Annotated in this window: 56 protein-coding genes (2 of these 56 only partly in view); 33 read left to right on the top strand and 23 right to left on the bottom strand. The window is 31.7% G+C overall.

Features of this window, described 5'->3' with window-relative positions; genetic code table 11:
• The 9 genes from ABD766_RS08920 to ABD766_RS08880 form a co-directional block, all read left to right on the top strand.
• Positions 1–72, top strand: partial view of a DUF6175 family protein gene (locus ABD766_RS08920; RefSeq protein ID WP_344816348.1) — the end only. The gene continues 873 nt to the left of window position 1, outside the view; only the last 72 of its 945 coding nucleotides appear in the window; the start codon falls outside the window, past its left edge; it ends in the stop codon at positions 70–72.
• Positions 59–1,087: a hypothetical protein gene (locus tag ABD766_RS08915; protein WP_344816347.1), complete on the top strand. Its 1,029-nt coding sequence runs from the start codon at positions 59–61 to the stop codon at positions 1,085–1,087. The genes ABD766_RS08920 and ABD766_RS08915 overlap by 14 nt, the downstream gene beginning before the upstream one ends.
• Before the next feature lie 44 nt (positions 1,088–1,131).
• Positions 1,132–1,305, top strand: a complete 174-nt coding sequence (locus ABD766_RS08910; protein ID WP_344816346.1) for a hypothetical protein — start codon at positions 1,132–1,134, stop codon at positions 1,303–1,305.
• A gap of 13 nt (positions 1,306–1,318) precedes the next feature.
• The gene (locus tag ABD766_RS08905; protein ID WP_344816345.1) at positions 1,319–2,851 is read left to right on the top strand and encodes a hypothetical protein; all 1,533 of its coding nucleotides are present in this window, start codon (positions 1,319–1,321) and stop codon (positions 2,849–2,851) included.
• Positions 2,852–2,856: 5 nt separating this feature from the next.
• The gene (locus ABD766_RS08900) at positions 2,857–3,231 is read left to right on the top strand and encodes a DUF1573 domain-containing protein (protein ID WP_344816344.1); all 375 of its coding nucleotides are present in this window, start codon (positions 2,857–2,859) and stop codon (positions 3,229–3,231) included.
• An 8-nt stretch (positions 3,232–3,239) separates the two neighbouring features.
• Entirely contained in the window at positions 3,240–3,968 is a 729-nt protein-coding gene (locus tag ABD766_RS08895; RefSeq protein WP_344816343.1) for a hypothetical protein, read from the top strand.
• 7 nt (positions 3,969–3,975) lie between these two features.
• The gene (locus tag ABD766_RS08890) at positions 3,976–4,467 is read left to right on the top strand and encodes a hypothetical protein (RefSeq protein ID WP_344816342.1); all 492 of its coding nucleotides are present in this window, start codon (positions 3,976–3,978) and stop codon (positions 4,465–4,467) included.
• A 696-nt stretch (positions 4,468–5,163) separates the two neighbouring features.
• Positions 5,164–5,610 carry a DUF6934 family protein gene (locus tag ABD766_RS08885; protein WP_344816341.1) on the top strand — a complete coding sequence of 149 codons (447 nt, stop codon included), beginning with the start codon at positions 5,164–5,166 and terminating at the stop codon, positions 5,608–5,610.
• Between the two features lie 4 nt (positions 5,611–5,614).
• On the top strand, positions 5,615–5,773 hold the full coding sequence (locus ABD766_RS08880; RefSeq protein ID WP_344816340.1) for a hypothetical protein: 159 nt from the start codon (positions 5,615–5,617) through the stop codon (positions 5,771–5,773).
• A 442-nt stretch (positions 5,774–6,215) separates the two neighbouring features.
• On the opposite strand, the gene acs is transcribed toward ABD766_RS08880, so the two are convergent.
• From acs to ABD766_RS08830, 10 genes are all read right to left on the bottom strand, one after another.
• Positions 6,216–8,123, bottom strand: coding sequence for an acetate--CoA ligase (acs, locus tag ABD766_RS08875; RefSeq protein ID WP_344816339.1), 1,908 nt, complete (start codon positions 8,121–8,123; stop codon positions 6,216–6,218).
• 159 nt (positions 8,124–8,282) lie between these two features.
• Entirely contained in the window at positions 8,283–10,178 is a 1,896-nt protein-coding gene (locus tag ABD766_RS08870) for an acetate--CoA ligase (RefSeq protein WP_344816338.1), read from the bottom strand.
• A gap of 131 nt (positions 10,179–10,309) precedes the next feature.
• A complete protein-coding gene (locus ABD766_RS08865; protein ID WP_344816337.1) occupies positions 10,310–11,179 on the bottom strand; it encodes a winged helix-turn-helix domain-containing protein in 870 nt (289 codons plus the stop codon).
• A 194-nt stretch (positions 11,180–11,373) separates the two neighbouring features.
• A complete protein-coding gene (locus tag ABD766_RS08860) occupies positions 11,374–11,739 on the bottom strand; it encodes a response regulator transcription factor (protein WP_344816336.1) in 366 nt (121 codons plus the stop codon).
• 100 nt (positions 11,740–11,839) lie between these two features.
• Complete coding sequence (locus tag ABD766_RS08855) at positions 11,840–14,533, bottom strand: ATP-binding protein (protein WP_344816335.1); 2,694 nt, start codon at positions 14,531–14,533, stop codon at positions 11,840–11,842.
• Positions 14,526–14,720, bottom strand: coding sequence for a hypothetical protein (locus tag ABD766_RS08850; protein ID WP_298303928.1), 195 nt, complete (start codon positions 14,718–14,720; stop codon positions 14,526–14,528). Before ABD766_RS08850 ends, ABD766_RS08855 begins: the two co-directional genes overlap by 8 nt.
• A 225-nt stretch (positions 14,721–14,945) precedes the next feature.
• On the bottom strand, positions 14,946–15,161 hold the full coding sequence (locus ABD766_RS08845; RefSeq protein ID WP_298178020.1) for a DUF6814 family protein: 216 nt from the start codon (positions 15,159–15,161) through the stop codon (positions 14,946–14,948).
• A gap of 11 nt (positions 15,162–15,172) precedes the next feature.
• Positions 15,173–16,711 carry an MFS transporter gene (locus tag ABD766_RS08840; RefSeq protein ID WP_298303926.1) on the bottom strand — a complete coding sequence of 513 codons (1,539 nt, stop codon included), beginning with the start codon at positions 16,709–16,711 and terminating at the stop codon, positions 15,173–15,175.
• Positions 16,712–16,741: 30 nt separating this feature from the next.
• Positions 16,742–17,980 carry a DcaP family trimeric outer membrane transporter gene (locus tag ABD766_RS08835; protein WP_344816334.1) on the bottom strand — a complete coding sequence of 413 codons (1,239 nt, stop codon included), beginning with the start codon at positions 17,978–17,980 and terminating at the stop codon, positions 16,742–16,744.
• 99 nt (positions 17,981–18,079) lie between these two features.
• Positions 18,080–18,499 (bottom strand): IS1/IS1595 family N-terminal zinc-binding domain-containing protein, encoded by a 420-nt coding sequence (locus ABD766_RS08830; RefSeq protein ID WP_298303922.1) that lies wholly within the window; start codon positions 18,497–18,499, stop codon positions 18,080–18,082.
• A 257-nt stretch (positions 18,500–18,756) separates the two neighbouring features.
• Here ABD766_RS08830 and ABD766_RS08825 point away from each other — a divergent pair, with 257 nt between their 5' ends.
• The 11 genes from ABD766_RS08825 to ABD766_RS08775 all read left to right on the top strand — a co-directional run bounded on the left by ABD766_RS08825 (position 18,757) and on the right by ABD766_RS08775 (position 30,278).
• Positions 18,757–19,362, top strand: coding sequence for a flavin reductase family protein (locus ABD766_RS08825; protein WP_344816333.1), 606 nt, complete (start codon positions 18,757–18,759; stop codon positions 19,360–19,362).
• 50 nt (positions 19,363–19,412) lie between these two features.
• Positions 19,413–21,734, top strand: coding sequence for an oxidoreductase (locus ABD766_RS08820; RefSeq protein ID WP_344816332.1), 2,322 nt, complete (start codon positions 19,413–19,415; stop codon positions 21,732–21,734).
• Positions 21,735–21,812: 78 nt separating this feature from the next.
• On the top strand, positions 21,813–23,402 hold the full coding sequence (locus ABD766_RS08815) for an AMP-binding protein (protein WP_344816331.1): 1,590 nt from the start codon (positions 21,813–21,815) through the stop codon (positions 23,400–23,402).
• Positions 23,403–23,409: 7 nt separating this feature from the next.
• Positions 23,410–23,925: a hypothetical protein gene (locus ABD766_RS08810; RefSeq protein ID WP_344816330.1), complete on the top strand. Its 516-nt coding sequence runs from the start codon at positions 23,410–23,412 to the stop codon at positions 23,923–23,925.
• 82 nt (positions 23,926–24,007) lie between these two features.
• On the top strand, positions 24,008–25,588 hold the full coding sequence (locus ABD766_RS08805) for an FMN-binding glutamate synthase family protein (protein WP_344816329.1): 1,581 nt from the start codon (positions 24,008–24,010) through the stop codon (positions 25,586–25,588).
• Positions 25,589–25,633: 45 nt separating this feature from the next.
• A complete protein-coding gene (locus ABD766_RS08800; RefSeq protein WP_344816328.1) occupies positions 25,634–26,056 on the top strand; it encodes an acyl-CoA thioesterase in 423 nt (140 codons plus the stop codon).
• Positions 26,057–26,118: 62 nt separating this feature from the next.
• Complete coding sequence (locus ABD766_RS08795; protein ID WP_344816327.1) at positions 26,119–27,099, top strand: carbon-nitrogen hydrolase family protein; 981 nt, start codon at positions 26,119–26,121, stop codon at positions 27,097–27,099.
• 53 nt (positions 27,100–27,152) lie between these two features.
• A complete protein-coding gene (locus ABD766_RS08790) occupies positions 27,153–28,262 on the top strand; it encodes a cupin domain-containing protein (RefSeq protein ID WP_344816326.1) in 1,110 nt (369 codons plus the stop codon).
• Between the two features lie 55 nt (positions 28,263–28,317).
• Positions 28,318–29,226, top strand: a complete 909-nt coding sequence (locus tag ABD766_RS08785) for a fumarylacetoacetate hydrolase family protein (protein ID WP_344816325.1) — start codon at positions 28,318–28,320, stop codon at positions 29,224–29,226.
• Positions 29,227–29,296: 70 nt separating this feature from the next.
• Positions 29,297–30,043: a maleate cis-trans isomerase family protein gene (locus ABD766_RS08780; RefSeq protein WP_344816324.1), complete on the top strand. Its 747-nt coding sequence runs from the start codon at positions 29,297–29,299 to the stop codon at positions 30,041–30,043.
• Positions 30,030–30,278 carry a 4a-hydroxytetrahydrobiopterin dehydratase gene (locus tag ABD766_RS08775; protein WP_344816323.1) on the top strand — a complete coding sequence of 83 codons (249 nt, stop codon included), beginning with the start codon at positions 30,030–30,032 and terminating at the stop codon, positions 30,276–30,278. The genes ABD766_RS08780 and ABD766_RS08775 overlap by 14 nt, the downstream gene beginning before the upstream one ends.
• 179 nt (positions 30,279–30,457) lie before the next feature.
• Here the strand turns inward: ABD766_RS08775 and ABD766_RS08770 are convergent, their stop codons facing one another.
• The gene (locus ABD766_RS08770) at positions 30,458–32,188 is read right to left on the bottom strand and encodes a DUF885 domain-containing protein (RefSeq protein WP_344816322.1); all 1,731 of its coding nucleotides are present in this window, start codon (positions 32,186–32,188) and stop codon (positions 30,458–30,460) included.
• A 129-nt stretch (positions 32,189–32,317) separates the two neighbouring features.
• Positions 32,318–34,351, bottom strand: a complete 2,034-nt coding sequence (locus tag ABD766_RS08765; RefSeq protein ID WP_344816321.1) for a M13 family metallopeptidase — start codon at positions 34,349–34,351, stop codon at positions 32,318–32,320.
• A 233-nt stretch (positions 34,352–34,584) separates the two neighbouring features.
• Here ABD766_RS08765 and porX point away from each other — a divergent pair, with 233 nt between their 5' ends.
• The 4 genes from porX (at position 34,585) to ABD766_RS08745 (ending at position 38,340) form a co-directional block, all read left to right on the top strand.
• On the top strand, positions 34,585–36,138 hold the full coding sequence (gene porX / locus ABD766_RS08760; protein WP_344816320.1) for a T9SS response regulator signal transducer PorX: 1,554 nt from the start codon (positions 34,585–34,587) through the stop codon (positions 36,136–36,138).
• An 88-nt stretch (positions 36,139–36,226) separates the two neighbouring features.
• Positions 36,227–36,634: a tRNA (adenosine(37)-N6)-threonylcarbamoyltransferase complex ATPase subunit type 1 TsaE gene (gene tsaE, locus ABD766_RS08755; RefSeq protein ID WP_344816319.1), complete on the top strand. Its 408-nt coding sequence runs from the start codon at positions 36,227–36,229 to the stop codon at positions 36,632–36,634.
• A 78-nt stretch (positions 36,635–36,712) separates the two neighbouring features.
• Positions 36,713–37,906: an alanine dehydrogenase gene (locus ABD766_RS08750; RefSeq protein WP_344816318.1), complete on the top strand. Its 1,194-nt coding sequence runs from the start codon at positions 36,713–36,715 to the stop codon at positions 37,904–37,906.
• A gap of 56 nt (positions 37,907–37,962) precedes the next feature.
• Positions 37,963–38,340, top strand: coding sequence for a DUF4258 domain-containing protein (locus ABD766_RS08745; RefSeq protein ID WP_298303887.1), 378 nt, complete (start codon positions 37,963–37,965; stop codon positions 38,338–38,340).
• A gap of 50 nt (positions 38,341–38,390) precedes the next feature.
• On the opposite strand, the gene capA is transcribed toward ABD766_RS08745, so the two are convergent.
• Both capA and ABD766_RS08735 read right to left on the bottom strand, forming a co-directional pair.
• On the bottom strand, positions 38,391–39,431 hold the full coding sequence (gene capA, locus ABD766_RS08740; RefSeq protein ID WP_298303885.1) for a cysteate synthase: 1,041 nt from the start codon (positions 39,429–39,431) through the stop codon (positions 38,391–38,393).
• 70 nt (positions 39,432–39,501) lie between these two features.
• Entirely contained in the window at positions 39,502–41,562 is a 2,061-nt protein-coding gene (locus ABD766_RS08735) for a S9 family peptidase (protein WP_344816317.1), read from the bottom strand.
• A 267-nt stretch (positions 41,563–41,829) separates the two neighbouring features.
• Between ABD766_RS08735 and ABD766_RS08730 the strand changes: the two genes are divergently transcribed.
• Positions 41,830–42,153: a YbaB/EbfC family nucleoid-associated protein gene (locus ABD766_RS08730; RefSeq protein ID WP_344816316.1), complete on the top strand. Its 324-nt coding sequence runs from the start codon at positions 41,830–41,832 to the stop codon at positions 42,151–42,153.
• 47 nt (positions 42,154–42,200) lie between these two features.
• Here the strand turns inward: ABD766_RS08730 and ABD766_RS08725 are convergent, their stop codons facing one another.
• The gene (locus ABD766_RS08725; protein WP_344816315.1) at positions 42,201–43,226 is read right to left on the bottom strand and encodes a threonine aldolase family protein; all 1,026 of its coding nucleotides are present in this window, start codon (positions 43,224–43,226) and stop codon (positions 42,201–42,203) included.
• Between the two features lie 47 nt (positions 43,227–43,273).
• Between ABD766_RS08725 and prfB the strand changes: the two genes are divergently transcribed.
• A protein-coding gene (gene prfB, locus ABD766_RS08720; RefSeq protein WP_344816314.1) for a peptide chain release factor 2 occupies positions 43,274–44,369 on the top strand; the annotation gives its coding sequence in 2 pieces (ribosomal slippage) (positions 43,274–43,336 and positions 43,338–44,369; 1,095 coding nt in all).
• A gap of 112 nt (positions 44,370–44,481) precedes the next feature.
• Here prfB and ABD766_RS08715 read toward each other — a convergent pair.
• The 5 genes from ABD766_RS08715 to ABD766_RS08695 all read right to left on the bottom strand — a co-directional run bounded on the left by ABD766_RS08715 (position 44,482) and on the right by ABD766_RS08695 (position 50,462).
• Positions 44,482–47,025: a zinc-dependent metalloprotease gene (locus tag ABD766_RS08715; protein ID WP_344816313.1), complete on the bottom strand. Its 2,544-nt coding sequence runs from the start codon at positions 47,023–47,025 to the stop codon at positions 44,482–44,484.
• 254 nt (positions 47,026–47,279) lie between these two features.
• Complete coding sequence (locus tag ABD766_RS08710; RefSeq protein ID WP_344816312.1) at positions 47,280–47,624, bottom strand: toxin-antitoxin system YwqK family antitoxin; 345 nt, start codon at positions 47,622–47,624, stop codon at positions 47,280–47,282.
• A 161-nt stretch (positions 47,625–47,785) separates the two neighbouring features.
• Entirely contained in the window at positions 47,786–48,283 is a 498-nt protein-coding gene (locus ABD766_RS08705; protein WP_344816311.1) for a hypothetical protein, read from the bottom strand.
• A gap of 179 nt (positions 48,284–48,462) precedes the next feature.
• Positions 48,463–49,791, bottom strand: coding sequence for an inorganic phosphate transporter (locus ABD766_RS08700; protein WP_344816310.1), 1,329 nt, complete (start codon positions 49,789–49,791; stop codon positions 48,463–48,465).
• A gap of 26 nt (positions 49,792–49,817) precedes the next feature.
• Positions 49,818–50,462 (bottom strand): DUF47 domain-containing protein, encoded by a 645-nt coding sequence (locus ABD766_RS08695; RefSeq protein WP_298303871.1) that lies wholly within the window; start codon positions 50,460–50,462, stop codon positions 49,818–49,820.
• Positions 50,463–50,621: 159 nt separating this feature from the next.
• On the opposite strand from ABD766_RS08695, the gene ABD766_RS08690 reads away from it, so the two are divergent.
• The 5 genes from ABD766_RS08690 (at position 50,622) to ABD766_RS08670 (ending at position 54,692) form a co-directional block, all read left to right on the top strand.
• Complete coding sequence (locus ABD766_RS08690) at positions 50,622–52,250, top strand: acyl-CoA carboxylase subunit beta (protein WP_344816309.1); 1,629 nt, start codon at positions 50,622–50,624, stop codon at positions 52,248–52,250.
• A gap of 77 nt (positions 52,251–52,327) precedes the next feature.
• Positions 52,328–52,555, top strand: a complete 228-nt coding sequence (locus ABD766_RS08685; RefSeq protein WP_344816308.1) for an RDD family protein — start codon at positions 52,328–52,330, stop codon at positions 52,553–52,555.
• 4 nt (positions 52,556–52,559) lie between these two features.
• Positions 52,560–52,733, top strand: a complete 174-nt coding sequence (locus ABD766_RS08680) for an RDD family protein (protein ID WP_344816307.1) — start codon at positions 52,560–52,562, stop codon at positions 52,731–52,733.
• Positions 52,734–53,027 (top strand): hypothetical protein, encoded by a 294-nt coding sequence (locus ABD766_RS08675; RefSeq protein ID WP_344816306.1) that lies wholly within the window; start codon positions 52,734–52,736, stop codon positions 53,025–53,027.
• Positions 53,028–53,072: 45 nt separating this feature from the next.
• Positions 53,073–54,692 (top strand): M1 family metallopeptidase, encoded by a 1,620-nt coding sequence (locus tag ABD766_RS08670; protein ID WP_344816305.1) that lies wholly within the window; start codon positions 53,073–53,075, stop codon positions 54,690–54,692.
• A 10-nt stretch (positions 54,693–54,702) separates the two neighbouring features.
• On the opposite strand, the gene ABD766_RS08665 is transcribed toward ABD766_RS08670, so the two are convergent.
• The 3 genes from ABD766_RS08665 to ABD766_RS08655 are packed head-to-tail and all read right to left on the bottom strand — an operon-like array spanning position 54,703 to position 57,086.
• Positions 54,703–55,092 (bottom strand): hypothetical protein, encoded by a 390-nt coding sequence (locus tag ABD766_RS08665; protein ID WP_344816304.1) that lies wholly within the window; start codon positions 55,090–55,092, stop codon positions 54,703–54,705.
• Between the two features lie 4 nt (positions 55,093–55,096).
• A complete protein-coding gene (locus tag ABD766_RS08660) occupies positions 55,097–56,149 on the bottom strand; it encodes an AMP-binding protein (RefSeq protein WP_344816303.1) in 1,053 nt (350 codons plus the stop codon).
• Complete coding sequence (locus ABD766_RS08655; RefSeq protein WP_344816302.1) at positions 56,142–57,086, bottom strand: CPBP family intramembrane glutamic endopeptidase; 945 nt, start codon at positions 57,084–57,086, stop codon at positions 56,142–56,144. Before ABD766_RS08655 ends, ABD766_RS08660 begins: the two co-directional genes overlap by 8 nt.
• Positions 57,087–57,158: 72 nt before the next feature.
• Between ABD766_RS08655 and arsC the strand changes: the two genes are divergently transcribed.
• Both arsC and ABD766_RS08645 read left to right on the top strand, forming a co-directional pair.
• Entirely contained in the window at positions 57,159–57,500 is a 342-nt protein-coding gene (arsC, locus tag ABD766_RS08650) for an arsenate reductase (glutaredoxin) (RefSeq protein WP_344816301.1), read from the top strand.
• 101 nt (positions 57,501–57,601) lie between these two features.
• Positions 57,602–57,671 carry the start of a TonB-dependent receptor gene (locus tag ABD766_RS08645; protein WP_344816300.1) on the top strand. The gene runs 2,372 nt beyond the window's last position, so 70 of the gene's 2,442 nt are visible here — the first part of the coding sequence; the start codon lies at positions 57,602–57,604; its stop codon lies off the right edge, out of view.

The raw sequence follows: 57,671 nt of genomic DNA, 5'->3' as shown, positions 1-57,671 counted from the left end.
CCTTTTAACTATGAAGTAAAACTTATGCAAAGAGGCTTAGGCGAAGCAATTTTAGTTCTTGGAGAAAAATAAAAAAATAACTATGAAGAAAATATATTTAATAATCTGTTTTGGCATTCATTTTATAAACTTGAATGCACAAGAAGTCCTTAAATTGGATGACTTTGGCAAAATAGCACTTAATCCTTATGTGAGTGAACAGGCTAAACTTCCAGCAGAAGCAAAAGCTCAATTAGAAATTAAACTAAAGCAAATTGCAAGTAATTATGGTATGGCTGGCAGTGTTGCTAATCCACGTTTTATCATAACAGCTAATATTTCTATAACAACAAAAGACATTATTCCTGGACCACCACAGCAAATAGCACAAAACATGGACATCACTTTATTTATTGGGGATGCTATTGAAAATAAAATATTTTCCAATATCGTTATTTCATCAAGTGGCGTTGGCACTAATGAGAACAAAGCATTTATTGATGCCATAAAGCAAATTAACACAAAGAACAATAAAATAGAAGCATTTCTACAAGAAGCTAAAAACAAAATAATTGCCTACTATTCCACTCAATGTGATTTTATTAATCAAAAAGCTGTTGCACTAAAACAACAAGAAAAGTATTCTGAGGCAATATACACCCTTGCTCAAATTCCTGAAGTTTGTAAGGAATGCTATTTTAAAGCATTAAACGAAATGGCAGTTGTTTATGATTTAAAAATAAATGTGGACGGTAAAACTCGATTAAGTGAGGCAAATGCAATTTGGTCGGCTAATCCAAATAATGAAGGGGCTCAGCAAGCTATCAACTTAATTATGCAGATAAATCCACAAGCAAAATGTTATTCGGAGGCAACAAGTTTACTAAAAACGATTAATGAAAAAGTTATTGCCGATGAAAAAGAAAGATTGCGTAAACAAGAAGAATACGAAAAGCGTCAACAAAAAATTGATGCTGAAAATTCTAAAGCAGAAGCCGAATTAGAGAAGCAACGAATAAATGCTTATCGTGAAGTTGCTGTTGAATATGCAAAAAATCAACCTCAGGTTGTGTATCGTAATGTGTATCGTAACATTTATTGGTATTAAATAAATCAAACAAGAGAAAAAACAAATCTTAAATAACTCAAAATATGGAAGCTAAATTTAAAGTAAATGATATTGTAAAACACATTGAAACTTCGGAAGTTTACAAAGTAATTGAAGTAAACAAAGGAGAATATCAATTTTTCTACAAATTAGAAACAGACGAAGGAATCAAAATTGAAACACCTTACTCTGAAAATATTCTTGAAATAAGTAACTAATTAACAAATTAAAATGAATAAGAATTTTATAATACTACTACTTGTATTTTGTCAAACATTAGTTTTTGCACAAGATAAAAAAGTAATGAAAATCGCCAAGTATATTGAAAAAGGTAAAGGCACAGAAGCTAAGGAATTATTAGATGAGCTTGATAGTAAGAAAGAATACCAATCTGACATTTACTATTGGTATGTAAGAACTGTTTATTATAGGAACGCTGCACTTGCTAACACAGATTCTCCATCAGAATTGGCAGAAGCTCGCAAGTCATTTGAAAAACTGGTTGAATTTGACAAAACAGACCAATCAAAATCTTTTACTCAGTATATCCCTCAAATAAGGAAGGATTTGTATGAAGGGAAAAATCAAATCAGTAAATCAACTGGAAGTTCAAGTTCAATTAGCCAAGCTAATGATAACGGAAAGACAGTTACATTAACTCAAATTGGACAGGGCAAAACGAAAGATGCTGCAAAGTATAACGCACTTCGCAATGCAATAGAAAAAGCATTTGGTACATTTATTTCTTCAAACACAACTCTTCTAAATGATGAATTAGTGAAGGATGAAATAGTTTCTGTTTCAACAGGCAATATTCAGAACTTTGAAATATTATCAGAAACACAAATGCCTAATGGCAGTTATTCAAGTGTTGTAAAGGCAACCGTTTCTATTGTAAAACTTACCTCATTTTGTGAAAGCAAAGGAATAGTTGTTGAGTTTAAGGGTGGATTGTTTGCTGCAAATATAAAACTTCAAGAACTTAATAAGAAAAATGAAGAGGCTGTGATGGCAAATTTATTTAAAATTTTAGATAAAATTGTAATGAAAGGTTTCGATTTTAAAATTGAGGTAAGTGAACCGAAAAAGGATACCTACAATGATGATAAATGGATAGTTAATTTTTCGGTAACAGCATCAGGAAACAAAAATTTAGAAAATATTAAGGACATAACAATGAATACAATAAAAAATATTTGTCTAAGTCCACAAGAAATAATTGCGTATTCTAATCAAAATTTAAGTAAGTATAGTGTTAAAATTAATGGTCGAGATTATTATTTCAGAAGTTCATTTTCAACAATTTATTTACGAACGATATTTGAAAAGAAAGTTCCATTAGCATCATTAAATTTTTCAACAAGTGATGGTTTAAACAAATATGAATGTATATCATTGATAGAATCTAATTTACAAGAGGGCAGAACTATTCAAAAGAAAAGTGATTGGCCTTGCCTATGCAATAACTGTGAAGATTGTGGATATGAAGGTTCTATTAAGTCAAATTATAAAACTAATATTTATAAATTTCTTGGAGGTATCAATCCATCTAATTTTCAATCGATTAGCGATTCTTATTCTTCTTATGATAGTAGGTTTGAAATTCCAAATATTGATCTTGAGATATTTAATTCAAAAGAGATTGTATTTGCATACGACCGAAATACTTTCCCTATCGAAATTATCTATTACTTTCAAAAGACTTATTCAATGGATCAATTGTCGAAAATAACTGAATATAAAGTTCAACCAATAATTAAATAATTAATATGAATAATCTACTAATACTCATTACGCTTTTTATCAATTTAAACCTGACAGTCATAGACCCATCTGAAGGTTTGTCATTTCAAAGTACAACAATTGACTATGGAAAAATATTAATAAGTTCAGATGGTAAGAGGCAATTCGATTACACCAATACCAATAAAAAATCAGTATTCATTACAAGTTCAAAACCATCATGTGGTTGCGTTGTTATTAAATATAATGAAAATGAAATAAAAAAAGGTGAAAGTGGCGTAATAGAAGTTTATTATGATACTCGAAGATTGGGTAAGTTTACTAAAACTATTACTTTAACAACATCAAATTCAGATAAAGAAATAGTATTGACAATTAAAGGTGAAGTTGTCAACAATTAATTAGCAATATGAACAGTACAGATGTAAAGCATTCAATTATACAAGGGATAAAGGAAATATTTTATTTCAACAACCTAGCCAATATAGACTCATCGTATTTTATCAAGCCTGAATATTTGTTAACTGTTAAAATTGCAGAACAATTAGCATTGAGTAAAAAGGGATACTTAATTAAGTTAGAAGAAGATACTTCCACATTTGCTAAAAGTTGTGTTAAATCGTGGAATAATGGTTTGGTAAACGATGATTCTCACAATAGCGAAAGGAATGGAAAAATAGATATTGCAGTTTATTCGACAAAATCTAATTCTGGTCATTACCCAAACCAACCTTTATTCCCAATTGAGATAAAGAATATTAACCCTTCAAAGTATAGCTTTTTAAAGGACGTGGAAAGGAATATTGAGTTTTTTAATATTTCAGATGTAAATACTGGCGATTCTGTTCTGGAATTATCCTATAATGTAGCAATTGAAGAATTTAAGGACATATTCAAAGAACATGTTCCTGACAAAATTTTATCTGTTAAAGAAAAATATAAAAATTGGATACAAAACAGCAATTTGATAACAAATGATTTATCTTTTGATGTATTTGCTGAATGTGTTGATAGTCCCATTTTTTCAATAAATGACAAGCCAAATCTAGATGAAGGAGATGACCCTTCATTATATTTCAGTAATGAATATACTAGAATTGGTGTCATTGTTGAAATCTATAGAAAACCTAAAGTCTAAAAAAAATATGGAAAATAATATTTTAAAGTTTTGCTCAATTATATTTCTATTTATAGCAATGCCGAAAGCATACACCCAAAGTTATAATGACGAAAAAACAAGCATGGCAAACTACTTAAAAAGAATGTACAACAATACAGCTTTTGAAGGTGTAAAAGTTTTGGAATCTGCTGAAGGCAATTTTTTCATTTCCGTTATTTCTTTAGAAAAAGCAAAATACACCAGCCAAAGCACAATGATGAGAGTTGCACAAGTTAAAGCACAATCTCAAGCCAACACATTTTTTAATGGTTCAACCATTTCATCAGACTTCATTATTAAAACAACAGAAGAAAAACAAAAAGATTCAGCCAACACAAAAACTACATTAGAAACGATAGAAACTATTCGTGAAAACTCAATTGGTTTTGTAAAAGCAATGGAACTTCTTACAAACTTTGACATTGAAGATGGCAAAAGAATGGTCTTCATATATTATAAAGAATTAGAAACAAAATAATTATGCTAAAAGCAGAAAGACTTATTGAACTAGGTTTTGAGAAAAAGGAAATTAGTGGTTCGGTGTAATACGACAAAGAAGATTATATATTAAAATCAGAACTTGGTAAGTGGTTGACCTGTGCTAACCACGAGGGCATTATTATCACTACTCTATTAGTAATTGACACAGAACAAGAACTTGAAAAACACTATTTAGAATCGACTGGAAAGAATCTAAAATAGACGAAGTGCTACTTGCGAAAAGACACGGACAAAATAACACAAGCTGCCAACACGGGTAGCTGTTGCACAACCACCATTTTTTAAAAATAAAATTGTAAATTATAAAAAAAACAACCTCTTTTAAAGCGATTTAATGGAGGTTTGTTTTTTAGCTAAAGTTCAAAATCGTAAATTTTTGATGGCTTAAAATCGGGCTTTTCAGGTCTATAAATGAACTTAAAAACGACACGAAATATCAGTGATTATCTTGTCATCTAAACTACTCATTTGTAGCTGGTGGCAGGAAATTCCTTGGATGTGTTGCATGGTTAAAAACACAAAATAGCTGTTTTTCTTACAAGTTTTTTACTATCTTTGTTTCAAAGATTGTGAAGTTTTTTCACAGTCTGACGTTGGCAGTAATTTAAAAAAACTGCACGAAAGAACATTATCGTAAAAAATTCATTATTTTTGTTTTTGAAATTTATAAGTAATGCAATATCCAAGATACGAATATTCAACTGAAGCTGAATTAAATATTTTTGAATTTGAAAGTATTGGTCCGAAAGGGAAAATAATCAAATTAGTGCAATACACAGAAATGAACATAAAAGGTTATTATAATCTAGCTTTTGGAGATTTAGACGTAAAAACAAGAGAAATAAATGATGGTGTAATAACGAATAATGGAGACGCAATAAAAGTTTTAGCAACTGTTGTTTCTACAGTTTATGCATTTACAGGTAAATATCCAGATGCTTATATTTTTGCAACTGGAAGTAATGATGCAAGAACAAGATTATACAGAATGGGTATTACAAATAATTTAGAAGAGTTGAAAAATGATTTTTATGTATATGGGTTAAGAAATGATGAAACATTTGAACCTTTTATAGTTGGAGAAGATTATTTAGGTTTTTTAATAACAAGAAAAAATTAAAATTATGAAAGTTGAAGATTTAAATAAAGCAAAAATACCAGTAGTTAAAATAAATAAAAAACTGGAAGAATTTAAAGGGAAAATATTGTTTCCTGAAAAACTTGAATTAGCAAATAAAATGCTAGATAAAGTAAAATTACCAAAAGTAGAAACTTCAAAATAACCTTCTGCCAACAGCAGTTACAAGAAATTGCTAGGTATGGCATTTATCAGAATTGGCAATTGTTGAATCAAAGTTTTGTCTACATTTGTAATTGTCAGTGAATGAAGTACGCAACCTCGCAAAGCAGCAAAACGTCAGGATGTGAAAAAACCCTGTTTTCTTCCGAATTACCAATTTTAATAACGCGATACTTTCTATTTAAGCTACGTTAAATTTTGATGTATTTTGAACTAAAAGTTATTTGAGCTAAAAACAGCTTTAAATAGGTCGTTTTTGCGTAATGTGTTATGATAATTCGGGCGAATATCCTCCAAAAGCTATGATATTATTCGTGAAATTTAATTATTACTTTATGATTCGTGAAAATTCGTGCCATTCGTGTCAAAATAAAAAAACTGCTCCGTTTCCAAAGCAGTCTTTAAACTAAATAAACTAAAATAAACTATAATTTTCCGTTTTTGATTTCGTCAACAATCTCAGGATTTAAAAGTGTTGAGATATCTCCGAAGTTCGAGAAGTCACCTTCTGCAATTTTTCTTAAAATTCTACGCATGATTTTTCCAGAACGTGTTTTTGGTAAACCGCTCACAAACTGAATTTTATCTAATTTCGCAATTGGTCCAATTTGATCAGAAATTTGTTGATTAATTTCTTTTGCCAAATTATCTCTATCACGACCTTCACCTCTTTCTTTTAAGATAACAAATCCGTAAAGCGCATTTCCTTTAATATCATGTGGGAAACCAACGATAGCACTTTCTGCCACAGCTGGATGTTCGTTGATAGCATCTTCAATTGGCGCTGTTCCTAAATTATGCCCAGAAACAATGATTACGTCGTCTACTCTACCGGTAATTCTGTAGTAACCTACTTCATCGCGCAAAGCTCCGTCACCTGTAAAATATTTTCCTGGGAAAGCTGTAAAATAAGTTTCTTTATAACGTTGATGATCACCCCAAATGGTTCGAGCCATCGATGGCCATGGGAATTTGATACACAAACTTCCTGTTACTTGGTTTCCTTCGATTTCGTTTCGCAATTCGTCCATTAAAACCGGTTGAATTCCTGGTAAGGGTAGCGAAGCATACGTTGGTTTTGTTGGTGTTACAAACGGAAGCGGCGAAATCATGATGCTTCCTGTTTCGGTTTGCCACCATGTATCTACTAACGGACAACGCTTTCCTCCTACGTGGTCGTTGTACCAGTGCCATGCTTCTTCGTTTATTGGCTCACCAACCGAACCAATAACTTTAAGTGAACTTAACGGAAAACGCTGCACGTAATCTAAACTCTCTTTTGCCAAAGCACGAATCGCAGTTGGAGCAGTATAAAACTGATTGACTTTATGTTTTTCTATTACTTCCCAAAAACGACTAAAGTCAGGATAAGAAGGAACGCCTTCAAAAATTACTGTAGTTGCACCATTTAAAAGTGGTCCGTAAAGAATATATGAATGTCCGGTAATCCAACCGATGTCGGCAGTACACCAATAAATATCATTTTCTTTATAATTGAATACATTTTTAAATGAATAGGCAGTTTGCACCATATAACCTGCGGTAGTATGCACCATTCCTTTAGGTTTTCCTGTTGAACCTGAGGTATAAAGAATAAATAACGGATCTTCTGCATCCATTATTTCGGCAACACAATTTGGAATTGAAGCATCCATCAACGGTTGCAACCATTGGTCACGACCTTCTTTCATTGTTACTTCCGAATTGGTTCTTTTTACAACCAAAACTTTTTCAACGCAAGGTGATTTTTCTAAAGCTTCATCTACAATTCCTTTTAGGTCGATGGCTTTATTTCCGCGGTAACTTCCGTCAGAAGTAATGACCATTTTACATTCAGAATCATTGATACGAGCCGAAACTGCTGAAGATGAAAATCCTGCAAAAACAACCGAATGTATGGCGCCAATTCGAGCACAAGCCAAAACAGAAACAGCCAATTCTGGAATCATTGGAAGATAAATACAAACTCTATCGCCTTTTTTAACTCCTTGTTCACGCAACACATTAGCCATTCTAGAAACTCTTGCGTATAATTCGTTGTAAGAAATATGTTGTGCCTCTTCGCTAGGATCGTTTGGCTCGAAAATGATAGCAGTCTTATCGCCTTTTTTAGCTAAATGTCTGTCAATACAGTTTTTAGTAATGTTCACTTTTGCATCAACAAACCATTTGAATTTAGCTTCTTGCATATCAAACTCCATTACTTTTTCCCATTTTTGGTACCAAGTAAAATTTTCATCGGCCACTCTGTCCCAAAATTTTCTTGGTTCACGAACTGATTTCTTATACATTTTAAAGTAATGCTCTAAATTGTCTATTGTATAGTAACTCATTGTTATTTTTTGTAATTAGTTAATAGTGACTAGTAAATAGTCATTTGGTTTTGTAAATATAAATAATCTATTTGTTAGAAAAAGATTTTTATTGCTAAATAGGTATAGATAGTAATTAGTTTAAACTGCTATTCACTTTTCACTAATTACTTTTCACTTTTACCTAAACGAACCTATTTTAGCTTTTTCAAATTCTTCTTTTACTTCGTCAATAATAGCTTCTTCATCAATAGTTGATGGAATTTGGAAGTTTTCACCGTCAGCGATACTTCTTAATAATTTACGTAAGATTTTACCCGAACGTGTTTTTGGCAATCTTTGAACAATTACAACATCTCGTAATGAAGCAACAGCACCAATTTGATCTCTAACCAAATGAACCACTTCGTGTTGCAATTGGAAATGCTCAATATCTTCACCAGATTTGTTTACAACTAATGCTAATGGAACTTGACCTTTCAATTCGTCATTAATTCCAATAACGGCGCATTCTGCAACCGAATGATGAGAGGAAACTATTTCTTCCATTTCAGCAGTTGATAGTCTATGACCTGCTACATTTATAACATCATCTACTCTACCTGTAATGAAAATATAGTTTTCATCATCTTTAAATCCGCCATCACCAGAGAAATAGTAACCTGGAAATTTATTTAAATAACCTGCTTTGAAACGCTGGTTATCTTTCCATAAATCAAGCATAGTTCCTGGTGGCAATGGTAATTTGATAACTACATAACCTTCTTCATTTGGGCCTAATTCTTGTCCGTTTTCACCAAATATTCTAATATCATAACCTGTTACTGCTTTTCCTGCAGAACCTGGTCTTATTGGTAAATACTCTACGCCCATCATATTCGCAATCATTGGCCAACCTGATTCTGTTTGCCACCAATGGTCAATTGCAGGAACTGGAATGTGTTCGCGATACCATTCTAATGTAGCTACATCGCAACGTTCACCTGCTAAGAATTGTGTTCTCAAACAAGACAAATCATATTGTTTGATAAATTCACCATTTGGATCTTCTTTTTTGATGGCACGAATGGCTGTTGGAGCTGTAAACATGATACTTACTTTATGCTCAGCAATCACTCTCCAAAACGTACTTGCATCTGGAGTTCTAATTGGTTTTCCTTCAAATATTACTGTTGTATTTCTATTAATTAATGGTCCGTAAACGATATAACTGTGTCCAACTACCCAACCCACATCGGAAGCAGCCCAAAAAACTTCGTCTTGTTTGGCTCCATAAATGTATTGCATTGAAAATTTAAGTGCCGTAGCATAACCACCTGTATCTCTGACAATTCCTTTTGGTTTTCCTGTAGTTCCAGAAGTGTATAAAACGTACAATGGATGTGTTGCATTTACAGGAACACATGGAGCTTCTTCTGAGCCATAAACTAGTGCATCATAATCGACATCATATTTTTTGAAAGGAATTCTCGCTCCTAATTTTCTATTGAAAACGATGACTTTTTTAGGTTTGTGCTCTGCTAATTCTATCGCTTCGTCCACTAAAGGTTTGTACGCAATTAATCGGTCTATTTCAATTCCTGAAGAGGCTGTGATTATTAACCTTGGCTTACAATCGTCGATTCTTATAGCTAACTCGTGCGGTGCAAAACCTCCAAAAACTACCGAATGCGTTACTCCTATTCTAGCGCAAGCCAACATGGCAAAAGCTGCTTGAGGAATCATTGGCATATAAATTACAGCCGTGTCACCTTTTTTCAATCCTAAAGAAATCATACCGCCAGCTAGTTTAGCTACTTCTGATTTAACTTCGTTATAAGTATATCGCTTTACATTTTGAGTTACTGGCGAATCGTAGATGATTGCCGTTTGATTTCCATAACCATCTTGAATATGCTTATCTAAAGCTAAATAACACATATTTAATTCTCCATCTTTAAACCATAATGGATAATCGTTTTCATCTTTTGATAAAATGGTAGATGGTTTTGTATACCACTCTATTTGGTCTGCTTGCTCTTTCCAAAATGCTTCAGGAGATTGAATACTTTGGTTGTAAAATTCTTGGTAATTCATTAGTATTGATTGGTTTGCGGTTGTTTTAATTACATAAGTAAATGTAAATAATTAATCAATACGAGTTAAAATATTCTTGCTAAATAGGTATATACGAAATCGTTTGCGTAATCCTCTATACAAACTAAAAACTAATTCTTAATTTCTAATTTATATCCTACACTATGAATGTTTACGATATTTATTGAAGAATCTTTATCTAATTTTTTTCTAAGTTTAGAAATAAACATATCTAAACTTCTAGTAACTATTACACCTTCGTTTTCCCAAATTTCCTTTTGCAAAGTATTTCTATCAATGATTTCATTTGGCGATGTTGAAAGAATATGTAATAATTTAGATTCTTTGGGAGTCAATGAAATTTGTTCGTTTTCAAATTGAAGTTGATTTTTTTGGAAGTAGAAACTATATTTACCTATTGCTATAATGCTTTCTTCGTCTGCAATAATAGTTTCTTTTTTACTTTTTGTATTTCTAAATCGCATCAAAAAGAAAAGTGAAACTGCTAAAATAAAAATAGCAAATAAGGTATATTTATTGAATAAATTATTAGATTTTGAAGCAAATTTTAAAGTTATAACATAACAATCTAGTGGCATTTTTCTTCCAACACATGCAATAACATTTTTACTTGAATCAGCATCAATATGAAAACCATAAACTATAGCTTCGTTGGAACATTTCTGAACTGAGACAGAATATTCTTTTGGAAAAGTACTTTTTGAAATGTTATTTTTAACAATGTTGATAAGAGAATCTGGAGCAAAAGCAAACTTATTTTCAAAGCTAATTTGAAATTCATTTTTAAAAATTACTTTTATAGGTAGTACTTTGGAAGTTTTATCATTGAAACTAATCAAAACCTCATGCCCTATTTTTCTTAATAGTATTTCATTTTTTGGATCATCAATTGCAGATTCTGTTAAATAGGAATAACAAAATGGAAGAGTAAATATGGCTAAGACAATTAAAAATAATGTGTAAATATGCTTTTGTTTCATATATGTAAAAGTTGCTTTTTAGCGGTCATATATGTTATCGCCTTTTATTTATTGGTGTTTGCTTAAGCAAACTTGTTATTAATTGCGATTTCATAAACCAAAAGTATTTAGTTTTTAGTTTATTAAAAATGTATTTAGTAAAGATTTACATTTTTTTTACAAACAATTTATTTAGAGTAGAATAAAAAACGCTATTATTTTGAAAGTAACTCCATCACTTGATCTACCACTTTTTTAATTGAAAATGGTTTTGTTAGATAAGCATCAGCACCAAGAGCCATACCTTTTTCAATGTCACTTTCTTTATTTTTAGCAGAAAGAAAAATTACTTTGGTGTGTTTTAAGTTGTCGTCTTTTCTAATTTGCTCAATGGTAGCATAACCATCAACCATAGGCATCATTACGTCAAGAATGATCATGTCTGGATAATTGGTTTTCACAATATCCAAAGCTTCTTGTCCATCACGTGCTATAAATACTTCAAAATTATTTTTTTTGAAAGTATATTCAAGTGACATCACAATGTTAGGTTCGTCGTCGACTATTAAAATCTTTTTCATTTTTATAATTCTATATTCAATTTAAACTTCAAAAATCAAATTTAAAATTCAATTTTACAATTATTTATCTTTGTTTCTGAAATCTGAAATCTGAAATCTACTAACTGAAATCTGTTTTTTGTTTCGGTAAAGTAAAAACAATACAAGCACCTTTTATACTTGGTTGTGCCCAAATTTTACCTTTATGATGGTCAATTATTTGTTTGCAAATTGCTAATCCTAATCCGCTACCAACAGGTTTTTTAATATTTTGATTGGTTGATTGATAAAATTTATCAAAAATGGCTTCAAAATCATTTGGGTTAATCCCTTTTCCGTTATCATGTACGAAAGTATGAATAAAATTATCTTTTTCAATAATTTGAATCGTAATTAATCCTTCGCTATCTGGACAAAATTTGATAGCATTTGATAATAAATTAGTTACAACTTGTACTATTCTATCTTCGTCGTAGAAAGCATTGATTTTATCTTTACTTTCAATATGAATCGTAATGCTTTTATTTCTAATGAGTTGTTGTAAAGGTTCAATAGATTTTTCTACTGTTGCAACCAAATTATTTTTACTTGGATTGATGGTTTGTTTTCCGGTTTCAAACTTTTCTAAATCCAAAATTTTATCAATCAAACGATTCAATCTGTCAGATTCAGAAATGATATTTTGAAGAAATTGCTTTTTCAATTCTTCTGGAATTTCGTCATCATCGTGCAAAATCTCGCTTGCTGCACGAATCGCGGTTATTGGCGTACGAAGTTCGTGAGTAACCGTATCTAAAAACTCATCTTTTTGTTTGTCTTTTATTATCAAAGATGCATTGGCATTCTGCAGTTTGGCTGTGATTTCTTTTAATTCGTTAGAAGTTTCGGTCAGCTTTTTATTAATGATGATGTTTTCTTTGGATTCTTCTAATATTTTTAAAACTTCAGGTAAGGTAATTTTTTCTTCTTTTACAACACTCGAAATCAATATTCTGGCTGAAGCTGTTCCTATATGACCAGTAAGAAGATTTTCGGCAAATTTGATTAATCTAGCATCAGCAAGTTCAATATTTTTATCGACATTATATTTTACATTGAAAATATTCATGGCGCGTTTGGTACGTTCTTCACCAAGAAAACGAATCAATACTTTTTCAATATCATTTCTGTAAGCGGTTCCTTTCCAAATAAATGCGTCTTCGTGATTGGTGATGTATTTATTTATATCAACAAACATTTCGGCATAATTACGTTCACGATAATTTCCTTTAAAACTTACAGAGACTGCAAAATATGTAACAGAATTAAACAACAAACTCCAAAATAATGCATGTGGAACCGGTTGCAAGTAATCCAAACCGAAAAGTTGGAATGGTTTTAACAATTGAAATCCCATGAAACCTTCAGAAATAAAATTGCTTGAACTATTCGTAATTCCGATAGCATAAGGAATTAGCAAAGTATAAATACAAATTGCAAATCCGACCAAAATACTATAAACAGCTCCTAATCGTGAACCTCTTCGCCAAAACAAAGCTCCGAAAAAAGCTGGAGCTAATTGTGAAATAATAACAAATGCAACCAATCCTATAGAAACTAAATTATAATCCAATCCGAAAAATCTGTAGATGAAATAGGATAAAATGATTAAGGAAAAAATACCTATTTTTCTACTATTCAAGATGCTTTTGCTACTAACAGAATCTACGCTTTTTAATTTTCCTAAAAGGTTGTAAGGAATTAAAATATTATTAGTAATCATGGTTGAAAGTCCGATAGATGAAACAACAATCATTGAAATTGCTGCAGAAAATCCACCAAGAAACACCATTACTGTTAACGTTTTTTCATCAAACAATTGTGGAATTAACAAAGAATAAGTATCAGAATTTACATTTTTTCCATCAAACAAAATATTTCCACCCCAAGCTATTGGATACACAAAAATATTAAACAATAAAAGATACAATGGAAATAACCAAACGGCAGTATTGATATGATTTTCGCGATTGTTTTCAATTACTGAAACTTGAAATTGCCTTGGTAAAAGAAAAATAGCAAACATAGAAAGCACGCAAAGTAAAAACCAATTGATTGCTTGTGGCAAACCTCCAATGGTATTTTTTTCTTTAAAATGTTCTAATAAACTTGCTTTTTGATAAATATCATCAAATCCATCAAAGACAAAAAAAGTAACGTAAACGCCAATGATGACAAAGAATACTAATTTTAAAACACTCTCCATTGCAACAGCAGTAACAATACCTTTTCGTTTTTCGGAAGCATCAACATATCGAGTTCCGTAATAAGAAGCAAAAAGTGCTAATGCAACTGCGACAAGTGTTGTAGTGTCATCAAAAATATTTTTACTTGTTGGCGTGTTGGTTACCACATGAAAAGTTTCAGAAATTGCTTTAAGTTGTAATGAAATATAAGGAATGATTCCTGTGAGACAGATAACTGTAACAATTGCTCCAAGAAATCTACTATTTCCGTAGCGTAGTGAAATAAAATCGGCAATACTTGAAATTTTGTTAACTCTCGAAATTCGGATAATTTTTCGGAGAATTAATATCCATGATGGTGCAATAATTATTGGTCCGAGATATATTGGAAGATAACTTAAACCGCTATCAGCTGCAACGCCAATACTTCCGTAGTACGTCCAAGCGGTACAATAAACGGCTAATGATAAAGTATAAACATAAGGATTATTTGTCCATTTACTGTTACCTTTTTTCTCTGCCCAGTGAGCGATGTAAAAAAGAACAGCTAAATATCCTGAAAGAATTATTAAAAGCGCTATACTATTCATTGTATCGTTTTACAATTAAAAGTGAAACCAAAATTGAAAACAACCAAATAGAGAAAAAGTAAATGTAAACTACAGGAAAACCAAGAAAATTTTGTGCAGAATCAAATAGCAATGCAATAGGAAGATTAAAACCTATTAACAAGACTATAGAAACGATAACTAATTTTTGTTGATGTCTTTTTTTCATTTTATGCTGAATTTACTTTTTCTGAATTCATTTCAGAATTTCAGTATCATATTTAGCCACGAATTACACAAATTAACACAAATTCAAGTTGGATAATTTTCACGAATTTAAACAAAGTTTTCAAACTCTTAAACTTTTAAACTCTTAAACTTTTAAACCTTCTGTTATAAATGCTCAAAAGCCCTTAAGTGAATAAGAGCTTCTGAGACTAACCAATAAAATTATTTAATCTTCGTATTCATCGGTGATTGCATACCAACCAAAAATGGTTAAACCAGTAACAATCATAGGTAATAATATGAAGAAAACAATAATTCCAAAAACTAAATCGTCTTGTTTTCCTGTAGTTAATTTATAACCAAAGATTCCAATTGAAAAGTAAGCAACTGCTGCAGCAAGAGCAATCCAAACAATTCCTAAATATTTTTTTAATGCGTTCATAGTTTTATATTTTAGTCGTGAAGAGTATTAATTTTTCTATCAATGTAAATCATTCCGATAACGAAACAAACTGCGGCAATACCAATTGGATACCATAATCCTTCAAGGTAAAATTCTACATCGCCTGCTTCTTTTGCATTCGTTACAAAGTAAGTTGAAATTGCAGGAAGTAATCCTCCAAAGATACCATTTCCAACGTGATAAGGCAATGACATAGACGTATATCTAATTTTAACTGGGAACATTTCTACAAGGAATGCAGCAATTGGACCATAAACCATGGTTACAAAAATTACTTGAATGAAAACCATAAAAATTAAGAACCAACGATCACTATTGTTAATCATTTTGGTAACTTTAGTTTCAATTTTGTCTTTTCCTTTGTCGTCAACCATTACTTTTCCTGCTTCAAAATGGATAGTTTTGATTTCTTCAACTGTAGTTCCATCTGTGTAAGCTTTTGTAGTTGTATAGATTGAATCCATTTTTGTAGCATCAACTTCTTTGATAGAAGGAACTACTTTCGTTTGAGCAACAATTTCGGTTTTCTTAGTCAAATCTGTTGAATTATACATTGCTCTATAAATTGGACGATATAATAAAATCGCTAATAACATTCCTGCCATCATAATCGATTTTCTACCCCATTTATCACTTAACCATCCAAAAAACACGAAGAATGGAGTTCCAAGAATTAATGCTACTCCTAGAAGCATATCAACTTGTGAAGAATCAATACTTTGAACTGTTTTCAAGAAATTCATTGCATAGAATTGTCCAGTGTACCAAACAACACCTTGTCCCATTGTAGCACCAAATAATGCAAGAAGAACGAATTTTAAATTGAATTTATTTCCAAAACTTTCTTTTAAAGGATTAGTAGAAGTTTTTCCTTCTGCTTTAGTTTTTGCGAAAGCTGGAGATTCGTGCATATTTTTACGAATCAAGTAGGATACATAAACCATTAAGATTGAAACCCAAAATGGTACTCTCCAACCCCATTCGTCAAACGCTTCTTTTGATAATGATGCTTTTGTAATTAAAATTACCATTAACGAAATAAATAAACCTACAGTTGCTGTTGTTTGAATCCATGAAGTCCAATATCCTTTTTGTCCTGCTGGCGCGTGTTCTGCAACATAAGTTGCGGCTCCACCATATTCTCCTCCAAGAGCTAAACCTTGAAGTAAACGAAGAATTAATACTAAAATCGGAGCTGCAAAACCAATAGTTTCATAACTTGGAATACATCCAATTACAAATGTTGCTCCACCCATTAACATTAACGTTACCATGAACGTATACTTTCTTCCAATTAAATCACCTAATCTACCGAAGAAAAGTGCTCCAAACGGACGTACTACGAAACCAGCAGCAAATGTTGCTAACGTTGACAAGAAAGCAGCTGTTGGATTATCTGTTGGAAAGAATTTGGTAGATAATACTACGGCCAAACTACCGAAGATGTAAAAGTCATACCATTCAATCATTGTTCCCATTGAGGAAGCGGAAATTACTTTCCAAATACCTGTTGTTTTTTTATCGCTCATATTTATATAGTTTTTAGTTTTTAATAATTTTTAAAATGAATACACAGCAGAAACTGTTGCTCTAAAATTTCCAACTTTATTTTCGGCTCCAGAAATTGATAAATCATTTTGTGTTTTTCCGTGAGTAGCAGCAGTATATTCTAATTCTGGTGTTAATCTGAACTTATTTTGTTTAAAGTCTACTCTTGCAGAAGCTCTCCACATATCTTTTACTCCACGTGTTGCATTAATTCCTCTTGCATAAATATTAGCTGGTGCAACTGATGATGAGGTTCCTTCTTGATTTGTATAACCAAAGAAAAATCCTGGTGCAGTTTTTTTGCTGTTACTAGCAATATCAATCCAAACTGAATTAGTTTTAATTCCTTCGTATGTAACAGGTTGAGTGCCATTTGCATAACTTGCATATCCACCAAGCATTACAAGATGGTGAAGATTTTCACCTGTAATTCCATATGCTTTTATATGAAATTTTTCGTTGTTATATTTGAAATATCCAACAAGTGATGTGGAATTTAAAGTTTCGTTAGATTTTAAACCATTAGACTCAATTAATGGTTTATTTGGATAAAATTCAGCTCCTAAACCAGCTAAAACTGATTTGTTTCTGAATTCAATTTTACCGTGCATTGCAGGAATTACACTATTATAAACAGGAGAGTTTTGATTTCCATCTGCAGGAAATGCTCCAAATTCTCTGTCTTTGTAGGCTATAAAAGAAAATCTAAATTTATCGTTCAATTTTTGATCAATTCTAAACTGAGTTGCCCATCCAAACGGATTGAAAGGAATTCCAGTAGAGAAGTTTGCAACACCAGGAAAAACTTCAGGTATAAAAGTAGGATACCAAGTTTGTCCAAAAGTTATTGCTGTTTTTTCCCAATCAAGTTTAGCATAAGCGTGTCTTAATCTAAGCAAACCTATTGACTGCTGTGTGTTTCCAAAAAAGTCACCTTCCAAAACTCCAGAAACTTTTGCACCCCAAACATTTGGACCTGTTGCCTTAACACCTAATCTTGAAACTACAGACAAAAAGTTTGATGCGCCTGTTTGATTGATATCCTCTCCATTAGTATCAAGTTTTTCATCTAATGGCCACAGATTTAAGTGATATTCTCTTACTTGTGCTGATTGTCTTGTATCCCAACTATAATCAACACGGGCAAAACCATATACATCAACTTTATAGGGCACTTCCTGAGCTTTTTGCTCTTGAGAAAATACTAAGGATGAAAATAGTATTGTAATAATTAATAATTTTTTTTTCATAAGGTTTAAAATTTGGTTAGTAATTTATTTTTGCTTGACCAAATTCTAAATTTTTGTTAATGAAAAAAATTATGATATATATTTATGTTAATACTATAGTTAATCCTTGAAACGTTCCCATTTTATTAGCATAAATTTATCTCCAAGTTCGGTAATAATCATACCAGCTCCTTTTAATTGGTCTTTATTCTTTAAAAATTCTACCAATTCTAAGTGGTTATATATCTTATAAGTAGGATGATAATCGGTATGATTGGGTTTTGTTACTTTATATTCCTTAACCCAATTACTAACAGTTACATGAGAAACACCGATAATGCGCTCTATTTCTCTAAAACTCAAACCTTCCAAATAAAGTTGTAAAGCCTTAGTAACATAGTAACTATCAATCTTTTTTCCGAGTTTATTTACGGTAAAGTAATAATTGCATTTTTTACATAAAAACCTTTGTCTGTCTTTGATTACACCACTTTTTACAATGTTGTCACTTTGACATTTTGGACACGCTAAAATCTCCATATATATAAATTTTGCATAAATATACTAATTTAGCAAATATACAAAAACATTTTTGCTATTTTTTTTAGTATAAAATTATATAGTATGCAATTTTACTGGGAAATTATTTCATTTATACTAATTTTTAGCTAAAAATTACTTTTTCAATGGTTTAAATAGCCCTTTCAATATAAAATATATAAAGTTGATAATTTTTAGCAATCGATTTTAGAATATTCCTATTAATTTCATTTAATTTGTAAAAACAATACAACAAAATGCAATTTGATCCTAAAGAACTAGAGCAATCTGCCATATACAAACTTCTAACTGGTTCAGTAATTCCTAGACCAATAGGTTGGATATCTACTATTGATGAAGAGGGAATCAATAATTTAGCACCATTCTCCTATTTCAATATTTTAGGAGACGACCCACCTCACGTAATGTTTTCTACAAGAAGAGATAATAATAGTAATAAAGATACTTTAAATAATGTATTAGCGAATAAACAATTTGTAGTTAATATGGTCACTGAAAATGTAGTTGAGGCAATGAATACAACTGCTGCAAGTGTAGCTTCGGATATAGACGAATTTCAATTAGCTAAAGTCACTCCTATCTCATCACTTCTTGTAAAACCAATGCGCGTTAAAGAAAGTCCAATTCATTTTGAATGCGAAATGGTACATCATTATTTTCTTGAAGACCATAATCAAGGTGGCGCATGCGTTGTTATAGGAAGAATTGTAATGATGCACTTTGATGACAAGGTTCTTTTAGATGACTACAAAATCAATATGGAAAATTACAAACCTGTTTCAAGATTAGCAGGTTCAAATTATAGTAAAATTGGAGAAATATTCTCTATCAAAAGAAGTTAAACAAATAATAGAAGTATCTTAATTGAGATACTGAAACAAGTTCAGTATAAATGAAAATAGCAGTAATTGGTGGTGGTCCTGGTGGACTTTACTTTTCAATCCTTACAAAAAAAGCAATGCCACATTGCCAAATCGATATTTACGAACGTAATAAATCGGACGACAGTTTTGGTTTTGGTGTAGTGTTTTCCGATGAAACTTTGGGAGAATTTCTAAAGCGTGACATGCAATCGTATGAACTCATTCGTAGCAAATTTGCCTATTGGGATGATATTATAATTGCTCGTGACGGACAAACTGTAAACATAGCAGGAAATGGATTTTGCGGATGTTCAAGAAAAACTTTACTACAATTATTACAACAAAGATGCATAGAAGAAGGTGTGAATTTGCATTTCGAACACAATGTAGATGATTTGAGTCAATTTGAAGATGCTGATATTATTATCGCTTCTGATGGAATTGGAAGTCAAATACGAACAAAATTTGCATCAGAATTTGGAACCAAAATCGAACTAAAGCAAAACCGATTTGTGTGGTTGGGCTCAACAAAACCATTAGACGCATTCACCTATTTTTTCAGAAATACTGAACACGGATTAATTGTAGCACATTCCTATCAATATGAAGCCGGAATGAGTACTTGGATATTTGAATGTTCTGACGAGACTTGGCAAAAATTCCAATTTGAAGTTACTAACGAAGAAGATACGATAGCAAAAATTGCTGAAATTTTCAAAGAAGAACTCGATGGTCATCCACTAATTTCTAACAAATCACATTGGCGCCAATTCCCACATGTAACTAATGAAAATTGGTATCATAAGAATATAGTTTTACTTGGAGACGCTAAAGCTACAGCTCATTATTCAATTGGTTCAGGAACAAAATTAGCGATGGATTCTGCTATAGGTTTGTTTGATGCATTGATGGAGAATCCAAACGATGTTCAAGCAGTTTTTCAACATTATGATAAATCCCGAAGAAATACTGTAGAAATGATTCAGTATGCTGCGTTAGTATCGTTAGATTGGTTTGAAAATATGAACCGACACAATCAGCATCCTTTTTATCAATTTGCTTTCGGATGTATGACACGTGCTAAAAAAGTAACTTATGAAAACTTGCGTTTGCGTGATAAATCATTTACAGATAAAGTTTTAGAAGAATTTTTGTTGGCTTCGAGTGCCTCAGGCAACAAAAATGAAACGTTGTATAAGGCTCTCGAAGGCAAAAGTGCTGCTTTCTCTCCATTCAAATTAAGAAATTTAGAATTACAAAACCGAATTACAATGTCATCAATGGGACAATATTCGGCAGAAAACGGATTAGTTAACGATTGGCATTTTCAACATTATACCTCAAGAGCCATTGGTGGATTAGGATTGATTTTAACGGAAATGACAGCAGTTTCAGAAACTGGACGCATTACTTTAGGTTGTGCAGGTATATATCATGATAATCAAATAGTTGAATGGAAACGAATAAATGATTTTATTCATAAAAACACACAGACTAAAATCGGAATTCAATTAGGTCATTCTGGTAGAAAAGGTTGCTCTAAAATTCCTTGGGAAGATAGTTTTTCTGGAGAAAGTTGGGAATTACTTAGTGCGTCTGCAATTCCATTTAATGAAAATTCTGCAACACCAAAAGAAATGACTTTAGCTGACATGGATTTAGTTACTTCACAATTTGTTCAAGCAACCATAAATTCAGACAAAGCTGGATTTGATTTAATCGAATTACAAGCGCATCATGGATTTTTATTAGCTTCTTTCCTATCGCCATTAACTAATAATAGAACTGATGAATTTGGCGGAACTGTTGAAAACCGATTGAAATTTCCATTAAGAGTTTTTACAGAAATGCGAAATGTTTTCCCAAAAGAAAAACCAATGTCAGTCAGAATTTCAGCAACCGATTGGGCAGAAAACGGAATTTCAGAAGAGGACGTAATCATAATTGCAACAGCTTTTAAAAATGCTGGAGTAGATATAATCAATGTTTCGACAGGAAATACGGTTGCAAATCAGAAACCAATAACCGGTAGAATGTGGCAAACACCTTTTTCAGATGTGGTAAGAAATACAGTTCATATTCCAACGATTACTGCTGGCTACATTCAAGATATTGATCAAATAAACACAATCATTTTAAACGGAAGAGCCGATTTAGTAGCTTTAGGAAGACCATTGTTATTAGATGCAAATTTTGTTAGAAACGCACAAGCTTATGAACAATTTCAACCCAATGACATTCTAAATCAATACAAAATGGGAATTTCACATTTATATCCATTAAAAGCTTCTGAAAGAAAACAAGCGGAAGGAATGAAAAAAGCTTTGAAACCGAAGAGTAATAAGAAGTAAAAACTGTATACTGTATAATTTTATATTGTAAAATTGAATCAATATACATTTATACAATATACGATATACAATTTTCAAATGAAACACTACGAAGATAATTTTGCACACTTAAACCTACCAAGTTTAGACTTGCAGCCAAATTATGTTTTTACTGATTTACCGCAATTTCAACATCCTGAAATGCTGAATTGTGTTGAAAAATTATTAGACAATCACATCAAAGAAGGTCGTGGAAACAACATTTGCATTAGAACTTTTGAAGAAACTTGGACGTATCAAGATTTATTTGAAAAAGCCAATCAAATCGCTCATGTTTTAGTAGATGATTTAGGTTTGAAATCAGGAAACAGAGTTTTAATTCGTTCGGCTAATAATCCAATGATGGTAGCTTGTTGGTTTGCTATTTTAAAAGCAGGTGGAATTGTTGTTGCCACTATGCCTCTACTTCGTTCAAAAGAATTAACAACTATAATTGAATGTGCAGAAATTTCTCATGCATTTTGTGATAAAGAATTAGAAGAAGAAATCCATTTGGTGAAATCTGATTTTTTAAAGAAAACCTGTTTCTATGGTAATTCTCAATTAGAAGAATTGATGGCTTCTAAACCAAAAACATTCGATAATTATCATTCAAAATCCGATTCGGTGGCTTTAATTGGATTCACATCTGGAACTACAGGTTTGCCCAAAATGACATCGCACTATCATAGAGATATTTTGAATATCTGTGAATGTTTTCCACAATATTCGCTGCAACCGACTCAAAATGATATTTTTACAGGAAGTCCACCATTAGGTTTTACCTTTGGTTTAGGCGGATTGGTTTTGTTTCCAATGTATTTTGGAGCTTCTACTTTTTTAATTGAAAAACCTAGTCCTGATTTGTTATTAAAAGCAATTCAAGATCATAAAGTTACGATATGTTTTACAGCTCCAACAGCTTGGAGAATCATCACAACTAAGGTAAAAGAGTTTAATATTTCTAGCTTACGCAAATGTGTTTCGGCTGGCGAAACCTTACCGTTAAAGGTTTGGCAAGATTGGTATGATGCTACAGGATTGAAAATTATTGACGGAATTGGAGCAACAGAAATGCTACATATTTTTATTTCATCCAATGAAGAAAACATGAAACCTGGTGCAACAGGATTAGCCATCACAGGTTATGAAGCCAAAATTATTGATGCAAAAGCAAATGAATTACCAAGAAATGAAGCAGGAAGATTAGCCGTTAGAGGTATTACAGGTTGTAAATACCTAAATCGCGAAGACAAACAAAAAGAATATGTTGAAAGCGGTTGGAACATCACTGGCGATATTTTCCGTCAAGATGAAGAAGGCTATTTCTGGTTTGTAGCTCGTGGCGATGACATGATTATTTCTTCAGGATACAACATTGCCGCAATTGAAGTAGAATCTGTACTTTTAACACATGAAGATATTCTAGAATGTGCAGTAGTAGGAATGCCAGATGAAGAACGCGGAATGTTAGTTTGTGCACATATTGTTCTAAATGATCAATCTAAAGCAACAGATGCGATGAAAAACCGTATCCAACATTGGTTCAAAGAAGTAGCTGCTCCTTATAAATATCCAAGAGTAATTAATTTTATAGAAGCATTACCCAAAACAGAAACAGGAAAAATTCAACGATTTAAGTTGAAATAGTATCAAGATGAAAGTATTAAGTATTAAGATTTTATTTATAAATTGTTTATTTCTATTTGTTTTGTTTTTAACAAATTCATGCAACACTACTTTTAGAAAAGAAATAAATTCATCATTTGAAAAAACAAAACGAATCGATATTTTGGCATACATTGATAGAAATCAGTGGGATGAAGAAGATAATCCTAATTATTTAAAATTAAATTATATAAAAAATTGCAAACTCGAAATTAATAAAAAGTATCTCAAAAATAGAATGACCTTAAATGAATACCAAACAATAGTGCTAAAAGAAAGATTATCAAAATGTGAAATAGAAAATTGGGGTGCAAAATGCTATAATCCAAGACACGCACTATTATTTTATGATAAAAATGATAAAATATATGGTTATATAGAAATGTGTTTTGATTGCAATGGAAGTAAAAGTTCTGAAAACTTTAAAGCCTTTTCAGGATGCGCACTTGGTTTAAAGGAAACCCTAAAAGAATTTGGAATAACCTATTTTAATGAGGATAAATAATAGTAAGTTGAAATAAAAATTCGTGAAATAATAACAAAAATAGAATTCGTGCAAATTCGTGCAATTCGTGTTCAAAATAATAATGAGAAAAGCATTTCTAATAATAAGCATCACCATTCTTTCCTTAACAGGAATATTAATCTACGTCAATTGGAAATTTAGTTTTCTACTTTTAATATTTATTCCATTGATTTTAATGGGATTATATGATATGTATCAATCCAAAAAAACCATTCGTAAAAATTTTCCTTTACTCGGAAGAATGCGTTATTTATTAGAAGGGCTTGGTCCAGAAATTCGTCAATATTTTGTAGAAACCGATTTAGAAGGAAAACCATTCAATCGTTTGCAAAGAAGTATTGTCTATCAACGAAGTAAAAAAGAGTCTGATTCCATGCCTTTTGGAACACAATTAGATGTTTATCAAGATGGTTATGAGTGGATTAATCATAGTATTCGTGCCATTCCTTTTTCTAAAGTAAATGAAAATCCTAAAGTTCATATTGGATCGTCTCAATGTACTAAACCTTATAATGCAAGTATGTTCAATATTAGCGCCATGAGTTTTGGTTCGTTGAGCAAAAATGCCATTTTAGCACTGAATAACGGAGCAAAACAAGGCGGATTTTATCATAATACTGGCGAAGGTGGACTTTCTCCTTATCATCTTCAAGGTGGTGATGTCGTTTGGAATATCGGAACCGGCTATTTCAGTTGTCGCACCGATGAAGGAAAATTCAATTATGACGAATTTGTAAAAAGAGCCACTTTAGATAATGTCAAAATGATTGAAATTAAGTTTTCTCAAGGAGCAAAACCTGGACATGGAGGAATTTTACCAAAAGAAAAAGTAACCGATGAAATTGCAGCCATTCGTTTGGTTTCAAAAGGTCAAGATATTTTATCACCACCAACCCACTCTGCTTTTACAACACCTTTAGAATTAATGGATTTTGTAAAATTATTGCGAAAAGGTTCTGAAGGAAAACCTATTGGAATCAAAATTTGCATCGGAAATAAATCAGAGTTTTTGTCGATTTGTAAAGCAATGGTCGAAAGCAAAACGTATTTAGATTTCATAACGGTTGACGGTGGCGAAGGTGGAACTGGCGCAGCACCTCAAGAATATTCAGATCACGTTGGAATGCCTTTGCGAGATGCAATTGCCTTTGTTTATGATGCTTTAAATGGTTTCGGAATCAAAGATCAAATCAAAATAATTGCTTCTGGAAAAGTTATTACAGGTTTTGATATTGTTCGTACACTTTCATTAGGTGCCGATTTATGTAACTCAGCTCGCGGAATGATGTTTGCTTTGGGCTGTATTCAAGCGCTCGAATGCCACAACAACACTTGTCCAACAGGAGTTGCGACGCAAAATCCCGATTTAATGAAAGGATTAGTTCCTGAAGAAAAAAGCATTCGTGTAGCGCGTTTCCAACACGAAACCGTTAAATCTGCCATGGATTTAATGGCTTCAGCAGGATTGTCGCATCCCGACGAAGTAACTCGTGACGTAATCACCACAAGAATCGACCGAAACAAAGTAGAAACCTTTGCCGAAATATTTCCCGAATTAGAAACCGGTTGTTTATTATTTGAAAGCACAGTTCCAAAAGAATTTTTGTATTTTTGGAGAAAAGCAAGTAGTGAGAAATTTTAATTTGTTCAAAAATCAAAAATCGTTAATCTTCAATCGTTAATCTATATGAACCAACCTTTCATAAAACAAGAAAAAATTCGTTTCAAACACATTGACTACGCTGGAATAGTATTCTATCCTCGTTTTCTAGAAATGCTCAACGATTTGGTAGAAGATTGGTTTGAAGAAGCACTAGAAAGACCATTCTCCAAAATGCACGAAACCAACGGAATTCCAACAGTAGATTTGAAAGTGCAATTCAAAAACGCTGCTCGAATTGGAGAAACGCTAACCAAAAAACTTTGGGTTAAAGAACTAAAAACTTCCTCTATAATTTGCGGATTTCAATTTGTTAATCAAAATGAACAAACCGTATTAGAAGGCGAAGTAACTTTGGTAAATGTAAAAATTCAAGAAGATAGACAAAGCATCAAAGCAGAAGCTTTTAATGAGGAAATGAAGAATAAAATTACGAATTACAAATTATGAATTACGATTTAATATTCGTTTCAATTCATAATTCGTAATTCTCAATTCATAATTAAAAAAATATGGACATCAAAAAATTCAAAGCCGCCACCGTTCAAACATCACCAGTTTTTCTCAATGTAGAAAAAACGATTGATAAAGCCATTACCTTCATCAAAGAAGCCAGCCAAAATGGAGCACAATTAATAGCTTTTCCAGAGGTTTTCATCGCTGGTTATCCTTATTGGAATTGGATTATGACGCCAGTTCAAGGCAGTAAATGGTACGAGCAATTGTATAAAAATTCTGTTGCTGTATCTGATGAATCAATGAAACCATTATTTCAAGCTGCAAAAGACAACAACATACATATCGTAATCGGAATTAATGAACGCGGCGATTCTTATGGTGAAATTTACAACACCAATTTAATCATAGACAACAAAGGAATTTTAATTGGAAAACACAGAAAGTTAGTTCCAACTTGGGCTGAAAAACTTACTTGGACAAGTGGTGATGGTTCATCTTTAAAGGTCTACAACACTGAAATTGGTCCAATCGGAACGTTAGCTTGTGGTGAAAACACTAATACTTTAGCACGTTTTACGTTACTTTCTCAAGGCGAATTAATTCATATTGCCAATTATATTTCGCTTCCTGTAGCACCACCAGATTATAATATGGCTGAAGCAATTAAAATACGTGCAGCAGCTCATTCATTTGAAGGAAAGTTATTTACCATAGTTTCGTGTTCTACAATTTCTCAAGAAATAAAAGACGCTTTACGTGAAGATGTTCCAAATGTTGATGAAATTTTAACAAGAAAAAACTCAGCTTTTTCAGGATTTATTGGTCCGAATGGTGCTGTAATTGGAGAACCATTAATTGACGATGAAGGAATGGTTTACGCCGATATTGATTTGGAAAAATGCATCCAACCTAAACAAATGCACGACATTCTCGGACATTACAATAGATTTGATATTTTTGATTTGCGAGTAAATATTGCTCCTACTCGAAAAATTACGTTTATTGATAATCACGAAGAGTTTAATAAAAGATAATTATATTATTGGTGACTTCGAGTGCCTCAGCCACCAATATAAAAGATAGAAATATGAACGAAAACCATTCAGACGATCAAATAGGAAGAGCAAGAGTTCAAGATACACCTGAGCTTGAAGCTTATTACAAAGAATTAGAAACACTTGGTGCTGGTGCATTGTGGACTGTTGCCAACGATATTGAACCTTGGGAACCAAGAAGCTCATCTGTTCCAATGCTTTGGAAATATGATGATTTACGCGAATTAGTTTTAAAATCTTCTGAATTAGTTACGCCGGAACAAGCAGGAAGACGCGTTGTTTATTTAGTAAACGATAAACGAAAAGATGTTTCAGCAGCTGTGGGTTGGTTATATACCGGAATTCAAGTAACTCGTCCGGGTGAAAGTACTTCGGCACATCGTCATCGTGCTTCTGCCCTACGCTTTATTATGGAAGGTGAAAAAGGATATACCGTTGTTGATGGCAATAAAATAATGCTAGAAGTAAATGATTTTGTGATTACTCCAAATTCCACTTGGCACGAACACGGCGTTGAAGAAGGCGGAAAAACGTGTATTTGGCAAGATGGTTTGGACATTCCTTTAGTAAATGCGCTCGAAGCAAATGATTACGCTGTATACGATGGCAAACAACCTTTAGTTAAACCATTAAATTATTCGCCAATAACTTATGGTTGTGCCGGATTAATTCCAGCCGATAAAACTTGGGACAAACCTTATTCACCATTATTCAAATATTCTTGGAAAAATGTTTATCCAGCTTTATTGGAAGCTCAAAAAGTCAATGAAGTCAATCCTTTTGATGGTATATTTATGCAATATTCCAATCCGTTAACTGGTGGACATGTGATGCAAACTATGGGTGCGGCAATGCAATTATTACCTGCAGGTTTCAAAGGAAAAGCGCATAAACACACAGGATCATTTGTGTATCAATGTGCTAAAGGAAAAGGTTATACAATTATCAATGGCAAGCGTTTTGATTGGAAAGAACGTGATATTTTCTGTGTTCCATCTTGGGCTTGGCACGAACATCACAATTTATCAGATACCGAAGATGCTTGCTTATTCAATTTTAATGATTTACCTGTGATTGAAAGTTTAGGATTATATCAAGGAAGAGAATTGGAAGAAAATAATGGTCATCAGAAAATAGATTAAAGAGAATAGATAATAGACTTTTAACTTGGCGCCTTTGCGTCTTAGCGGCTTAAACATGAAACTACTTACTTACAAAACAAACGACACCGAACCAAGATTAGGATTCCTACACAACAATCAAGTAATTGATATGGAAGATTTTGGAGAGATATCCAATTTTCCTCTACCAACTTCAATGTTAGAACTAATCGACATGGGATTTGAATTAGTTGAAGAACTTAACGATATGATTGCTGAAACAGATGCTGAACTATTTGATGAAATCGCCTACGAAATGGACGAAGTAACGTTCCTTGCTCCTATTCCAAAACCAAGAAAAAACATCATCGGAATTGGTTTAAATTATACAGAACACGTTGCTGAAAGTGCTAGAACATTAGACACAACAGGCAAATTACCTCAAAAACCAATCATCTTTTCAAAACCACCAACAACCGTTACGGCCACAAATACTGAAATTATTAAAAATACCAAACTAACCGAACAATTAGATTGGGAAGTGGAATTGGCAGTTGTTATTGGTAAAAAAGGAAAATATGTTCCAAAAGCTGATGCCATGGATTATGTTTTTGGATATACTGTTATTAATGATATTTCTGCTCGTGATTGCCGTCGTGAAGGACAATGGATTGTATCAAAAGGACAAGATACTTTCGCACCAATGGGACCAATTTTGGTAACTAAAGATGAAATCGAAAATCCGCACAATTTGAATCTATCTTTAAAAGTAAACGGCGTTGAAAAACAAAATTCAAATACCAAATTCTTGTTGTTCAATATCAATGATTTGATTGAAGATTTGAGTATTGTTTTCACTTTAGAACCAGGTGATATAATTGCAACAGGAACTCCAGCAGGTGTTGGCGCAGGAAGAAATCCACAAGAATGGTTGTACGATGGCAATGTTGTAGAAGCAACTGTGGAAGGAATTGGAACGATTGTTAATACGGTTAAAGAAATATAAAATTAGTATTCAGTCTCAGTTTTCAGTTTTCAGACTGCTAACTGTGACTGAGACTGCAAACTAAATATAAATGAAATACAGAATAGGACAAATAGTTCCATCTTCAAACGTAACGATGGAAACCGAAATACCAGCAATCTTTCGTTCACGTGAAACGATTTTACCAGAGCGTTTTACTTTCCATTCCAGTAGAATGCGAATGAAAAAAGTAACTAAAGAAGAACTCGAAGCCATGGATGCCATGAGTTTGAAATGTGCTCAAGAACTTTCTGACGCTCATGTAGATGTTATGGGTTATGCTTGTTTGGTAGCAATTATGAGCATGGGACGAGGTTATCATTGCGTTTCAGAAGTGAATTTGCATCAAGAAACTGTTGCTAACGACTTCCCTACGCCAATTGTAACATCAGCTGGAGCTTTGATAAATGGTTTGAAAGTTTTAGGAGCCAAACAAATTTCAATCATAACACCTTACATGAGACCTTTGACTGATATGGTTGTTGATTATATCGAAAATCAAGGTATCAAAGTAAAACAAAGTATTGCATTAGAAATACCTGATAATTTGGAAGTTGCTGCTCAGAATCCGATGAATTTATTGGAAATTTATAAGCAATTAGATTTGACCGACGTTGATGTTTTAGTAGCATCTGCTTGTGTACAAATGCCATCCTTAGAAGCCATCGATTTAATTCAGGCTGAATGTGGAATTCCTGTTACATCTGCCGCAGTTTGTACAACATATGAAATGATGAAAAAAATAGGAATCGAAGCTAAATCTGCCATTGGTGGCGAACTATTAAATGGAAAATATTAATTGGGAAACCGTAAACGGAAAATTAGTAACTAATTTAAAGTTCAAATCACAAACTGAGTTGGTTGAATTCCTTTTGAAAGTTGCTCATTTTGCTGATGAAATGAACCATCATCCTGATTGTAAAATTCACAAAGCATTTCAATTAGAAATTTCATTATTTACACATGATAAAAATGAAATTACAGATTTAGATTATCAATTAGCTGGGAAAATTGATAGCATAATCACTAAATAAAAATCATATGAAAAATTTAATCGCATTCATCGCTGCTTTTTTTGCCGCCAAGAAAACTAAATTTGGTTGCTTTGGTACTGTTATAGTTTTTATTGTTGTGTATTGGTTAGTGAAGAAAATTTTATGATTAAAAAAGGAGTTCAAAATTGTTTGAACTCCTTTTCTAATTTACTTTTTTATTACTTTTTATCCAGCATCAATTCTTTGATATGTTTAACTGGTGCACTGCCATAACTTAAGAACTTTTCGTGGAATTTCTTTAAATCAAATTGGTCACCTTCATTCTTTTTTAAGGTTTCCCTAAAGTCATAAATCTCTGTATAACCTGTAAAATAGGAACACAATTGTACTTGCGATAAAGTAGCTCTCTTCCATTTACCATCAGCTTCAGCTTGTTGTTGAAAGGCTTCATTGGTTAGCAAACTAATCGCTTCTTCTTTTGACATATTTTTGGTGTGAACACTATAATCTAAAATAGTATTGCACGTTGTTCTCAAATTCCATTTGTAATACATCAACCACATTTCGTCGGAATTTTTGTAACCACTTTCCAACATCATTCGTTCTGTATAAACTGCCCAACCTTCAACCATTGCGCCATTTCCTAAAATCGATTTGATAATACTTGGCGATTGATTGCTGTAAACCAATTGGGTGTAATGACCAGGAACGGCTTCGTGAATATTTAAAATTTGTAAAATATAATCGTTGTATTCTCTCAAATAACTTTCAGAACGTTCGGCTTCCCAACCTGACATACTTCCAACGTTGTAATATGTATTAGCATTTTTGTCATATGGTCCAGGCGACGAAATAGACGCACCAGCAACACCAGCCATATAATCAGGTTCTTTTCGCACTACCAAAGGTTTTGAAGGATCGATATATAATAAGTTTTTAGCTTTTACATAAGCTGTAAGTTCTGGAATTTGCTTTTCGATTTCCGATTGAAATTTTTCTGGCGTTGTATGTTGCAACGATATTTTATCAATAACTTGACGAATAACTTGCAATTTATCAGTTGGCTTCGGAGCTGAACCGAGATATTTTGACCACAATTTATCGGCTAAAACAAACATTTTTTCATGCAAATCTTTCTTGTGATTAATTGCTTTCTGATAGATTTCGTCAGATGAATAACTTGATTGAATATCAAAATCAAATTTCTTAGCATATAGTTCTTTTCCTAATCGGAATGATCTCGGCGATTTGTTTTCCAGTTTTTGCAACCAAGTAACATAGCTTTTAATAGCTTCAACAGATTTTTGAGCTTTGTTTAAAATAGTAGTTTTCTCTGATTCCGATAATTTACTTTTGTCTAAAGCAGTTTTTAAATCGGATTCAAATACTGAAATACCACCTAAATTCTGGTCGATAGCTAATTGTGTATGTTCAATTGTTGGATTTTTGATATTCGTTTTTGCAGCTTCATAATACGCTGGAATGTTGTCCATTTTAGCTCCGAAATTCTTCAATCGAGTTTCTAAAGTGTCGTAACTTCCGTTTAATATTTCGGCGAAAGCACCACAAACATTATACTCTGAAGGATTCCAAGTATCTGATTTTAATTCGTTAATAGAAAAAAGAGAACCTTCTGCATAATTCTTAATCATGTAGAAATCCGTTTTATTATTATCCGATAAATTGTCTACAGAATAAGTTTCTAACGAATCTAAATTGGCTTTAGCAAAATCTACCAATTTCTTGGAATAATCCGCATTTGGAACAACCAAAACGCTATCATATTTATGAAAACCTACATTGGAAGCCCAACCTGGATTCAATTTCCACAAATTGTCTACAAAGGTTTTTTTGTAAGTTTCAAAATCTGAATCCGTTTTAACGCGTTCTTCTTTTTTACAAGAGGCAAATAATAAAACAAGACTTAAAGCAACAATACTTTTTTTCATAAACTATGTACTATAAATTAATTTGGGTTTTCGGAATATTTAAAACAAAATCTTTTGAATGAAATGTTGTTTTCATTTGTAAATTTTGTTGGTCCAATGACTTTCCTTTTACTAATATAACTTTAAATATTACCAAATCACAACTCTCAACGAATCAGGCTGATACATTGCGCTTCCGGGTTTAATATTGAATGCTTTGTGAAACTCTGGAATATTTGCCAACGGACCATTAATTCTATATTTTGCTGGCGAATGAACATCGGTCATTACTTGCTGCGATAAATATTCTTTGGTTCCATTAACCATCCAAGCGTAACCGTATGCTAGAAAATATCTTTGGTCTGGAGTTAATCCACTAATTTTTTCGTTGGTTTTAAATTGCTTTGTTTTTTTGAATGCTTCATATCCCATCACTACTCCACCTAAATCAGCAATGTTCTCTCCTTGTGTAGCGTCTCCATTCACATTCTTATCGCCTACTTTAAATTTGCTATACTGAGCAACAATTAATGCAGTTTTTTGTTTGAACTTCTTCAAATCTTCAGCAGTCCACCAATTGTTTAAATTTCCTTTGTCATCATACTGACTTCCTTGATCATCAAAACCATGCGTAATTTCGTGACCAAAGGTAGAACCACCAATAATTCCGTATAAAATCGCATCATCAGGCATTCTTCCTTCAAATCCTGGAACAATGATATTACATGCTGGAACACAAATTTCATTATTGCTTGGATTGTAATAAGCATTGTAAGTTTGTGGATACATTCCCCATTCTGTTCTGTCAACTGGTTTACCATATTTATTTATCATGTAATCGTAAGACCATTTATTGACAGCCATCACATTTTTTAAATAATTATTTCTGTCAATGGTTACAGAACTTAAATCTTTCCATTTATCAGGATATCCAACTTTCATAACAATTTTGCTCAATTTATCTAAAGCTTTTTTCTTAGTTGGTTCACTCATCCAATCAAGATTTTTGATACGAACTGCATAAACATCACGAATATTATTTCCAATTTCAAGAAGTTTTTCTTTTGTTCCTTTTGGTAAATATTCATCAACATAAACTTGACCAATTAATTCTCCTAAAGAACCATCTGTTTGCTCAACAATACGCTTCCATCTTGGTTTTTGAACCTTAACACCGCTCATCACAGTAGAATAAAATTTGAAATTTTGGTCTTCAATTTCCTTGTTCAAATAAGAAGCATAGGTATTAACTAAATCCCATTTTAAATACGTCTTCCAATCTTCAATAGCATAAGATTTTAGCATTCCATTTAATGCTTTATAAAATTCTGGTTGTCCAACTATCACAGTATCAGCTTTAACAATTCCGAAATCTTTAAGAGTTACATTCCAATCAATATTTGGAGTAATTCCATTCAATTGGGCAATACTCATTTTGTTATAGTTCTTAATTGGATCACGCAAAGCTTCTAATTTCCTTGAAGCTTTCGCTAAATCGGTTTCTAATTTCATGATTGAAGCTGCATTTTTTGTAGCTAAATCTTGTTTAACTCCTATCAACTCCATCATCTTTTGAACATGTTTAACGTATTCTGTTCGAATAGTAACAGTTTCTTCATCAGTATTGAAATAGTAATCTCTCTGTCCTAATCCTAAACCTCCTTGATGAAGAAAAATAGCATTTTTAGCACTATTTTTATCATCTTGCCCAACATAAAAACCGAAACCAGCTCCAGAACCAATAGTATGCAAATGACCTATTTCTTTCAACAAACTTGGAACATCTTTAATGGCATCAATTTTAGAAAATTCGTCTTTTAAAGGATTTATTCCTAGTTTATTGATGGTTGTAGAATCCATTCCAGAAGCATAAAAATCGCCAATCTTTTGTTTATTACTACCTTTTTCAGCACCAGCTTCAGCGGAAGTTTCACAAATAGATTTTATTTGATTGTTGATGGTGTCCTGAATCATTCTAAAAATACCATTACTTCTCTCAGACGAAGGAATAGGATGTTTTTTAAACCAACCTCCATTAGCATAATTAAAAAAATCATCTGATGGATTGATGGTTGTATCTCTATTAGTTATTAAAGGATCAACAAAAGTGGTTTCTTTCTTGTTACAACTTACTATTGTTATTGTAGCTAAAGTTATAAGTGATAAACGTTGCAATAATTTCATATATGTAAATTTTGATTTGTTAGCGGTCATATATGTTATCGCCTTTACTTATTGGTGTTTGTTTGCAACAAACTCTTTTTTAGTGGCGATTTCATATAAAATATTTTAAAATTCAAATTTAATCATTTTTATCTTTTAATAGACCTATTGCTATTTATTACTATTTTTTTTACAATAATTTTAATACATCGTTCGTTCTATAAATAGTAAATTGCACCAAATTAAATACCATTATGGATAAAATCAAAATACTTTGGGTGGATGACGAGATTGATTTGTTAAAACCACACATCCTTTTTTTAGAGAAGAAAAATTATGAAGTAACTACATGTAATAATGGTCGTGACGCAGTAGATATTTTTGCTGAAAACAATTTTGATGTAGTTTTCTTAGACGAAAATATGCCTGGAATGAGCGGATTGGAAACGCTATCAGAAATTAAAGAGAAGAAATCTTCTACGCCAGTAATAATGATTACAAAAAGCGAAGAAGAATATATCATGGAAGAAGCAATTGGTTCTAAAATTGCCGATTACCTTATCAAACCAGTAAATCCAAATCAGATTTTATTGAGTTTGAAAAAGAATTTAGATCATTCTAGATTGATTTCAGAAAAAACAACTTTAGATTATCAAAAGGAATTTAGAAAAATTGCTTTAGAACTTTCTATGGTGAATTCATATGAAGATTGGATTGAGTTATACAAAAAGTTAATCTTTTGGGAATTAGAATTAGAAGACATTGAAGATTCTAATTTAATTACAATTTTAGAATCACAAAAAGTAGAAGCTAATTCACAATTTGGAAAGTTTATTGAAAGAAATTATGAGGATTGGTTCAGTCCTAAAGCTGATAAACCTATTCAATCTCATACTTTATTCAGAGAATTAGTTGTTCCCGAGTTAGTAAAAAAAGATAAACCGGTACTTTTTATTGTAATTGACAATTTACGTTATGATCAATGGAAAGCTATGGAAAGTACCATCAATAATTATTACAAATTAGAGAAAGAAACGCCCTATTTTGCTATACTTCCAACGGCAACACAATATGCTAGAAATGCTATATTCTCAGGATTAACTCCTTTAGAAATGGAAAAACAATTTCCTCAATACTGGAAGAATGATGTTGAAGAAGGTGGTAAAAACTTATTTGAAGCCGAATTTTTAACAGCACATTTAAAACGTTTGGGATTAAATATAAAACAAGATTATTTCAAAATCACAAATTTGGCTGGTGGAAAAAAATTAGCTGATAATTTTAGAGCTCTAAAAGACAATAATTTAGTTACTGTTGTATACAATTTTGTAGACATGCTATCTCATGCTAAAACTGAAATGGATGTTGTAAAGGAATTAGCATCAGATGATAAAGCCTACCGTTCATTGACATTGAGTTGGTTTAAAAACTCGCCATTGTTAGATATAATTCAACAAGGTCAAAAACTTGGATTCAAATTAATAATCACAACAGATCATGGAACTATAAATGTGAAAAATCCATCTAAAGTGATTGGTGATAAGAATACAAGTTTAAACTTAAGATACAAAACAGGACGAAGTTTAACTTATGAAGATAAGGATGTTTACGCCATAAAGGACCCAAAAAAAATTGGCTTACCAGCAATAAATATGAGTAGTTCTTATATTTTTGCAAAGAATGATAACTTTCTGGCTTACGTAAACAATTATAACCATTATGTAAGTTATTACAGAAATACCTATCAACATGGAGGTATTTCCTTAGAAGAAGTTATTGTTCCATTTTTAGTATTTAATCCGAGATAAAAATAGTTTGCAGTAGTCAGTGTTCAGTAGGCAAAAATCTGAACACTGAACACTGAACACTGAACACTGAACACTGAACACTGAATACATGGAAATAATTTTCACTTTAGATGAAATCGATGCTGTTGCACAAAAAATCATTTCAGAAAATCCAAAAAAAGTTATTCTTTTTAATGGATTAATGGGCGTTGGAAAGACAACTTTAATAAAATCTTTAGCTAAAAATTTAGGTGTAAATGATGCTACAAGCAGTCCAACCTTTTCTTTAGTTAATGAGTATCAAATATCTAATAATCAGTATATTTATCATTTTGATGTATATCGATTGAAAAATGAAACTGAAGCATTAGATATGGGTATTGATGAATATCTTTATTCTGGAAATTGGTGTTTCATCGAATGGGCTGAAAATATTCCAAATTTAATTCCCGAAGAACATTCTAATATCAAAATCGTTATGCTTCCAGACGGAAGAAGACATTTAACTTTAACATAGAATAGATAGCTAAATTAAAATTGCTATTGTAATTACTATTTAATTTTTTGTAACTTGTGCCATAATTCATTTGTAACTATGTCACTTACACCTTTTACAAAACAACAACTTCTTCCTCAAGAAGAAAAATTAGAAATTGCTCGTCACAAAAGCGAATTGTTTATTGGTATTCCAAAAGAGACAAGTTATCAAGAGCGACGCATTTGCCTAACTCCTGATGCAGTAAATTCATTAACCTCACACGGACATCGAGTTATGATGGAAGCTGGTGCAGGTGAAAGCTCAAGTTATACTGATAAAGAATATAGCGATGCTGGTGCTGAAATTACAAATGATACTAAAAAGGTGCTTTCTTGCCCAATGCTTTTAAAGGTTGAGCCGCCAACTATTGTAGAAATTGAGTTGATGAATCCTAATTCTTTAATCATTTCAGCCATTCAATTAAAAACCAGAAAGAAAGAATATTTTGAAGCGCTTACCAAAAAGAAAATTACTGCATTAGCATTTGAATACATAAAAGATGAAGACGGTTCTTATCCTGCTGTGAAATCATTGAGTGAAATTGCAGGAACTGCTTCGGTTCTTATCGCAGCTGAATTAATGATAAACAATCAATTTGGGAAAGGATTATTATTTGGAAATATAACTGGAGTTCCTCCTACTGATGTTGTTATACTTGGCGCAGGAACAGTTGGTGAATTTGCAGCAAAAACAGCTATTGGACTTGGAGCAAGTGTAAAAGTATTTGATAATTCAATTACTAAACTAAGAAGACTTCAAAATAATTTGAATCATCGAGTTTTTACCTCTACGATTCAGCCAAAATCATTATTGAAAGCTTTGCGTCGTTGTGATGTTGCTATTGGAGCCATGAGAGGAAAAGATCGTTGTCCGGTAGTGGTTACAGAAACAATGGTTGAACATATGAAAAAAGGAGCTGTAATTGTTGATGTAAGTATCGATACTGGAGGTTGTTTTGAAACTTCAGAAATCACTACTCACGAAAAACCAACCTTTATTAAGAGTAATGTTATTCACTACTGTGTACCAAATATTCCGTCAAGATATTCTAAAACAGCTTCACTTTCTATTAGTAACATTATTACTCCTTATCTCCTTCAAATAGCAGAAGATGGCGGAATTGAAAGCGCCATAAGATGCAATAAAGGTCTAAAAAATGGTATTTACTTATATCATGGCATTTTAACAAACAAAGCTATTGGTGATTGGTTTAATCTTCCGGATAGTGATATAAATTTAATAGTTTTTTAAATTAGTATTCCTTCCAAAATAATTTTGTTTAGTTTACATTTGCAAAAAAATTAACAATGAAATTTTATCAAAGATTAGCTTATTATCTTGTAGGTTTGGTTATGGGTGCATTTGTCGTGGCCCTTGTTTTATCTGGTAAAGATACGCGTTGTAATTATTTTCCAAATGCACGTGTTTTAAATGATTTAAGAAATAAACCTTTCAATTATAGTATAGAAGCTTCAAGAAAACTTTCAGAAGATTGGATTGATACCATTGATATAAAAAATACACTTACTTATGGTGATGTAGATTTTGATAAAAGCAATGTTGTTTATCAAAAAGGGAAGTTATATGTAATTGAAGGAAAAACAACAAAGAATGATACAATTACTTTGAGAGTAATAAATTATCCTAGTAAAGCTGTTTTAGAAGATATTATTAGAAAGAAATAAAAAAACTCCAATAAATTATCGGAGTTTTTTTTATATAAAAAGTAAATCTATTACTTAATAAATTCAATTTTTTGAGCTTCTTCAACATTAACACTGTCAAAAAAACCTTGCTCATTCATCCAATCATCACTAAATACTTTGCTCATGTATCTTGAACCGTGATCAGGGAAAATTACAACTACATTACTTTCAGAAGTAAATTCACCTTCTTCAGCAAATTGTTTTACCGCTTGCAAAGCAGCTCCAGAAGTATATCCTACAAATAAACCTTCTGTTTTAGCAATTTCTCGTGTAGTGTGAGCACTTTCTTCGTCAGTAACTTTCATGAATTTATCAATAGATTCAAAATCGGTAGCTGTTGGAATTAAATTTTTTCCTAAACCTTCAATTCTGTATGGATAAATCTCATCGTTATCAAATTCTTTAGTTTCATGGTATTTTTTCAAAACAGAACCAAATGCATCAACTCCTAAAATTCTAACGTTTGGATTTTTCTCTTTTAAAAATTTTGCAATACCTGAAATAGTTCCACCTGTTCCACTACAAGCAACAAGGTGAGTAATTTTTCCAGCAGTTTGTTCCCAAATCTCTGGACCTGTAGTCATATAATGTGCATCAATATTCAATTGATTAAAATATTGATTGATATAAACAGAACCTTTAGTTTCTTCGTGCAAACGTTTTGCAACATTGTAATAAGAACGCTCATCATCAGCAGAAACGTGAGCTGGACAAACATAAACTTTTGCTCCTAAACTACGAAGCATGTCGATTTTGTCCTTAGATGATTTTGAACTTACTGCTAAAATACAGTTATAACCTTTTATGATACTTACCATAGCTATACTAAAACCAGTATTTCCAGAAGTAGTTTCAATAATTGTATCGCCAGGAGTCAAAATTCCTTTTCTCTCGGCTTCTTCGATAATATATAATGCAATTCTGTCTTTTGAAGAATGTCCTGGATTGAAGGCTTCAACCTTAGCATAGAAGTTTCCTTCTAAATTTTCGGTTACTTTGTTCAGCTTAATAAGAGGTGTATTTCCTATTAATTCCAAAACATTATTATAGGCTTTTATTTCTTCTTTCATAAATAAAAAATTAGTGTCGAGGCAAAATTTTTAAAATTAGCTTGCCACAAAACCTTGCAAATTTAATAAATTAATTTTTAATTTTTTCTAAATCTAACAAAAAACTGAATTCTTTGGCAACTTCTTTAAGAGATTCAAATCTTCCAGATGCTCCTCCATGTCCTGCATCCATATTTGTGTCCATAAATAATTGTTTAGAATTGGTTTTTAACACTCTCAATTTAGCCACCCATTTAGCTGGTTCCCAATACTGTACCTGAGAATCATGCAATCCTGTAGAAATATATAAATTTGGATAATCTTGCTCTTTCACATTATCATAAGGCGAATACGACAACATATAATCGTAATATTTTTTAACATTTGGATTTCCCCATTCGTCATATTCTCCTGTTGTTAATGGAATAGTATCATCAAGCATCGTTGTTACAACATCAACAAATGGCACTTGAGCAATCACACCATTATATAATTCGGGATTCATGTTGATAATTGCACCCATTAATAATCCTCCAGCAGATCCACCTTCAGCATATAAATGTTCTTCAGATGTATATTTTTCAGCAATTACGTGTTTGGAACAATCAATAAAATCGGTAAAAGTGTTTTTCTTTTTTAATAATTTTCCGTCTTCATACCACATTCTTCCCATGTCTTCACCTCCGCGAACATGAGCTATGGCATAGATAAATCCTCTATCCAATAAACTCAATCGCGTTGTTGAAAAATAAGGCTCCATTGTCATTCCATAAGAACCATAAGCATACAAAAGAAACGGATTTTTACCATTCAACACCATTCCTTTTCTATACACCACAGACATTGGAATTTTGGTTCCGTCTTGAGCTGTTGCCCAAATTCGTTCTTCGATGTAATTGTTTTTATCAAATTTTCCTCCAAGAACTTCTTGCTCCTTCAAGATGGTTTTCTCTTTAGTACGCATATTAAAATCAATCACCGATGAGGGAATTGCCATAGATTGATAGCCATAACGAAGGATTTCAGTATCAAAATCAATATTAGTTGTAGTGTATGCAGTGTAAGTTTCAAGTTCGAAAGGCAAATAATATTCTCCTTCTCCACTCCAAGGCATAATTCGGATTTTATTCAGACCATCAAAACGTTCAGAAACCACCAAATAGTCTTTAAAAATATCAATGCCTTCCAATAAAACCTCTTCTCTATGCGGAATTAAATCTACCCAATTTTCTTTATAAGTTTTATCTTCAGGAGTTTTCATCACTTTAAAATTGGTTGCATCATCTTTATTGGTAACTATATAAAAACTATCTTCATAATGTGAAATAGAATATTCTAACTCACGAGTACGTTTTTGAAAAACTTTAAATTGTTCATCAGGTGTTGCCGATAAAAGAATCTGAAATTCAGAAGTTAAAGTACTTTCTGAAGAAATAATCAAATATTTTTTTGATTTTGATTTGTAGATAGAAACATTGAAAGTATGATCTTTTTCGAAATAAACTACAACATCTTCTGATGGATTTGAACCTAATTTATGTTTGTAAATTCTATCAGGACGAAGTGTAACTTCATCTTTTCTTGAGTAAAACAAAGTTTTATTATCACTTGCCCAAGTTGCGCCTCCAGTAGTGTTTTCAATTTTAAGTGGAAGAATTTCATTAGTTTCTAAATTCTTAATTTGAATTGTATATTGACGTCTAGAAACCGTATCAACTCCAAAAGAAACCCATTTGTTATCTTCACTGATATTAATACCATTTAAGTTAAAATACGAATGTCCTTTTGCCATTTCATTGCAATCAAACATTATTTCTTCTTTGACATCTAACGAACCTTTTTTTCGAGAATGAATTGGGTAATCTTTACCTTTTTCAAATCTAGTAATGTAATAATAACCATTGTAAAAATAAGGAACCGACGAATCATCTTCCTTAATTCTTGCTTTCATTTCTTCAAATAAATCCTTTTGAAAATCTTTGGTATGTGCAGTTAATTGATTGTAATAATCGTTTTCTTTATTCAAATAATCAATAACTTCAGGATTTTCTCTATCGTTTAACCAATAATAATTATCAATTCTAACATGTCCATGTTTTTCAAGTTCATGAGGAATAATTTTAGCAATTGGTGGTTGTATTTTTGTACTCATAATTGTATTAAAATTCAAAGCAAATGTATTGCAAACTAGTCTTTAATAAATGTTAAGTGATGGATTGATATTAACATTGTTATTGACATTTTTTAACTCAATCATTGTATATTGTATAAATGTATATTGTATAGTTGTATATTGTATAATGAAATTGATTTTTGCACTTCGACAGGCTCAGTGTGACATTTGATTTTTGAAGTTGATTTTTGATATTGACTTTTGAAATTGAATTCCCTAATTTTGCAAAACTAAATACTTAAAATTATGTTTGGAGATATCATGGGAATGATGGGTAAACTAAAGGAAACCCAACAAAAAATTGAAGAAACTAAAAAACGATTGGATACTGTTTTAGTGGACGAACAAAGCAATGACGGCTTGTTAAAAGTAACTTTAAATGCCAATAGAAAAATAAAGACAATAGAAATTGATGAAAGTTTGTTGCAAGACAAAGAACAACTTGAAGATTACTTGATTCTTACTTTAAATAAAGCTATAGAAAAGGCAACCAACGTTAACGAAGCTGAATTAGGAGCTGTTGCCAAAGATGGAATGCCAAATATTCCAGGAATGGATATGTTTAAATAAATTCCAAATTCCAATTTTTGATAATTAAAGATTGGTATTTGGAATTTTTAAAATTGGATTTTTGAGAGTGCTTCCATTACATAACTATGCATCACTTCTTTGTAATCTAAATGGGTTACAATACGTAGTTTTCCTTGTCCCATAGAACTTATGTGGATGTTTTTTTGTTTTAATTTTTCAATAACCCATTTATCTTCCAATGATGGTCTTACTGAAAAAATTAAGATATTAGTTTCAATTGGCTCCACTTTTTCGACCCAAGGAAGTTTACTCAATAATTCACCTAATTCTTTAGCACGTCTATGATCATCTTCCAATCGAAGCATGTTGTGTTGCAAAGCATACATTCCGGCTGCAGCTAAATATCCTGATTGACGCATTCCGCCACCAAATATTTTTCTAATACGAAGCGCACGTTTCATATCGGCTTTAGTTCCTAATAATAAGGAGCCAATTGGAGCGCCAAGTCCTTTAGATAAACAAACTGAAATCGTATCGAACAATTCACCAAATTGTTTTGGATGTTGTTTTTTGGCTACCATGGCATTCCACAATCGAGCACCATCTAAATGATATTTTAGATTATTCTCTGTGCAAACTTGTTTTATTTTTCTCAATTCAGCCAAATCATAACAAGCGCCACCACCTTTGTTAGTTGTATTTTCAATACTTACTAAAGTAGTTAAAGGTGCGTGATAAAATTCGGGATCATTTATAGCATTTTTTACTAAATCGGCCGTAATCATTCCTCGTTTTCCATCAACTAAACAACAAGAAACACCACTATTAAAAGATGCTCCACCACCTTCATAATGATAAATATGAGAATATTTATCGCAAATTACTTGTTCACCAGGTTGCGTATGAAGTTTGATTGCCGTTTGATTAGCCATAGTTCCACTCGGAAAAAACAAAGCTGCTTCCATTCCAAATAACTGAGCAACAGCAGATTCTAATTCATTTACTGTTGGATCTTGCTTGTAAACATCATCACCTACTTTGGCGTTAAACATAAACTGCAACATTTCGTTGCTAGGTTTGGTTACAGTGTCACTAACTAAATTTATTTCCATATCAATTTCTGATGCATTACATTTGCGTTTACAAAATTACATTATTTATGACAAATACCGAACAAATTAAAGGTATTGTAGAACGTCTTGGTGCGTTGAGGAGGTATCTTTGACATTGATGCCAAGCTTATCGAGATAACCAACGAAGAGGAAAAGACCTTTGCGCCAGACTTTTGGAACAATGCCAAAGAAGCAGAATTGATTGTAAGAAACCTGCGTTCTAAGAAAAAATGGGTGGAAGATTTTGAAAAAGCAAATTCGCTTGCCGAAGAACTTCAAATGACCTATGACTTTTATAAAGAAGGTGATGCCACTGAAGAAGAACTAGATACACAATATGATTTAACCAATAATTTATTGGAAGATATCGAATTCAGGAATATGCTTTCTGATGAAGGTGATAATTTGAGTGCTGTATTGCAAATTACCGCCGGTGCTGGCGGAACTGAAAGTTGTGACTGGGCTTCTATGTTGATGCGAATGTATTTGATGTGGGCAGAAAAGCAAAAATACAAAGTAAAAGAATTAAACTTTCAAGAAGGTGATGTTGCCGGAATTAAAACAGTGACTTTAGAAATTGAAGGTGATTTTGCTTTTGGATATTTGAAAGGTGAAAATGGTGTACATCGATTGGTGCGAATTTCTCCTTTTGATAGTAATGCCAAACGCCATACTTCTTTTGCATCGGTTTATGTTTATCCTTTGGTTGATGATACTATAGAAATTGAAATTAATCCTGCAGATATTGAGATTACAACAGCACGTTCAAGTGGCGCAGGAGGACAAAATGTAAACAAAGTAGAAACAAAAGTACAATTAGTTCACAAACCAACAGGAATTCAAATTCAGTGTTCAGAAACGCGTTCGCAACATGATAATAGACAACGTGCAATGCAGATGTTAAAGTCGCAATTATATGAAATTGAGTTGAAAAAACAATTAGCCCAAAGAGCTGATATAGAAGCTGGAAAGATGAAAATTGAATGGGGTTCGCAAATTAGAAATTACGTAATGCAACCTTATAAATTGGTCAAAGACGTTCGCACTGGAAAAGAAACTAGCGATGTTGATGGCGTAATGAACGGCGAAATTGACGGATTTTTGAAAGCTTACTTGATGATGATGGGACAGAAAGAGGAATAGTGTTTATTGTTCAAAATACAACCTTTGCTATAGCATCAGTTTCTTTCTAAATTAAAACTAAATAGCCGATCTAAAGTGATCGGCTATTTTAGTTTATAATCAATATAAAAAACTACCTATTCGGATTCAGTGCTTTATCAATTCTAGCTACCAAATCAGCAATATGAAATTTACTTATTCTATCAGTTGCAGTTGCACTTGCTACTTTTAGTTGAGTTCTTAGTTCTATTAAATGTCCTCTTGCAATTGAAGGCACATCAGTATCTGCAATAATTATTCTTTTTCCGTTAAAATTTGCGACAACATTTCTATCTAAACTAATGGCATCAATTAATTTAAATACAAAACCTTTTTGTAAATTTCTTCTGTAAATATTAATTTCAGAATTTGATTTTAGTTCAGAAAAAATACCTCGTTTTAAATCAGTCAATAACTCATCTACAGAATAATTTGCTTTACTTAAGGAAGAAGTTTCAAGTAAACGTACCATTCGATCAGCAGATAATAAATTAGATAATGTTCCATCTTGTATTCCTTTCATAAGCTCTACACCGTTATCTGGATTAATTTTTGCTAAAATATTTTGATCTAGTAACCAAGAAGGTGTCTTAAAAACTTGTTCATTTAAAAAAGCAACTGCTTCATTTTGAATTGATGAAGGAACTACTTCATATTCATTACCAACCATATCATAAGTTTTTGGAGTCTCGTAAATTCCACCGACATTTTTGGTAACATGACCCATGTAGCGACGAAATTGACCAACCAAAGAGTTGTACAAACCTTCAAGTTCAGAATAATCCTCACCTTTTTCTTTGCTCCATTCAAGCAAATTAGGCAAGATTCTTTTTAAATTTTTAATTCCATATTCAGATGCTTTCATTGCATTATCACCTAAATCCTCAGTTTGATATCTCGGATCGAATGGACTAGATTCCGTTCCAAACCACAATCTACGATTTTTATATGCTTCTTTCGTCATTTCATTTAACAATGCTTTTTCATCATCATCAGATTTTGCATCGCTAAAATAAGAATAACCCCATTTTATAGCCCATTTGTCGTAATCACCAATTCTTGGAAATAAGTCGGTAACACCATCTTCTGGCTGTGCTACGTAATTGAAACGAGCATAATCCATAATGGATGATGTATGTCCGTTTTTCTTCTGAAACTCAGGATTTCTCAACATTTCAACTGGAGTGGCATTACTTGCTCCCATATTGTGACGTAATCCTAGTGTATGACCAACTTCATGAGCCGCAACAAATCTAATTAACTCACCCATTAATTTATCATCAAACTTTTTGTTTCTTGCTTTTGGATCGACAGCAGCTGTTTGTATCAAATACCAATCACGTAATAAACTCATTATGTTGTGGTACCATCCAATATGACTTTCCATAATTTCACCTGTTCTTGGATCGTGAACATTTGGTCCGTAAGCATTTTGAATTTCAGCAGCAAAATATCTTAGTACAGAAAAACGTGCGTCTTCTAAACTCATTGTTGGATCATTTTCTGGCCAATATTCACCACGAATGGCATTTTTCCAGCCTGCAAATTCAAATGCAGCTTGCCAATCATCGATACCTTGTTTTATAAAAGGTTTCCATTTATCTGGAGTGGCTGGATCTAGATAATAAACTATTGGTTTTTTTGGTTCAATTAATTCACCACGCTTTTGCTTTTGAGCATCTTCTTCATTTTTTGGTTCTAAACGCCATCTTACAGCAAAAATGTCAGTGTCAGCTTTTTGCGAATCCTCTTCAAAAACATCATATCCATTAGCGAAATAGCCCACTCTTTTATCAAAAGTTCGCTTGCGCATCGGATTTTCTGGAAGTAAAATAAACGAAGTATTTATTTCCATTGAAACCACACCAGCATCTAAAGCGGCAGGAAAATCTGTACCTATTTTTGGTGTTGGAGTTCTTGAAATTTGAGGAGCAACTGTGGCAAATGTTTTTGTTGTTCGTATTTCAGTATTTATAGGAAAACTTTTTACAAATTGAATAAACGACTTATCTTTTTGAAATGCTTGTATGCTTAATAATTGTTTATTAATAGGATTCAATGAAAAAATTTGAGTATCCGAATCGAAAGCAGTGGTCATATCGATTACACTTGATAGGTTTTCTTTACCAGATTCAGACTTTTTGTACGCCAAAACATCATAAATTCCAATAATTGGATCAGCACTCGAATTTTTTACTGATTTTGTTATAGGTTTATCTTCATCGGGTGTTGTAATTACATAGGTTATTGAACGTAAGATAATAGTATTGTTCATTCCTTTTTCAAAGCGAACCACCTGACGATTAATCTCTTCACCTCCAAATATTCCACCACCAGCAGGAGTTTTAGAATATCTAGTTATGGTCATAATTTCTTTACCTAGTAGTGATTCAGAAATTTCAAATAAATATTTTTCACCTACTTTGTGAACATCAATTAAACCTTTTTGAGTAACAGCTGTTGAGTCAATAACTTTTTTGTATGGCTTTGGTTCTTTTTTGGCTTCTGGCTTTTTAGCATCAGCAGCAACTGTTGGTGGAGGAGTTTCGTTTTTCTTTTTGTCTTTCTTTTGTGAAAAACTCGAAGTATTTGTCAAAAGAAGTAGACAAAAAACAATTTGGATTGATTTTTTAATCATAAAATTTAGTTTAGTTAATTCAAACAAATATAAATTGAAAAAAGTTGAAACTTTCCAAGTTAATTAAAGTTTAATAAAAAATTATGAATTTATTTAAATTATAAGCTTATCTTTGCACTGAGGATTCCGAAATGAAGTTACACCTCACCACAATAGCCGATCGCTCCAGATCGGCTTTTGTATTTTATATACCTATTGAAACTAAAAAAGCCACCTTAAAAAGATGGCTTATTATTTTATTTCTAAATTTTGTATTAATTTCCTGCAACAAAATTTGGTTTGAAATTAGTAACTGAAACAATTTCATTATTTGAATAAGAAACTTCTTTAGTTGCAATTGAATTATCAAAATATTTCCATACTCCAGATTTTACTCCGTTAGAATATTCAGCAATAGCTTGAATCGTACCATTTTCAGAATATGAAGTCCATTGTCCATCTAATTTACCATCTTTAAAGAAACCTACTTGTTGTACATTTCCATTATCATAGTAATAAGTCGCTTTTACTAATTGTCCAACAGCTTCTAATTGTGGTTCGCCTTTTGCAAAAATTACACCTGAAACCATCATTAACGCAATTAAAATTATCTTTTTCATAAGTAGTTTGGGTTTTTAATTAATATTCCTATAACAAATATACTTTTTATTTTACAATAAAAAAACTTTTACTTAACAATTTAATAACATTAGATAAATTTTAACTTTTTTTACAAAAAAAACCGATGAATTTCATCGGCTTTTTATAATTATTTTTTAGACTAAGCTTTCTTTTTAGATTTAGCTTTTTTCTTTGCTTGTTCTTTCTTTTTAGATTTAGCTTTATCTTTAGACTTTTGCTTTTTAGCTTTCTCTTTCTTTTTAGCTTTTTTCTTTTTCTCTTTGTCTTTTTCTTTTTGCTTGTCTTTCTTAGCTTTAGCTTTCTTTTTGTCTTTTTCTTTTTTCTCTATTTCTTTAGCTTTAGATTTTTTTTCTTTTTCTGAGTCTTTCATAATTTCAGTGTTTTCGCTATTTACAGAGACAGTTTCTTCAAGAACTTCTTCTGCTTTAGCTTCTGTTACTGTTGCTTCTTTAACAACTTTTGTTCTTGTTCGAGTTGGAGTTGCTTTAACTGTTGAAGTTCTAGTCGCTCTTGTTCGTGTCTTTGGTTTTTCAGAAACTACTTCTTCTTTAGAATCTACAACAATAGATGTTGATTCTTGCAAATTTTCATTCGTTTCCAAGTTATTGTCTTCTGTGTTTTCTTTTTTAGTTATCATTGTGATGTTGTTTTTGTATTTAAATGTAAATTCAATGTAAATTTTACATTAACAAAAATACGATATAAAACAATTGCCCAATGTTAAGTTTTCGATTTCGGTGAAAACTTAACATTGGGCAATGAAAATTAATACTATATTTTAAATAGTAGTATTTGTAAAATAAGTTATTTTAATAATTAAAATAAATTTACAAAATAGTAAACCAAAGCAGCCAAAACAGCTGAAACAGGAATGGTTAAAACCCATGCCCATAGTAATTTTACTGTTACACCCCAACGTACAGCAGAAACTCTTTTCGTAACTCCTACTCCAATGATTGATCCTGTAATGGTATGTGTTGTTGATACCGGAATCTTGAAATGCTCTGTTGTAAATAACGTTAATGCACCTGCAGATTCAGCAACAACTCCTTCAAAAGCAGTGACTTTTGTGATTTTTGAACCCATTGTTTTTACAATTTTCCATCCACCACTTAATGTTCCTAATGCAATTACTGAATAACAAGTTAAAGGAATCCATTCGGGCATTACACCATCAAAATGAACACCATTAGAATCTGAAGGAAGTTTTACATTTAAATCCAACCAAAATCCTGATAAATTAAAATTTGGATTGTCTTTTATAAATACAGCAACTGCAGCTGCTATAATTCCCATTACTTTTTGCGAATCATTACCACCATGCCCTAAACTAAAGGCTGCTGATGATAAAAGTTGCATTTTCTTTAAAACCTTTTCGGCTGTAGCAGTTGAAAAACTACTGAACAACAAATTAAAAATTGCTAAACTATAAAATATAAAAGCAACTAAAAACCATTTAATATTATGTGGTTCTGTAACAACACTCCAAAAATGACTTTCAAATCTAGGTTTTTTAATATCTTCATAGTTTACCATTACTGATACTAAAAACCAAGCTACTAATAGCATTAAAATAATAGTGAATATTTTTGGATAAATGTTCTTTTTAGAAGAATACATCAGCCATAAAGAAATGAAATAAGAAATTATCATTCCTAATAAAGGAGCCAAAACAATAAATAAAATAACTATAAATACACCTGATGGTAATAACTCGCCATCTTTTGCAGCCTTAAACCAATTTACAATTTTGAATCCTGCATGCTCAATGTCGGTTACACCTGAAAATCCGTGAGCAACTGCTGCACCGGCAAAACCACCAATTAGTGTATGTGAAGATGATGATGGAATTCCTTTTAACCAAGTAATAATATTCCAAATGATTGCGGCAATAACACCGGCTAAAATTACAGTTAAATCAATACTGCTTGTATGTGCTGTTTTTGCAACTGTATCTGCTACTCCAAATCCGAAAACCCAATAAGCAAGAAAGTTAAAAAATGCAGCCCAAAGAACCGCTTGAAAAGGTGTCAAAACTTTGGTAGCAACGATTGTAGCAATAGAATTTGCTGCATCATGGAAACCATTGATATAATCAAATACTAAGGCAAGAAATATGATTACAATAAGTAAAGTAAAATCCATAAATATAGAATTTTAGATAAAATTATTTATGAATGTTTAACAGAGATTTGCTCCATAACGTTTGAAACACTTTTGCATTTATCCGATGCCATTTCTAAAGCTGAAAGTACTTCTTTATATTTAATGATATTTTTAGCATCGGTTTCATTTTCAAAAATATCAGCTACAGCTTTATCAAAAACTACATCAGCTTTACTTTCAAGTTTATTGATTTTTTTGCAAGTTTCCTTAATCATTTTGATATTATTCATATCTTTCAATTGCTTGATACCTTCACCAATTAATTGACATGCTTCCAAGTTTATCTCCGTTAATTTTCTAATTGATTTAGTAATTTTGTCAACTTGATATAATCTTATTCTACTAGCGGCACCGTGCATGTTATCGGCAACGTTATCAATAGATTTTATTAAGGAATGAATATCTTCTCTATCAAATGGAGTAATGAAGTTTTTACTCAATTCTAAGTGTGTTTTGTGTGTAATTTCTTCAATTGTAGCTTCAAGTTCTTCTATTTTTTTAAAATACTCTTCTCTCTCAGCTTTTGGTGCATTTACTGCTTCATGTAAAGTGTTGGCAAGAATAATTAAATTTGCAGCAGCTTGTTCAAATAAAGGAAAGAACTTTTTATCTTTCGGTACAAAAAATTGAAAAATACTATTTAGTGTCATTAGGTATAAAATTTTATGCAAATGTATTCAACTAATATTAAGAGAATGTTAAGTTACAAGAAAACTAGGTAAATAAATTTATTTCTGTTTTTTAAAGAACTATTCTGTTTTTTCAAACGTTTTCGTACTTTAGCAAAAACAAAATAAGTATCAAATTTTATGGACTTAAACTTCAACAAAAACGAAGATCATAACAAACTTTTATTATCTGATTTAAAGCAAAAATTCGCCAAAGTTAAACTTGGTGGTGGTGAAAAAAGAATTGAAAAACTTCATGCAGAAGGCAAAATGACTGCACGAGAACGTATCGATTATTTACTTGATAACAAATCAAATAGCATTGAAATTGGAGCATTTGTTGGAGACGGAATGTATGCCGAACATGGTGGTTGTCCTTCTGGTGGCGTTGTGGTGAAAATTGGATATATTTCAGGAAAACAATGTATCGTTGTTGCCAATGATGCCACTGTAAAAGCTGGTGCTTGGTTTCCAATTACTGGAAAGAAAAACCTTCGTGCGCAAGAAATTGCAATGGAAAATCGTCTTCCAATAATCTATTTGGTCGATTCTGCTGGAGTTTATTTGCCAATGCAAGATGAAATTTTCCCTGACAAAGAACATTTTGGAAGAATTTTTAGGAATAATGCGATAATGTCAAGCATGGGAATTACTCAAATTGCTGCTGTTATGGGAAGTTGTGTTGCTGGTGGCGCTTATCTTCCAATCATGAGTGATGAAGCCATGATTGTTGATAAAACTGGAAGTATTTTTCTTGCTGGAAGTTATTTAGTAAAAGCTGCCATTGGTGAAAATATTGATAATGAAACACTTGGTGGAGCAACAACCCATTGTGAAATTTCTGGAGTAACCGATTATAAAGCCAAAGATGATAAAGACGCATTAGATAGAATCAAAAGCATCGTTGGAAAAATTGGTGATTATGAAAAAGCTGGTTTCAATAGAGAAAAACCTCAAAAACCTGCCTTAAAAGAAGAAGATATTTATGGAATTATTCCAAAATCTCGTTCTGATCAATATGATATGATGGAAGTTATCAAACGATTGGTTGACAACTCTGAAATTGATATGTATAAGGAAGATTACGGAAAATCAATCATCACTTGTTATGCAAGAATTGATGGTTGGGCTGTTGGAATTGTGGCTAATCAAAGAACGGTTTCTAAAACCAAAAAAGGTGAAATTGAATTTGGAGGTGTTATTTATTCAAGTTCTGCAGATAAAGCAACTCGTTTTATAGCCAATTGTAATCAGAAGAAAATTCCGTTAGTTTTTCTTCAAGATGTAACTGGTTTTATGGTTGGCTCTAAATCAGAACATGGCGGAATTATTAAAGATGGAGCAAAAATGGTAAATGCGGTTTCTAATTCTGTAGTTCCTAAATTTACTGTTGTAGTAGGAAATTCTTATGGTGCAGGAAATTATGCTATGTGCGGAAAAGCTTATGATCCAAGATTAATTTTTGCTTGGCCAAGTGCCGAATTGGCTGTTATGGGTGGAACGCAAGCTGCTAAAGTTTTGGCACAAATTGAAGCTTCATCACTAAAAGCAAAAGGCGAAACCGTTGACGAAAAAGTAGAACAAGAATTATTTGACAAAATCAAAGCAAGATACGATGCACAAGTTTCTCCTTATTATGCAGCATCAAGACTTTGGACAGATGCAATCATTGATCCATTAGAAACTAGAACATGGATTTCTATGGGAATTGAAGCAGCTAACCACTCACCTATTGAAAAGAAATTTAATTTGGGTGTGATTCAGGTTTAATATTAGATATTAGATTTTAGATATTAGATATAAATACAAACTTTTTATTACTAAGAAAAACCATGACATTTTAATTAATGAAGTTAGCAAAGAAAAGAGATAGAATTTTAGCTTTTATAATTGATTTTTTAATCTATGCTGTTTTTATTTTTATTTTCGGATATTTCTTTGGAGAAAAAAACGAAAACGGATATCAAATAACAGGTTTTCCTGCTTTTCTTCTTTTTCTAATTGGATTAGGATTGTGGCCAATAAATGAAGCTTTTACAGGTCAAACCTTTGGAAAAAAAAATAGTTGGACTTAAAGTCATGAATAAAACTAACAATAAAGATATTAGCGGAACTCAAGCTTTTGTAAGATTTGGTATGGGTATTTTTGATTGCATTTTTATGATTGGTTTACTTGTTGCCTCAACAAATAATAACAAACAACGAATTGGTGATTTAGTTGCTGATTCAGTTGTAATTGATATTAATAAATGAATGAATGAGATAAGTAAAAAAATACTGAAAGTAGTTTTTATCATTTTAGTTGGTTTTCCATCAAGTATTTTCTTTTACATTAAAATTGAAGAGCTAATTATAGAAGATAACGGTGGTTTCGGTAATAGATATAGAAATCCTAAATTAAGTTGGTTGTTTGATTATTTCTATAATTTAAATGACTATCGATATACTGCTAATGCTCTATTTTCTATTATAATGTTTTTGTTTGGATTTTGCTTTGCAATAGTACTGATGCATTCTTTAAATAAATTATTAAAATTAATCAAGTAACAAATCCATAAAACCAACAACTAATCAATTATAAATCAAATCATCATGAAAAAAATCTTTATTATTGGTTTAACTATACTTGGTTTTCAAACTGTTTTTTCACAAAACTTTACACGTAGAGATTCGCTTCAAGGTGGTTTGCGTCTGGAGAGAACTTGTTATGATGTGCAACGTTATGATTTGAATATCAAAATAAATCCTGACGAAAAATCGATTGTGGGTTACAATGAAATTGCTTTTAAAGTAGTTGAGAATTCCTCAAAAATTCAAATAGATTTATTTGAAAACATGCAAATTGATAGCATCATTCACAACAATAAAAAACTAGAATACAAACGTGAGTTTGACGCCGTATTTATTGATTTTCCAAGTGGTTTAACTGCAAATTCTTCTGAAAAAATTCGTTTTTATTATTCAGGAAAACCTAAAGTAGCTAAAAATGCTCCTTGGGATGGCGGTTTTGTTTTCAAAAAAGACAAACAAGGAAAACATTGGATTGGAGTTGCTGTTCAAGGAACTGGAGCAAGTTTATGGTATCCTGTTAAAGATTCACAAACCGATGAACCTGATTTGGGTTCAACCATAAAAGTAGCAGTTCCAAACGGATTAATGAATGTTTCCAACGGAAGATTTAAAGGTTCAGAGGATTTAAAAAATGGATATACTCGTTGGGATTGGGAAGTTAAAAATCCGATAAACAATTATGATATTACTGTAAATATTGCCGATTATGCTCATATTCACGACAATCACAATGGTTTAGATTTAGATTATTATGTGTTGCGTGACAATGAAGAAATTGCAAAAAAACATTTTGAAGAAGTAAAACCAATGATGGATTGTTTTCAAACCAAATTTGGTAAATATCCGTTTGCAGAAGATGGTTATAAATTGGTTGAAACTCCTTATTTAGGTATGGAGCATCAAAGTGCTGTAGCTTACGGAAATAAGTACAAAAAAGGTTATATGGGAAGTGACTTATCTATGTCTGGCGTAGGTTTACTTTTTGATTATATCACTATTCACGAAAGTGGTCACGAATGGTTTGGAAACAGCATCACATCATCAGATATTGCTGATATGTGGATTCACGAAGGATTCACTCAATATACAGAATTGGTCTATATTGAATGTCAGTTTGGCTATGAAAAAGCCATGAAATATGCCAAAGGTTTAAAACTAAACGTAAGAAACGACCGACCAATTATTGGTACTTGTTGTGTAAATAATGAAGGTTCTGGCGATATGTATCCAAAAGGTGCTTTGCTTTTAAACACTTTGCGTCATGTGATAAATAACGATGAATTATGGTGGAAAATTATTCTGAAATACTCTGAAACTTATCGTCACAAAATTATTGATACACCAACGGTTATTGCATTTTTCAATAAAGAAAGTAGCATGAATCTTACTCCTATCTTCAATCAATATTTGAGTTACAAAAAGATTCCTGCAATAGAAATAAAACTGAATAAAAAGAAATTGGAATTTCAATGGAAAACCGATGTATCCGATTTCAATATGCCAATAGATATCAAAGTAAACGGTAAAGAAATTAGAATCGAACCAACAAACAAATGGAAAAAATCTAAATTCAAAATCAAATCTTTAGACGAAGTTGAAGTTTTGAATAATGAGTTTTTTGTACATGTTTGGAAATTATAAAAAAATTTACCTAAATAATAGATTTAATAATCATTACTCCAATTAAAACTGATAAAGGAGAAATGAATTGAAAATAAATTGGCTTTAAAATATCAGCGGCTTTATTTGAAAAACCATGATGCAATTTCTTAGGAACAAAATAAAGCACCAATGAAGTCGCTAGCATAAACCAACCAAATATTTTAAAAATATCAGGATATTTAGAATATTCTGAATAAATAATTAATGCAGCTGCAGGAATCATTCTAATGGTAATTTCACCATAGTTAATTAAGTTTGTACTTCCTGCTTTTCTTAAAGTTGCTCTAGCAGTTTTTGGTTTGAAAAGCATCAACCCTCCAACAAAAATAAAAAAGACTCCAAATAAAATTAGAGTCCATTTTGCAATTTCTATAACCATGCTTTTATTTTTTAATCAAACTCTCTTTTCTCAAAATCTTACCATTTTCTGTTTCTTTGAATTTAGAAACAAAAACAATTTCTTTTGGACGTTCATATTTGTCTAAACCTTCAAAAATAGCTTTGTCAATATCAAACGATTCACCTTCAACTACTAAAACTACTTTTTCACCAAGTTCCGCATCATCTTTTGATGCAATGTAAAATCTTCTATCAACTTTTCCGTCAAGTTTTTTCTCTACTTGTTCGGGCATAATTTTTACGCCACCACTATTGATAATATTATCAATCCTACCTAAAAACAAAAACTGATTTTCGTTTACTAATTCTACCAAATCATTAGTAATTACAGTTTCTTCTGCAATAATTTGTGGTGCGTGAATAACCAAACAATTTCTGTCGTCATAACTAATTGTAACATGTGGTAAAACTGTAAACTCCTTCTCACCAACTTTTTTAGCAGCAATATGCGTTATGGTTTCGGTCATACCATAAGTTTCATAAACTTCAGTTGGAAGCTTCATCAACTCTTTTTCTAAACTTTTACTAATTCTTGCGCCACCAACAATAAGTTTTTTAACTTTTTTAAGTTCTTTCAACGAATTTTGTGCTTGCATTGGAACCATTGCTACAAAATCATAATTAGTATCATCCAAATTTTCCATTGGATGAGAAGTTGGAGCAACATAATCTAAATCTAAACCAAGAATTATCGAACGAATCAACATCATTTTTCCGGCAACATATTTCACTGGAAGACATTGTAAAGCTCTATTTCCAGAATGTAAACCAAAGAAATCTCCTGTCGCTAATGCAGAATTTACCATGGCTTGTTTATCAACACGAATGGTTTTTGGCGTTCCTGTTGAACCCGATGTTTTCATCTCGATATAGGTTTTTCCATCAAACCAATCTAAAAGAAAATCTCCAACAGGTTTTTCCCAATCGTCACCTTCCTTAATAAAACTATAAGCCACACGACACAAATCTTCTTTGTTAAGATGGAAACCATTTAATTTAAAATGATTGTGAACGTTATCGTAAGTTGGATTAGTCATTGTTTAATTCGTTAATTGTTGTTTTATATTTTATAGCTCCAGTCAATTTTTCTTTCCAATCGGACCATTTGTATTTCCTACTAAACAAAAGTAATAGTAATGGGAAAATCACAAAAACCGGAATAATAATTTCAAGCCCAGCCGATGGATCAGAAATATCTTTAAATATGGAATTCGTTTGTAAAGCCGACCAATCGGAAGTAACCAATAATGCAGTCAACAAGTTATTCGCAGCATGAAATCCTAAAGCCAATTCCATTCCTTCATCCATTAGTGTTATTATTCCCAAAAACAAACCAGTTCCGATGTAATAAACCAAAACAATATTTCCCATTTTATCAATCTCTGGATTGAAAATATGCATAGTTCCAAAAATTACAGAAGTCATTAACAATGGAAACCATTTGTTTTTAGAAAGTTTAGCAAAACCTTGCATCAAATAACCTCTAAATACATATTCTTCAGTACTTGTTTGAATTGGTATCAAAACGATTCCGATTAGCACTAGAATTGCAAAAGGAATGGGTTTGAAATTCCAAATCATTTCTTCTGGACTTAAATAATAGGTCAATAAAACACTCGATATTGTAAAAATAGACCACAACCCAAAAGAGAAAAACACTCTACTCCAATCTACTTTACTTCTTGATGTAGTTACTTCTAAAATGGTTTGCTTGTGAAAATATTTGATTACGATAAAAACGCCTAATAATGCAAAAACAAACGAAAGCATCATCAAAAACAAAGACAAATTAGATTCCAAAACTCGCAACATTCCAGCACTATCGGTTGGCATTGTTCCAGATTTCATGGTTTTCATCAAAACGGCAATACCAAATGGTATTTGACCAATAGTTGAAGCTAAAATGATTAAAATAGATCCTACAATATATTTCCAAAAAGGATTTTCTTTCTTTACGCCTTGTTCTATAAACATAATTCTGTTAAATTTATTTTTTACTAAAATACTATATTTATTGCAATATTCACTTAATTTACAGAAAAAAATATGATAACAATTTACCATAATCCACGTTGTGGAAAATCTAGAGAATGTTTGGCATTTATAGAAAATTCTAAACAAGAATTTGAAATTGTAAAATATCTTGAAAATCCATTAACTTTCAAAGAATTAGAAGTTATAATTAAAAAACTGAATATCAAACCAATAGAATTAATTAGAACCAAAGAATCTATTTGGATTGAAAATTTTAAAGGGAAAACTTTATCCGATAAAGAAATCATTCAATCTATGGTTGATTTTCCTATTTTAATGGAACGACCTATAGTTGTAAATGGAAACAAAGCTGTTATTGCCAGACCATTTGAAAAAGTTAAAGAAATTATTTAGATTAATTCAATTTTACTTTTAACAAACCTTTGTGATTTGTTGCTTAAACGAAAGTTTATTTTTGCAGCCAAATGAGAACTGTGAAATATAAACATCAAATCATGAAAAAAATTAAATTCCTTTTAACTTTAGCTTTTTTATTAAGCAATCTATTAAATTATTCGCAACAAA

It is taken from the genome of Flavobacterium cheonanense (genome assembly GCF_039539185.1).
GTDB lineage: Bacteria > Bacteroidota > Bacteroidia > Flavobacteriales > Flavobacteriaceae > Flavobacterium > Flavobacterium cheonanense.
The sequence above is the reverse complement of the archived record's forward strand: the minus strand, read 5'-3'. Positions and strand labels throughout refer to the sequence as shown.

Coding starts and splice junctions, on each gene's coding strand:
- ABD766_RS08785 (WP_344816325.1), top strand. CDS start 28,318: ATGAAACTACTTACTTACAAAACAAACGACACCGAACCAAGATTAGGA.
- ABD766_RS08750 (WP_344816318.1), top strand. CDS start 36,713: ATGTCACTTACACCTTTTACAAAACAACAACTTCTTCCTCAAGAAGAA.
- ABD766_RS08665 (WP_344816304.1), bottom strand. CDS start 55,092: ATGGTTATAGAAATTGCAAAATGGACTCTAATTTTATTTGGAGTCTTT.
- ABD766_RS08690 (WP_344816309.1), top strand. CDS start 50,622: ATGGACTTAAACTTCAACAAAAACGAAGATCATAACAAACTTTTATTA.
- ABD766_RS08845 (WP_298178020.1), bottom strand. CDS start 15,161: ATGAACGCATTAAAAAAATATTTAGGAATTGTTTGGATTGCTCTTGCT.
- ABD766_RS08765 (WP_344816321.1), bottom strand. CDS start 34,351: ATGAAATTATTGCAACGTTTATCACTTATAACTTTAGCTACAATAACA.
- ABD766_RS08695 (WP_298303871.1), bottom strand. CDS start 50,462: ATGACACTAAATAGTATTTTTCAATTTTTTGTACCGAAAGATAAAAAG.
- tsaE (WP_344816319.1), top strand. CDS start 36,227: ATGGAAATAATTTTCACTTTAGATGAAATCGATGCTGTTGCACAAAAA.
- ABD766_RS08905 (WP_344816345.1), top strand. CDS start 1,319: ATGAATAAGAATTTTATAATACTACTACTTGTATTTTGTCAAACATTA.
- ABD766_RS08745 (WP_298303887.1), top strand. CDS start 37,963: ATGAAATTTTATCAAAGATTAGCTTATTATCTTGTAGGTTTGGTTATG.
- ABD766_RS08815 (WP_344816331.1), top strand. CDS start 21,813: ATGAAACACTACGAAGATAATTTTGCACACTTAAACCTACCAAGTTTA.
- ABD766_RS08800 (WP_344816328.1), top strand. CDS start 25,634: ATGAACCAACCTTTCATAAAACAAGAAAAAATTCGTTTCAAACACATT.
- ABD766_RS08775 (WP_344816323.1), top strand. CDS start 30,030: ATGGAAAATATTAATTGGGAAACCGTAAACGGAAAATTAGTAACTAAT.
- ABD766_RS08895 (WP_344816343.1), top strand. CDS start 3,240: ATGAACAGTACAGATGTAAAGCATTCAATTATACAAGGGATAAAGGAA.
- ABD766_RS08805 (WP_344816329.1), top strand. CDS start 24,008: ATGAGAAAAGCATTTCTAATAATAAGCATCACCATTCTTTCCTTAACA.
- porX (WP_344816320.1), top strand. CDS start 34,585: ATGGATAAAATCAAAATACTTTGGGTGGATGACGAGATTGATTTGTTA.
- ABD766_RS08870 (WP_344816338.1), bottom strand. CDS start 10,178: ATGAATTACCAAGAATTTTACAACCAAAGTATTCAATCTCCTGAAGCA.
- ABD766_RS08700 (WP_344816310.1), bottom strand. CDS start 49,791: ATGGATTTTACTTTACTTATTGTAATCATATTTCTTGCCTTAGTATTT.
- capA (WP_298303885.1), bottom strand. CDS start 39,431: ATGAAAGAAGAAATAAAAGCCTATAATAATGTTTTGGAATTAATAGGA.
- ABD766_RS08820 (WP_344816332.1), top strand. CDS start 19,413: ATGAAAATAGCAGTAATTGGTGGTGGTCCTGGTGGACTTTACTTTTCA.
- ABD766_RS08770 (WP_344816322.1), bottom strand. CDS start 32,188: ATGAAAAAAAGTATTGTTGCTTTAAGTCTTGTTTTATTATTTGCCTCT.
- ABD766_RS08790 (WP_344816326.1), top strand. CDS start 27,153: ATGAACGAAAACCATTCAGACGATCAAATAGGAAGAGCAAGAGTTCAA.
- ABD766_RS08735 (WP_344816317.1), bottom strand. CDS start 41,562: ATGAGTACAAAAATACAACCACCAATTGCTAAAATTATTCCTCATGAA.
- ABD766_RS08780 (WP_344816324.1), top strand. CDS start 29,297: ATGAAATACAGAATAGGACAAATAGTTCCATCTTCAAACGTAACGATG.
- ABD766_RS08825 (WP_344816333.1), top strand. CDS start 18,757: ATGCAATTTGATCCTAAAGAACTAGAGCAATCTGCCATATACAAACTT.
- arsC (WP_344816301.1), top strand. CDS start 57,159: ATGATAACAATTTACCATAATCCACGTTGTGGAAAATCTAGAGAATGT.
- ABD766_RS08715 (WP_344816313.1), bottom strand. CDS start 47,025: ATGATTAAAAAATCAATCCAAATTGTTTTTTGTCTACTTCTTTTGACA.
- ABD766_RS08670 (WP_344816305.1), top strand. CDS start 53,073: ATGAAAAAAATCTTTATTATTGGTTTAACTATACTTGGTTTTCAAACT.
- ABD766_RS08660 (WP_344816303.1), bottom strand. CDS start 56,149: ATGACTAATCCAACTTACGATAACGTTCACAATCATTTTAAATTAAAT.
- ABD766_RS08680 (WP_344816307.1), top strand. CDS start 52,560: ATGAATAAAACTAACAATAAAGATATTAGCGGAACTCAAGCTTTTGTA.
- ABD766_RS08865 (WP_344816337.1), bottom strand. CDS start 11,179: ATGAAACAAAAGCATATTTACACATTATTTTTAATTGTCTTAGCCATA.
- ABD766_RS08850 (WP_298303928.1), bottom strand. CDS start 14,720: ATGAAAAAAAGACATCAACAAAAATTAGTTATCGTTTCTATAGTCTTG.
- ABD766_RS08840 (WP_298303926.1), bottom strand. CDS start 16,711: ATGAGCGATAAAAAAACAACAGGTATTTGGAAAGTAATTTCCGCTTCC.
- ABD766_RS08880 (WP_344816340.1), top strand. CDS start 5,615: ATGAAAGTTGAAGATTTAAATAAAGCAAAAATACCAGTAGTTAAAATA.
- ABD766_RS08685 (WP_344816308.1), top strand. CDS start 52,328: ATGAAGTTAGCAAAGAAAAGAGATAGAATTTTAGCTTTTATAATTGAT.
- ABD766_RS08835 (WP_344816334.1), bottom strand. CDS start 17,980: ATGAAAAAAAAATTATTAATTATTACAATACTATTTTCATCCTTAGTA.
- ABD766_RS08795 (WP_344816327.1), top strand. CDS start 26,119: ATGGACATCAAAAAATTCAAAGCCGCCACCGTTCAAACATCACCAGTT.
- ABD766_RS08860 (WP_344816336.1), bottom strand. CDS start 11,739: ATGAAAAAGATTTTAATAGTCGACGACGAACCTAACATTGTGATGTCA.
- ABD766_RS08830 (WP_298303922.1), bottom strand. CDS start 18,499: ATGGAGATTTTAGCGTGTCCAAAATGTCAAAGTGACAACATTGTAAAA.
- ABD766_RS08910 (WP_344816346.1), top strand. CDS start 1,132: ATGGAAGCTAAATTTAAAGTAAATGATATTGTAAAACACATTGAAACT.
- ABD766_RS08900 (WP_344816344.1), top strand. CDS start 2,857: ATGAATAATCTACTAATACTCATTACGCTTTTTATCAATTTAAACCTG.
- ABD766_RS08885 (WP_344816341.1), top strand. CDS start 5,164: ATGCAATATCCAAGATACGAATATTCAACTGAAGCTGAATTAAATATT.
- ABD766_RS08730 (WP_344816316.1), top strand. CDS start 41,830: ATGTTTGGAGATATCATGGGAATGATGGGTAAACTAAAGGAAACCCAA.
- ABD766_RS08890 (WP_344816342.1), top strand. CDS start 3,976: ATGGAAAATAATATTTTAAAGTTTTGCTCAATTATATTTCTATTTATA.
- ABD766_RS08705 (WP_344816311.1), bottom strand. CDS start 48,283: ATGATAACTAAAAAAGAAAACACAGAAGACAATAACTTGGAAACGAAT.
- ABD766_RS08855 (WP_344816335.1), bottom strand. CDS start 14,533: ATGAATAGTATAGCGCTTTTAATAATTCTTTCAGGATATTTAGCTGTT.
- ABD766_RS08675 (WP_344816306.1), top strand. CDS start 52,734: ATGAATGAGATAAGTAAAAAAATACTGAAAGTAGTTTTTATCATTTTA.
- ABD766_RS08655 (WP_344816302.1), bottom strand. CDS start 57,086: ATGTTTATAGAACAAGGCGTAAAGAAAGAAAATCCTTTTTGGAAATAT.
- ABD766_RS08710 (WP_344816312.1), bottom strand. CDS start 47,624: ATGAAAAAGATAATTTTAATTGCGTTAATGATGGTTTCAGGTGTAATT.
- ABD766_RS08810 (WP_344816330.1), top strand. CDS start 23,410: ATGAAAGTATTAAGTATTAAGATTTTATTTATAAATTGTTTATTTCTA.
- acs (WP_344816339.1), bottom strand. CDS start 8,123: ATGAGTTACTATACAATAGACAATTTAGAGCATTACTTTAAAATGTAT.
- ABD766_RS08725 (WP_344816315.1), bottom strand. CDS start 43,226: ATGGAAATAAATTTAGTTAGTGACACTGTAACCAAACCTAGCAACGAA.